At 36.4% G+C, this 52,630-nt stretch carries 66 protein-coding genes and 1 pseudogene (1 of these 67 running past the window's edge); 30 read left to right on the top strand and 37 right to left on the bottom strand.

What is annotated here, in order from left to right:
* The first annotated feature begins 265 nt into the window (after positions 1–265).
* Both ILT06_RS26130 and ILT06_RS26125 read left to right on the top strand, forming a co-directional pair.
* Complete coding sequence (locus ILT06_RS26130) at positions 266–946, top strand: MgtC/SapB family protein (RefSeq protein WP_000384161.1); 681 nt, start codon at positions 266–268, stop codon at positions 944–946.
* Positions 947–1,040: 94 nt separating this feature from the next.
* A complete protein-coding gene (locus ILT06_RS26125) occupies positions 1,041–2,036 on the top strand; it encodes a potassium channel family protein (RefSeq protein WP_064476321.1) in 996 nt (331 codons plus the stop codon).
* Here ILT06_RS26125 and ILT06_RS26120 read toward each other — a convergent pair.
* Together ILT06_RS26120 and ILT06_RS26115 are read right to left on the bottom strand one after the other, a co-directional pair.
* Positions 2,023–2,436: a YugN-like family protein gene (locus ILT06_RS26120; RefSeq protein ID WP_064476320.1), complete on the bottom strand. Its 414-nt coding sequence runs from the start codon at positions 2,434–2,436 to the stop codon at positions 2,023–2,025. The genes ILT06_RS26125 and ILT06_RS26120 overlap by 14 nt on opposite strands.
* A gap of 107 nt (positions 2,437–2,543) precedes the next feature.
* On the bottom strand, positions 2,544–3,896 hold the full coding sequence (locus ILT06_RS26115; protein WP_048561621.1) for a glucose-6-phosphate isomerase: 1,353 nt from the start codon (positions 3,894–3,896) through the stop codon (positions 2,544–2,546).
* A gap of 275 nt (positions 3,897–4,171) precedes the next feature.
* Here ILT06_RS26115 and ILT06_RS26110 point away from each other — a divergent pair, with 275 nt between their 5' ends.
* Entirely contained in the window at positions 4,172–4,405 is a 234-nt protein-coding gene (locus ILT06_RS26110) for a DUF378 domain-containing protein (protein ID WP_000105788.1), read from the top strand.
* 112 nt (positions 4,406–4,517) lie between these two features.
* Here ILT06_RS26110 and yugI read toward each other — a convergent pair whose 3' ends face one another.
* From yugI to ILT06_RS26095, 3 genes are all read right to left on the bottom strand, one after another.
* Positions 4,518–4,862 carry a S1 domain-containing post-transcriptional regulator GSP13 gene (gene yugI, locus ILT06_RS26105; RefSeq protein WP_000003765.1) on the bottom strand — a complete coding sequence of 115 codons (345 nt, stop codon included), beginning with the start codon at positions 4,860–4,862 and terminating at the stop codon, positions 4,518–4,520.
* A gap of 252 nt (positions 4,863–5,114) precedes the next feature.
* On the bottom strand, positions 5,115–6,305 hold the full coding sequence (locus tag ILT06_RS26100; RefSeq protein WP_064476319.1) for an aminotransferase: 1,191 nt from the start codon (positions 6,303–6,305) through the stop codon (positions 5,115–5,117).
* Positions 6,302–6,799, bottom strand: coding sequence for an Lrp/AsnC family transcriptional regulator (locus tag ILT06_RS26095; RefSeq protein WP_000255701.1), 498 nt, complete (start codon positions 6,797–6,799; stop codon positions 6,302–6,304). Before ILT06_RS26095 ends, ILT06_RS26100 begins: the two co-directional genes overlap by 4 nt.
* A gap of 130 nt (positions 6,800–6,929) precedes the next feature.
* On the opposite strand from ILT06_RS26095, the gene ILT06_RS26090 reads away from it, so the two are divergent.
* Positions 6,930–7,910, top strand: coding sequence for a 2-hydroxyacid dehydrogenase (locus tag ILT06_RS26090; protein WP_098101649.1), 981 nt, complete (start codon positions 6,930–6,932; stop codon positions 7,908–7,910).
* Between the two features lie 109 nt (positions 7,911–8,019).
* Positions 8,020–8,859: an alpha/beta fold hydrolase gene (locus ILT06_RS26085; RefSeq protein WP_001015206.1), complete on the top strand. Its 840-nt coding sequence runs from the start codon at positions 8,020–8,022 to the stop codon at positions 8,857–8,859.
* Between the two features lie 29 nt (positions 8,860–8,888).
* Here ILT06_RS26085 and ILT06_RS26080 read toward each other — a convergent pair whose 3' ends face one another.
* Positions 8,889–9,140, bottom strand: coding sequence for a YugE family protein (locus ILT06_RS26080; RefSeq protein WP_000537644.1), 252 nt, complete (start codon positions 9,138–9,140; stop codon positions 8,889–8,891).
* Positions 9,141–9,257: 117 nt separating this feature from the next.
* On the opposite strand from ILT06_RS26080, the gene ILT06_RS26075 reads away from it, so the two are divergent.
* On the top strand, positions 9,258–10,412 hold the full coding sequence (locus tag ILT06_RS26075; protein ID WP_001175862.1) for a MalY/PatB family protein: 1,155 nt from the start codon (positions 9,258–9,260) through the stop codon (positions 10,410–10,412).
* Between the two features lie 95 nt (positions 10,413–10,507).
* Here the strand turns inward: ILT06_RS26075 and sodC are convergent, their stop codons facing one another.
* Entirely contained in the window at positions 10,508–11,047 is a 540-nt protein-coding gene (gene sodC / locus ILT06_RS26070) for a superoxide dismutase [Cu-Zn] (protein ID WP_064476316.1), read from the bottom strand.
* 68 nt (positions 11,048–11,115) lie between these two features.
* On the bottom strand, positions 11,116–11,292 hold the full coding sequence (locus tag ILT06_RS26065; RefSeq protein WP_000982763.1) for a hypothetical protein: 177 nt from the start codon (positions 11,290–11,292) through the stop codon (positions 11,116–11,118).
* Positions 11,293–11,456: 164 nt separating this feature from the next.
* Between ILT06_RS26065 and kapB the strand changes: the two genes are divergently transcribed.
* On the top strand, positions 11,457–11,840 hold the full coding sequence (kapB, locus tag ILT06_RS26060; protein WP_001209345.1) for a kinase-associated lipoprotein KapB: 384 nt from the start codon (positions 11,457–11,459) through the stop codon (positions 11,838–11,840).
* A 42-nt stretch (positions 11,841–11,882) separates the two neighbouring features.
* Here kapB and kapD read toward each other — a convergent pair whose 3' ends face one another.
* Positions 11,883–12,506: a 3'-5' exonuclease KapD gene (gene kapD, locus ILT06_RS26055; RefSeq protein ID WP_064476315.1), complete on the bottom strand. Its 624-nt coding sequence runs from the start codon at positions 12,504–12,506 to the stop codon at positions 11,883–11,885.
* A 289-nt stretch (positions 12,507–12,795) separates the two neighbouring features.
* Between kapD and ILT06_RS26050 the strand changes: the two genes are divergently transcribed.
* Positions 12,796–14,121 carry an ArsB/NhaD family transporter gene (locus tag ILT06_RS26050; protein ID WP_000545212.1) on the top strand — a complete coding sequence of 442 codons (1,326 nt, stop codon included), beginning with the start codon at positions 12,796–12,798 and terminating at the stop codon, positions 14,119–14,121.
* A 110-nt stretch (positions 14,122–14,231) separates the two neighbouring features.
* Here ILT06_RS26050 and ILT06_RS26045 read toward each other — a convergent pair whose 3' ends face one another.
* A complete protein-coding gene (locus ILT06_RS26045; protein ID WP_064476314.1) occupies positions 14,232–14,699 on the bottom strand; it encodes a hypothetical protein in 468 nt (155 codons plus the stop codon).
* A 118-nt stretch (positions 14,700–14,817) separates the two neighbouring features.
* On the opposite strand from ILT06_RS26045, the gene ILT06_RS26040 reads away from it, so the two are divergent.
* Complete coding sequence (locus ILT06_RS26040; RefSeq protein WP_064476313.1) at positions 14,818–15,531, top strand: DNA alkylation repair protein; 714 nt, start codon at positions 14,818–14,820, stop codon at positions 15,529–15,531.
* Positions 15,532–15,875: 344 nt separating this feature from the next.
* Positions 15,876–17,252: a glycine--tRNA ligase gene (locus tag ILT06_RS26035; RefSeq protein WP_060488162.1), complete on the top strand. Its 1,377-nt coding sequence runs from the start codon at positions 15,876–15,878 to the stop codon at positions 17,250–17,252.
* 38 nt (positions 17,253–17,290) lie between these two features.
* Here ILT06_RS26035 and ILT06_RS26030 read toward each other — a convergent pair whose 3' ends face one another.
* Complete coding sequence (locus ILT06_RS26030) at positions 17,291–17,674, bottom strand: hotdog fold thioesterase (protein ID WP_000520763.1); 384 nt, start codon at positions 17,672–17,674, stop codon at positions 17,291–17,293.
* Positions 17,675–17,769: 95 nt separating this feature from the next.
* Here ILT06_RS26030 and ILT06_RS26025 point away from each other — a divergent pair, with 95 nt between their 5' ends.
* The 3 genes from ILT06_RS26025 to ILT06_RS26015 all read left to right on the top strand — a co-directional run bounded on the left by ILT06_RS26025 (position 17,770) and on the right by ILT06_RS26015 (position 20,142).
* Complete coding sequence (locus ILT06_RS26025; protein WP_064476312.1) at positions 17,770–18,513, top strand: DUF3298 and DUF4163 domain-containing protein; 744 nt, start codon at positions 17,770–17,772, stop codon at positions 18,511–18,513.
* A gap of 50 nt (positions 18,514–18,563) precedes the next feature.
* On the top strand, positions 18,564–19,157 hold the full coding sequence (locus tag ILT06_RS26020; protein WP_001252151.1) for a biotin transporter BioY: 594 nt from the start codon (positions 18,564–18,566) through the stop codon (positions 19,155–19,157).
* A 148-nt stretch (positions 19,158–19,305) separates the two neighbouring features.
* On the top strand, positions 19,306–20,142 hold the full coding sequence (locus tag ILT06_RS26015) for a hypothetical protein (protein ID WP_064476311.1): 837 nt from the start codon (positions 19,306–19,308) through the stop codon (positions 20,140–20,142).
* 105 nt (positions 20,143–20,247) lie between these two features.
* On the opposite strand, the gene galU is transcribed toward ILT06_RS26015, so the two are convergent.
* The gene (gene galU / locus ILT06_RS26010; protein WP_000832650.1) at positions 20,248–21,135 is read right to left on the bottom strand and encodes a UTP--glucose-1-phosphate uridylyltransferase GalU; all 888 of its coding nucleotides are present in this window, start codon (positions 21,133–21,135) and stop codon (positions 20,248–20,250) included.
* Between the two features lie 108 nt (positions 21,136–21,243).
* On the bottom strand, positions 21,244–22,968 hold the full coding sequence (locus tag ILT06_RS26005; protein WP_064476310.1) for a phospho-sugar mutase: 1,725 nt from the start codon (positions 22,966–22,968) through the stop codon (positions 21,244–21,246).
* Between the two features lie 143 nt (positions 22,969–23,111).
* Here ILT06_RS26005 and cdaS point away from each other — a divergent pair, with 143 nt between their 5' ends.
* A complete protein-coding gene (cdaS, locus tag ILT06_RS26000; protein ID WP_001158734.1) occupies positions 23,112–23,717 on the top strand; it encodes a sporulation-specific diadenylate cyclase CdaS in 606 nt (201 codons plus the stop codon).
* A gap of 130 nt (positions 23,718–23,847) precedes the next feature.
* On the opposite strand, the gene pepA is transcribed toward cdaS, so the two are convergent.
* From pepA to ILT06_RS25975, 5 genes are all read right to left on the bottom strand, one after another.
* Positions 23,848–25,332, bottom strand: coding sequence for a cytosol aminopeptidase (gene pepA, locus ILT06_RS25995; protein ID WP_064476309.1), 1,485 nt, complete (start codon positions 25,330–25,332; stop codon positions 23,848–23,850).
* A gap of 146 nt (positions 25,333–25,478) precedes the next feature.
* A complete protein-coding gene (locus tag ILT06_RS25990; RefSeq protein ID WP_000920109.1) occupies positions 25,479–26,105 on the bottom strand; it encodes a 3D domain-containing protein in 627 nt (208 codons plus the stop codon).
* An 86-nt stretch (positions 26,106–26,191) separates the two neighbouring features.
* Entirely contained in the window at positions 26,192–26,509 is a 318-nt protein-coding gene (locus ILT06_RS25985) for a YuiB family protein (RefSeq protein ID WP_000027007.1), read from the bottom strand.
* A complete protein-coding gene (locus tag ILT06_RS25980) occupies positions 26,506–27,012 on the bottom strand; it encodes an NUDIX hydrolase (protein WP_064476308.1) in 507 nt (168 codons plus the stop codon). Before ILT06_RS25980 ends, ILT06_RS25985 begins: the two co-directional genes overlap by 4 nt.
* Positions 27,013–27,135: 123 nt before the next feature.
* Positions 27,136–28,344, bottom strand: coding sequence for an NAD(P)/FAD-dependent oxidoreductase (locus ILT06_RS25975; RefSeq protein WP_064476307.1), 1,209 nt, complete (start codon positions 28,342–28,344; stop codon positions 27,136–27,138).
* A gap of 462 nt (positions 28,345–28,806) precedes the next feature.
* On the opposite strand from ILT06_RS25975, the gene ILT06_RS25970 reads away from it, so the two are divergent.
* From ILT06_RS25970 to ILT06_RS25960, 3 genes are all read left to right on the top strand, one after another.
* Positions 28,807–29,796, top strand: coding sequence for an NAD(P)/FAD-dependent oxidoreductase (locus tag ILT06_RS25970; protein ID WP_000829782.1), 990 nt, complete (start codon positions 28,807–28,809; stop codon positions 29,794–29,796).
* A 125-nt stretch (positions 29,797–29,921) separates the two neighbouring features.
* Complete coding sequence (locus ILT06_RS25965) at positions 29,922–30,398, top strand: GyrI-like domain-containing protein (protein ID WP_064476306.1); 477 nt, start codon at positions 29,922–29,924, stop codon at positions 30,396–30,398.
* Between the two features lie 175 nt (positions 30,399–30,573).
* Positions 30,574–31,821 carry an MFS transporter gene (locus ILT06_RS25960; protein WP_064476305.1) on the top strand — a complete coding sequence of 416 codons (1,248 nt, stop codon included), beginning with the start codon at positions 30,574–30,576 and terminating at the stop codon, positions 31,819–31,821.
* 17 nt (positions 31,822–31,838) lie between these two features.
* On the opposite strand, the gene ILT06_RS25955 is transcribed toward ILT06_RS25960, so the two are convergent.
* Positions 31,839–32,720: a helix-turn-helix domain-containing protein gene (locus ILT06_RS25955; protein WP_149173740.1), complete on the bottom strand. Its 882-nt coding sequence runs from the start codon at positions 32,718–32,720 to the stop codon at positions 31,839–31,841.
* Positions 32,721–32,797: 77 nt separating this feature from the next.
* Between ILT06_RS25955 and ILT06_RS25950 the strand changes: the two genes are divergently transcribed.
* Entirely contained in the window at positions 32,798–33,259 is a 462-nt protein-coding gene (locus ILT06_RS25950) for a 2-thiouracil desulfurase family protein (RefSeq protein WP_098111116.1), read from the top strand.
* 27 nt (positions 33,260–33,286) lie between these two features.
* On the opposite strand, the gene ILT06_RS25945 is transcribed toward ILT06_RS25950, so the two are convergent.
* From ILT06_RS25945 to ILT06_RS25935, 3 genes are all read right to left on the bottom strand, one after another.
* Positions 33,287–33,640: a YxeA family protein gene (locus ILT06_RS25945; RefSeq protein WP_098101656.1), complete on the bottom strand. Its 354-nt coding sequence runs from the start codon at positions 33,638–33,640 to the stop codon at positions 33,287–33,289.
* A 105-nt stretch (positions 33,641–33,745) separates the two neighbouring features.
* Complete coding sequence (locus ILT06_RS25940) at positions 33,746–33,853, bottom strand: methyltransferase (RefSeq protein ID WP_081257367.1); 108 nt, start codon at positions 33,851–33,853, stop codon at positions 33,746–33,748.
* A gap of 66 nt (positions 33,854–33,919) precedes the next feature.
* Positions 33,920–34,108 carry a hypothetical protein gene (locus tag ILT06_RS25935; protein ID WP_064476301.1) on the bottom strand — a complete coding sequence of 63 codons (189 nt, stop codon included), beginning with the start codon at positions 34,106–34,108 and terminating at the stop codon, positions 33,920–33,922.
* A gap of 256 nt (positions 34,109–34,364) precedes the next feature.
* On the opposite strand from ILT06_RS25935, the gene ILT06_RS25930 reads away from it, so the two are divergent.
* The gene (locus ILT06_RS25930) at positions 34,365–34,928 is read left to right on the top strand and encodes a GNAT family N-acetyltransferase (protein ID WP_064476300.1); all 564 of its coding nucleotides are present in this window, start codon (positions 34,365–34,367) and stop codon (positions 34,926–34,928) included.
* Positions 34,929–35,074: 146 nt separating this feature from the next.
* Here ILT06_RS25930 and ILT06_RS25925 read toward each other — a convergent pair whose 3' ends face one another.
* The 3 genes from ILT06_RS25925 to ILT06_RS25915 all read right to left on the bottom strand — a co-directional run bounded on the left by ILT06_RS25925 (position 35,075) and on the right by ILT06_RS25915 (position 36,819).
* On the bottom strand, positions 35,075–35,428 hold the full coding sequence (locus ILT06_RS25925; protein ID WP_000573830.1) for a HesB/IscA family protein: 354 nt from the start codon (positions 35,426–35,428) through the stop codon (positions 35,075–35,077).
* A gap of 41 nt (positions 35,429–35,469) precedes the next feature.
* The gene (gene dapF / locus ILT06_RS25920; RefSeq protein ID WP_064476299.1) at positions 35,470–36,336 is read right to left on the bottom strand and encodes a diaminopimelate epimerase; all 867 of its coding nucleotides are present in this window, start codon (positions 36,334–36,336) and stop codon (positions 35,470–35,472) included.
* 243 nt (positions 36,337–36,579) lie between these two features.
* Positions 36,580–36,819: a YuzB family protein gene (locus tag ILT06_RS25915; RefSeq protein WP_000595025.1), complete on the bottom strand. Its 240-nt coding sequence runs from the start codon at positions 36,817–36,819 to the stop codon at positions 36,580–36,582.
* A gap of 353 nt (positions 36,820–37,172) precedes the next feature.
* Here ILT06_RS25915 and ILT06_RS25910 point away from each other — a divergent pair, with 353 nt between their 5' ends.
* The 4 genes from ILT06_RS25910 (at position 37,173) to ILT06_RS25895 (ending at position 40,143) form a co-directional block, all read left to right on the top strand.
* Positions 37,173–38,243 (top strand): NAD(P)/FAD-dependent oxidoreductase, encoded by a 1,071-nt coding sequence (locus tag ILT06_RS25910; protein ID WP_064476298.1) that lies wholly within the window; start codon positions 37,173–37,175, stop codon positions 38,241–38,243.
* Positions 38,244–38,474: 231 nt separating this feature from the next.
* Positions 38,475–38,648, top strand: a complete 174-nt coding sequence (locus ILT06_RS25905; protein WP_063222111.1) for an aspartyl-phosphate phosphatase Spo0E family protein — start codon at positions 38,475–38,477, stop codon at positions 38,646–38,648.
* 54 nt (positions 38,649–38,702) lie between these two features.
* Positions 38,703–39,362 (top strand): ABC transporter ATP-binding protein, encoded by a 660-nt coding sequence (locus ILT06_RS25900; protein WP_076541849.1) that lies wholly within the window; start codon positions 38,703–38,705, stop codon positions 39,360–39,362.
* Positions 39,346–40,143, top strand: coding sequence for an ABC transporter permease (locus tag ILT06_RS25895; RefSeq protein WP_000679243.1), 798 nt, complete (start codon positions 39,346–39,348; stop codon positions 40,141–40,143). The genes ILT06_RS25900 and ILT06_RS25895 overlap by 17 nt, the downstream gene beginning before the upstream one ends.
* 92 nt (positions 40,144–40,235) lie before the next feature.
* On the opposite strand, the gene phnA is transcribed toward ILT06_RS25895, so the two are convergent.
* From phnA to ILT06_RS25870, 5 genes and pseudogenes are all read right to left on the bottom strand, one after another.
* Positions 40,236–40,577: an alkylphosphonate utilization operon protein PhnA gene (gene phnA / locus ILT06_RS25890; protein WP_000212737.1), complete on the bottom strand. Its 342-nt coding sequence runs from the start codon at positions 40,575–40,577 to the stop codon at positions 40,236–40,238.
* 234 nt (positions 40,578–40,811) lie between these two features.
* Positions 40,812–41,093 (bottom strand): annotated as a pseudogene (locus ILT06_RS25885) (DUF2628 domain-containing protein); the annotation flags it as partial.
* Positions 41,094–41,212: 119 nt separating this feature from the next.
* The gene (locus tag ILT06_RS25880) at positions 41,213–41,890 is read right to left on the bottom strand and encodes a CPBP family intramembrane glutamic endopeptidase (RefSeq protein WP_222655646.1); all 678 of its coding nucleotides are present in this window, start codon (positions 41,888–41,890) and stop codon (positions 41,213–41,215) included.
* Between the two features lie 96 nt (positions 41,891–41,986).
* The gene (locus tag ILT06_RS25875) at positions 41,987–42,781 is read right to left on the bottom strand and encodes a nucleotidyltransferase domain-containing protein (RefSeq protein ID WP_088046862.1); all 795 of its coding nucleotides are present in this window, start codon (positions 42,779–42,781) and stop codon (positions 41,987–41,989) included.
* A 53-nt stretch (positions 42,782–42,834) separates the two neighbouring features.
* Positions 42,835–43,143 (bottom strand): YuzD family protein, encoded by a 309-nt coding sequence (locus ILT06_RS25870; RefSeq protein ID WP_048561653.1) that lies wholly within the window; start codon positions 43,141–43,143, stop codon positions 42,835–42,837.
* Positions 43,144–43,349: 206 nt separating this feature from the next.
* Between ILT06_RS25870 and ILT06_RS25865 the strand changes: the two genes are divergently transcribed.
* Together ILT06_RS25865 and ILT06_RS25860 are read left to right on the top strand one after the other, a co-directional pair.
* Complete coding sequence (locus tag ILT06_RS25865) at positions 43,350–43,586, top strand: NifU family protein (RefSeq protein ID WP_000431158.1); 237 nt, start codon at positions 43,350–43,352, stop codon at positions 43,584–43,586.
* Positions 43,587–43,899: 313 nt separating this feature from the next.
* Complete coding sequence (locus ILT06_RS25860) at positions 43,900–44,115, top strand: hypothetical protein (protein ID WP_064476294.1); 216 nt, start codon at positions 43,900–43,902, stop codon at positions 44,113–44,115.
* Positions 44,116–44,173: 58 nt separating this feature from the next.
* Here ILT06_RS25860 and yutH read toward each other — a convergent pair whose 3' ends face one another.
* Positions 44,174–45,175, bottom strand: a complete 1,002-nt coding sequence (gene yutH, locus ILT06_RS25855) for a spore coat putative kinase YutH (protein WP_000581260.1) — start codon at positions 45,173–45,175, stop codon at positions 44,174–44,176.
* A gap of 120 nt (positions 45,176–45,295) precedes the next feature.
* Between yutH and ILT06_RS25850 the strand changes: the two genes are divergently transcribed.
* Complete coding sequence (locus tag ILT06_RS25850; RefSeq protein WP_000665100.1) at positions 45,296–45,787, top strand: phosphatidylglycerophosphatase A family protein; 492 nt, start codon at positions 45,296–45,298, stop codon at positions 45,785–45,787.
* Between the two features lie 20 nt (positions 45,788–45,807).
* Here the strand turns inward: ILT06_RS25850 and ILT06_RS25845 are convergent, their stop codons facing one another.
* The gene (locus tag ILT06_RS25845; protein ID WP_088046861.1) at positions 45,808–46,287 is read right to left on the bottom strand and encodes a GNAT family N-acetyltransferase; all 480 of its coding nucleotides are present in this window, start codon (positions 46,285–46,287) and stop codon (positions 45,808–45,810) included.
* A 615-nt stretch (positions 46,288–46,902) separates the two neighbouring features.
* On the opposite strand from ILT06_RS25845, the gene ILT06_RS25840 reads away from it, so the two are divergent.
* Entirely contained in the window at positions 46,903–47,484 is a 582-nt protein-coding gene (locus ILT06_RS25840) for an NAD(P)H-dependent oxidoreductase (protein ID WP_064476293.1), read from the top strand.
* A gap of 32 nt (positions 47,485–47,516) precedes the next feature.
* On the opposite strand, the gene ILT06_RS25835 is transcribed toward ILT06_RS25840, so the two are convergent.
* From ILT06_RS25835 to ILT06_RS25820, 4 genes are all read right to left on the bottom strand, one after another.
* On the bottom strand, positions 47,517–48,047 hold the full coding sequence (locus tag ILT06_RS25835; RefSeq protein ID WP_064476292.1) for a hypothetical protein: 531 nt from the start codon (positions 48,045–48,047) through the stop codon (positions 47,517–47,519).
* A gap of 115 nt (positions 48,048–48,162) precedes the next feature.
* Complete coding sequence (locus tag ILT06_RS25830; protein WP_064476337.1) at positions 48,163–48,927, bottom strand: TIGR01457 family HAD-type hydrolase; 765 nt, start codon at positions 48,925–48,927, stop codon at positions 48,163–48,165.
* Between the two features lie 107 nt (positions 48,928–49,034).
* The gene (locus tag ILT06_RS25825) at positions 49,035–49,667 is read right to left on the bottom strand and encodes a helix-turn-helix transcriptional regulator (protein WP_064476291.1); all 633 of its coding nucleotides are present in this window, start codon (positions 49,665–49,667) and stop codon (positions 49,035–49,037) included.
* Positions 49,668–49,753: 86 nt separating this feature from the next.
* Entirely contained in the window at positions 49,754–50,194 is a 441-nt protein-coding gene (locus tag ILT06_RS25820; protein WP_064476290.1) for a DUF86 domain-containing protein, read from the bottom strand.
* Between the two features lie 147 nt (positions 50,195–50,341).
* Between ILT06_RS25820 and glpX the strand changes: the two genes are divergently transcribed.
* The 3 genes from glpX to ILT06_RS25805 all read left to right on the top strand — a co-directional run bounded on the left by glpX (position 50,342) and on the right by ILT06_RS25805 (position 52,467).
* Positions 50,342–51,313, top strand: coding sequence for a class II fructose-bisphosphatase (gene glpX / locus ILT06_RS25815; protein WP_064476289.1), 972 nt, complete (start codon positions 50,342–50,344; stop codon positions 51,311–51,313).
* Positions 51,314–51,329: 16 nt separating this feature from the next.
* Positions 51,330–51,596 carry a DUF3055 domain-containing protein gene (locus ILT06_RS25810; RefSeq protein WP_000392616.1) on the top strand — a complete coding sequence of 89 codons (267 nt, stop codon included), beginning with the start codon at positions 51,330–51,332 and terminating at the stop codon, positions 51,594–51,596.
* Positions 51,597–51,969: 373 nt separating this feature from the next.
* Positions 51,970–52,467 carry a hypothetical protein gene (locus tag ILT06_RS25805; protein ID WP_064476288.1) on the top strand — a complete coding sequence of 166 codons (498 nt, stop codon included), beginning with the start codon at positions 51,970–51,972 and terminating at the stop codon, positions 52,465–52,467.
* A 41-nt stretch (positions 52,468–52,508) separates the two neighbouring features.
* On the opposite strand, the gene ILT06_RS25800 is transcribed toward ILT06_RS25805, so the two are convergent.
* A protein-coding gene (locus tag ILT06_RS25800) for a YutD family protein (RefSeq protein ID WP_002008894.1) crosses the window boundary here: on the bottom strand, positions 52,509–52,630 show its 3' portion. 190 nt of this gene lie beyond the right edge of the window; 122 of the gene's 312 nt are visible here — the last part of the coding sequence; its start codon lies off the right edge, out of view — the gene reads right to left on this strand; the stop codon is at positions 52,509–52,511.

Genomic DNA, 52,630 nt, shown 5'->3' with positions numbered 1-52,630 from the left:
TAATTTCTTTTTTGTCGTTTTCTGCGTTTCCGCATCAGCGACGGTTATTAATATATCATGGTGAAAAATGAAATGCAACACCTTTTATAAACTTTTTTTAAAACCACCCACATTTCTTTTTTAATATCATATACTTAAACGAAATATCTCTTTCATGTATAAATAATTCCTACATATATTCTATATAAAGTCACTCTATCAAAAAGCGTTTCTTTCTATAATAAACGTTTTATTCATATACCACATCATACAAGGAGGAATATATATGGACTATGCCGATTTATTAATCAAACTAGGTCTCTCGGCTATTTTAGGGTTCGCTATCGGTTTAGAGCGCGAATTAAAACGGAAACCACTTGGTTTAAAAACTTGTTTAGTTATTTCTATTATTAGTTGCCTCCTAACAATTGTTTCTATTAAAGCGGCTTACAATTTACCACATACCGATCATATGAATATGGATCCACTTCGACTTGCCGCTCAAATTGTATCAGGAATCGGTTTTTTAGGTGCCGGTGTTATTTTACGAAGAGGAAACGATAGCATTGCAGGACTAACGACTGCTGCTATGATTTGGGGTGCTTCTGGTATTGGTATTGCTGTTGGGGCTGGATTCTATATCGAAGCGATTTTCGGAATGTGTTTCCTTATGATTAGCGTCGAACTTATACCATTAACAATGAAATTTGTAGGACCGAGATCATTTCGTCAACGTGATATCGCAGTAAAGCTTGTTGTGCGAAATATGGACAATATCCCAATTGTAATTGAAGAAATAAAAGAAATGGATATAAAAGTTAAGAATATGAAGCTCAAAACATTGGAGAATGGCTCTCACTATTTACATTTGAAATTATCTATCGATCAAAAAAGACATACTGCTGATGTTTACTACGCCCTCCAGCATCTTGAAAGTGTTCAACAAACTGAATTAGAAAGTATGTAATGTAAAACAAACTCTCTTTTAAATTAGAGAGTTTTTCTTTTTTCTATAATGGTAACAATGAATGTAGTCCTGCAAAGTAAGGAGGAATAAAAGTTTGAAATCCCGTCCAAATTTAGTAGATACATTTCGTGATTCCATTATTTTTCGTTTAGTTTGCTTTATTGTTGTACTTACTGCTTTTTCTGGCTTCCTTATACATAGATTAGAGCCATCGCACTTCACCACATGGTTTGATGGTGTTTGGTGGTCAATCGTTACCATTTTCACCGTTGGCTATGGTGACTTTGCCCCGCATACACTAATAGGCAAACTTATCGGTATGGGTATTATTTTATTTGGAACCGGTTTTTGTTCTTATTATATGGTTCTGTTCGCCACTGATATGATTAATAAACAATATATGAAAATTAAAGGAGAAGAAGCCGCTACCTCTAACGGTCATATGATTATCGTGGGTTGGAATGAGCGGGCAAAACATGTTGTAAAACAAATGCACATCTTACAACCGAACCTTGATATCGTTTTAATTGATGAAACACTTTCTTTACTTCCAAAACCATTTCATCATTTAGAATTTATTAAGGGTTGCCCCCATCACGATCAAACTTTATTAAAAGCTAATATTACAACGGCTCACACTATATTAATAACAGCTGATAAAGAAAAAAATGAAAGCTTAGCAGATACACAGTCCATTTTAAATATTTTAACTGCAAAAGGGCTCAACCCAAACATTCACTGCATCGCTGAACTTCTTACTACTGAACAAATTCAAAATGCAACGAGAGCTGGTGCATCAGAAATTATAGAAGGAAATAAATTAACGAGCTATGTATTTACAGCTTCTCTTTTATTTCCTTCCATTTCAGGTGTACTATTCTCACTTTACGATGAAATCTCTGATAACAAATTACAACTGATGGAGCTTTATCCTTCCTGCACCGGACAAACTTTTGCAAATTGCAGCTACACTCTTTTAAAGCAAAACATTCTCTTACTAGGTATAAAACGCGACGAACAATATATGATTAATCCAGTCCATTCCTTTGTTCTCATTGAAAGCGACATACTCATTGTTATTCACCATTAAGAAAATGTTTTTCTAGTTCCTGCATGAGCACTTTCCCAATATTGATATATTTCCTTTTCACATCTCCATCTGGATCTTTCGGCTCAGCAAATTGATCCATTCCACTCGTTCCAGCCGTTAAAGTATTTACGTGATCATCTAGTTCGTCTTGATATACGTGCGAAAGAATATACGGTGTTTCCAGACGGACTATTACACCAGGCACATCTAATTCGCCATTCACTGCTGTAAATGGCACTCGCAGAAATTGATAGCCATCTTCTTCATCGATTTTGTAATCAAAACATCCTGTATCGTAATCCCAATTGCCACCAATGTTATACCCAAGTGGCTTCATTATCTCTTCTAACTTATATAACGCATATGTACGTCCTTCTAAATTTGATTGAATCGGAATCAAGCCCATCCCTCCTAGACTTTTTCTTTAGCATACCCACTCTAGTTTGAATATACCGATGGACTTTTCGATAAAATAATAAAAAGCGACCGGAATCCGGTCGCTTTTTATTATTTTAAACGCTCTTCTAATTCTGCTTTTAACTCTTCAAATCCTGGTTTACCAAGTAAAGCAAACATGTTTTTCTTGTATGCTTCTACTCCTGGTTGGTCGAATGGATTTACGCCTAATAAGTAGCCGCTCATCGCACATGCCTTTTCGAAGAAGTATACAAGGTAACCGAATGTGTACTCATTTAATTCAGGGATATTTACGATTAAGTTTGGTACGCCACCATCGCTATGTGCAAGTAATGTACCTTCGTATGCTTTCGTGTTTACGAAGTCTACAGTTTCACCAGCAAGGTAGTTTAATCCATCTAAATCGTTTTCTTCTGATTCAATTGTTAGTTCATGTGTAGATTTACCTACTTTCAGAACTGTTTCAAATAAGTCACGACGACCTTCTTGAACGTATTGACCTAATGAGTGTAAGTCAGTTGAGAAGTTTGCTGAAGATGGGAAAATGCCTTTTTGATCTTTTCCTTCACTTTCACCAAATAACTGTTTCCACCACTCAGAGAAGTATTGAAGTGCTGGCTCATAGTTAACAAGCATTTCAATTGTTTTTCCTTTATTGTATAAAGCGTTACGAACTACTGCGTATTGGTAAGCTGGGTTTTCTTCTAGTTCTGATGTACCGAAGTCACCATGACCAGCAGCTGCACCTTTCATCATCTCTTCAATATTTAAGCCACTTACTGCGATTGGTAATAAACCAACTGGCGTTAATACAGAGAAACGGCCTCCAACATCATCTGGAATAACGAATGTTTCGTAACCTTCGTTATCAGCTAATGTTTTTAATGCACCACGTGCTTTATCCGTCGTTGCATAAATACGTTTGCGAGCTTCTTCTTTTCCATACTTTTCTTCTAATAACTTACGGAAAATACGGAATGCTAGTGCCGGCTCTGTTGTTGTACCTGATTTGGAAATAACGTTAATAGAGAAGTCTTTACCTTCTAATACGTCCATTAAATCTTTCATGTAAGTGGAGCTAATGTTTTGTCCAACAAATAGCACTTGTGGAGTTTTACGTTGTTCTTTAGATAGCGTGTTGTAGAAAGAATGGTTTAACATTTCGATTGCTGCACGTGCTCCTAGGTAAGAACCACCGATACCTACAACAAGTAAAATGTCAGAGTCATTTTTAATTTTTTCTGCGCATTTTTGAATGCGAGCGAATTCTTCTTTGTCATATTGAAGCGGAAGGTCTACCCACCCAAGGAAATCGTTCCCAGCTCCAGTTTTTTCGTGGATTGCATGATGTGTTACTTTCACTGCATCACGTAAATAAGTTATTTCGTGTTCACCGATGAAGGATAACGCTTTAGAATAGTCGAACGTTACATGTGTACTCATCTTTTTCCCTCCAATAATGTATATGTATTTCTGTATTCACTTTAGCGAAACTGAAGTTGTAAATCAAGCGATTCAACAATTGTAACCGTAACCAAAATATATTTTTTAGAAAAAGTTCATTTTTTGCATAAAAATTCGCATTTTTCGGTATAGATGTATATACATCCTTTTTCTTATATTTTTTATGTATAAAAACAACATAACTACGCCATTCTATAAAGGAGTTAATTAACTCATCGCTTGCTCATGCTTCACAATTAAGGGGGGGCTTTTTCATGAGTACTCTGCAACGTATCGCATTAGTCTTTACTGTAATTGGTGCTGTTAACTGGGGACTGATCGGGTTCTTCCAGTTTGACTTAGTGGCTGCCATTTTCGGTGGACAAAACTCAGCTCTCGCACGCATTATTTACGGTATCGTCGGTATTTCTGGGCTTATCAATCTTGGTTTACTCTTTAAACCATCAGAAAATCTTGGCACTCACCCAGAAACGAACGAAATTCGCTAGTCAGTATGTCTTTATTTCACCTCCGACATACGAATATGATTGCATGCAATCATATTTGCAAATATATATCATAAAACAAAGTAAAAGAGGAACGCTCATATGCGCTCCTCTTTTACTTTGTTAACTCGGATTCTTCAATCCATTCCGTTAGCTTTTCTCGCAGCGTATTAAATCCATTCTCAGATGGATTCGGTATAAGAATCCGTCCTTGTTTTCTTTTCGCCGCTTTTAACGATAAACTCATTTTTCTGTGTTCTTCATCAATTGAAAGTACTTTTACTTCTACTGTATCGCCGACTTTTAAAAAGTCATGAATATCCTTTACATATCCATTTGTAATTTCAGATATATGCACAAGCCCTTGTGTTTCTGCATCTAACGCTACAAATGCTCCGTAATCTTGAATCCCAGTCACTTTCCCTGTTACAACCACTCCAGTTGTATATTGTTCTGACATATGAAACACTCCCATACGTTTACCATTTTCTCTACAATTGTAGATAGCAAAGCAGATGATTTATTGTTAAATATCCGATTAGTTAGTACGTACCCTAAGTAAAGCTACTCAGGATACGCATACCTTATATTAGTAAATTATACCACTATGACAGAACTCATTCAAAATTAAAGAAAAATTTCCTAGAGTACGTATAATTTTCTAATATTGGGATAGAATACTAACACATGGCTTTCTAGTATTCCCCCCCTTTTATGGACAAAACGTATTATGTTTTGTCCTTTTTTTATTTTCTATAAACCGTTCCATTCTCTTCATTGCTTCCATAAGTTGTTCAAGCGATGTTGCATACGAACAACGAATAAATCCTTCACCACTTTCGCCAAATACACTTCCAGGTACAACAGCCACCTTTTCTTCTAATAATAACTGTTCTGCAAATTCTGCCGAAGATAGTCCAGTTGAAGAAATAGAAGGAAAGACATAAAATGCTCCGCCCGGCACATGACACATTAAATCCATTTCATTAAACGATGTCGTCATAAAATTACGGCGTTTCTTATAACTATCTCTCATCCGAATTACTTCATCATTCCCCGCGCGTAACGCTTCAAGTGCTGCGAACTGAGACATTGTCGGTGCACACATCATGGAATATTGATGAATTTTGAGCATTAATTCCGAAAATTGAACAGGAGCTGCAATCATACCGAGGCGCCATCCTGTCATCGCAAACCCTTTTGAAAATCCGGAAATTAAAATTGTATGCTCGCGCATATTTTTAATACTCGCGAAACTTGTATATACTTCGTCGTATACAAGCTCTGCATAAATTTCATCAGATAATACGATTAAATTGTACTTCTCAACAATCACTGCTATTTCTTCAAGCTCGGATTTATTTAACATTGCACCTGTTGGGTTATTTGGTGAACAAAGCAAAATTGCCTTTGTTTTCGCTGTAATAGCTGCTTCAATTTGTTCTGGTTGTACTTTAAACTCGTTTTCTAAAGTCGTTGCCACAGGAACCGGAACTCCTCCAGCTAATGTCACAAGCGGTGCATAAGAAACGAAACTTGGTTCAATAATGAGTACTTCATCATCAGGATTTATAATGGCACGCATCGCTACATCTAACGCCTGACTCGCTCCAACTGTAACAATGATTTCATCGTTCGGATCATAGGATACTGCAAATTGTTTTTTTAGATACTTTGCTATTTCTTGGCGAAGTTCCAATAATCCTGCATTTGCTGTATATGACGTATATCCTTGTTCTAAAGAACGGATGCATGCTTGCCTTACATTCCAAGGTGTAACAAAGTCAGGCTCTCCTACTCCAAGAGAAATAACACCTTTCATATTTGCTGCTAAATCGAAAAACTTTCGAATACCAGATGGTTGTAAAGATTCTGCCGTTCTAGATAGTTCAAATTGCTTCATGGTGTCACCACAATGCGCTTATCATCATCGTTTTTTTCGTAAATAATTCCCTCATGTTTATACTTTTTCAAAATGAAATGCGTTGTTGTAGAAACGACAGATTCAATTGTTGCTAATTTCTCAGAAACAAACATCGCTACTTCTCCCATTGTCTTTCCTTCTAATGTAATAGAAAGATCGTATGTCCCTGACATTAAATACACAGATTTCACTTCTGAATAACGATAAATTTGTTCAGCAACCGCATCGAACCCAACGCCGCGCTTTGGCGTAACTTTCACATCGATCATCGCCGTTAAACCTGTATGTTCTTTTACCTTCGTCCAATCGATATGTGTTACATAATCCACAATAATCTTTTCCGCTTCTAATTTTTCAACCATCTTCTTTACTTCTTCTACTTCTATATTTAACAGCTTCGCTAATGTATCTACAGATAATCGACTACTTTTTTCAAGACAAGCTAATAATTCTAATTCTTTTTCTGTCACCATATAAATCATCCTTCCTTTTCGGTTGTGTCTAAATTATACAAATACCCTTTCCAGTTTGAAAAGAAGATTTTTTTAGTGAATTATGTCAAAATAAAGTGAAACTTTAATCAGTGAAAAAACGTAGGATAAAGTGAAAGGGGATGGAACCGTGAAACCAAAAGTTTATATTGCTGAACCAGTTCCAACATTTGTAGAAAACTATTTATTAGAACACTGTGATTATGAAAAATGGGAGCAAAATGAGAAGGTGCCTCGTGATGTCCTATTGGAGAAAATACAAAATAAAGATGGATTATTAAATTTTGGATCTGCTATTAATGAAGAATTATTAAATGTAGCTCCTAACTTAAAAGTAGTAAGCAACATTTCTGTCGGTTACGATAATTTTGATTTACAAGCGATGGAAAAGCGAAATGTAATCGGAACGAATACACCATATGTATTAGATGATACAGTAGCTGACCTTGTTTTCGCTCTTATGTTATCTGCTGGTCGCCGCGTCTGTGAACTCGACTCCTACGTGAAAAATGGTGAATGGAACGCCGAAATTGGAAAAGAGCACTTCGGGCTGGATGTACACCATAGTACAATCGGTATTATCGGTATGGGGCGAATTGGAGAAGCCGTTGCAAAACGAGCGAAATTCGGATTTGATATGGATGTTCTTTATTATAACCGTCGCCGTAAAGAAGAAGCTGAACAAAAATTTGATGCTACATATTGTGATTTACAGACGCTACTCAAACAGTCTGACTTTATTATTCTTCTTACTCCATTAACAGATGAAACGTATCACCTTATCGGAGAAAAAGAATTTTCATTAATGAAAGAAACAGCAATCTTTATTAATGCTTCTCGCGGGAAAACAGTAGATGAAGAAGCGTTAATCCATGCGTTAACCGAAAAGAAAATCTTTGCAGCAGGCATCGATACTTTTACACAAGAGCCAATTCAAAAAGATAATCCCCTCTTATCATTACAAAATGTTGTGACTTTACCGCACATCGGATCTGCAACATTAAAGACTAGGCAGCAAATGGCTATGACAGCCGCTGAAAATTTAGTTGCAGGATTACAAGGAAAAACACCGCCTAATATTGTTCGTGGGTAATAATAAATAAGCGAAAGGCAAGATGACATCGTCATCTTGCCTTTTTTTGTTAACATATTTTTTTCTTCCTTGGAAATGATATGAACAAAAATCAATGGAGTGACAAAAAATGAATCACGAATATACTTGTCCTTATTTCACTTTTTCCACTCGCGGCACTACTATTCATTACGAATTGTATGAACATGACAACAAAACGGAACGTCCTACTTTCGTACTCGTTCACGGCTTTTTATCTTCCTCATTCAGTTACCGCCGCCTCATTCCTTTATTATCGAAAGCAGGAACAGTACTAGCTCTTGATTTACCACCATTCGGAAAAAGTGATAAGTCTCATCTCTTTAAGTATTCTTATCATAATTTAGCAACGGTTATCATCGATTTAATTGAACATTTATCTCTCTCAAATATTGTGTTAGTTGGGCATTCTATGGGTGGACAAATTTCTCTCTATGTAAACCGTATACGCCCTGAATTAATCTCAAAGACGATTTTACTATGTAGCTCTAGCTATTTAGCACGCGCAACCTTACCTTTACTGTACTCTTCTTACTTACCGTTCTTTCATTTATACGTAAAGAACTGGATTATACGGCGCGGGATTGTTCATAACTTAATGAATGTCGTTCATGATCACTCATTAATTGACGATGAAATGAAGGAAGGTTACTCCGCTCCTTTTTATGACAACCGTATATTCCCTGCTTTAACTCGTATGATAAGAGACCGTGAAGGTGACTTATCTTCAACTGAATTACAAAAGATCGAAACACCTACACTACTCATTTGGGGTGAAAAAGATCGTGTCGTCCCTGTACATGTAGGTCATCGGCTACACAAAGATTTACCAAATTCGAAATTTATTTCTTACGAAAACACAGGACATTTACTACCTGAAGAAAAGCCTGAACATGTTTATGAAGAAATCATTGCGTTTTCCGCGCAATAATGCAAAAGGCTGTCGGAAATTCCGACAGCCTACAATGAACAACTTCCGCCTTCTTTTATTACAAGTAATTCCACAGCTAACTTCTCACATTTTTCAAGCGCAGGTACTTCCTCAAAAGACATAAAGTATATATGTTGAATCTTTTTTGCGATGTATTTTGAATCGTCGAACACACTTACGACGTTCACAACATCGCTCGCTTCTGTTTCATAAAACTCCGGTCCCATTTGAAACGGATCCCAATTCTTCACAACCTCTATCATCTTTTCATATGTACCCATTCGCTTCCCGCCTTTTCACTTTTTAATGCTTTTCTTTATCCTATCACATCAGCTATTCTATAAGAAGAGAGAGAACTTTCATAACTTAACGGTTTTACAGAAGAAGGGGGCAAACTTATGCAACTATTTCATAAAACAGTCAATCGACGTGGAACTCATAGTACAAAATGGGATACGTATAAAAACGAAGAACTTATCCACGCTTGGATAGCTGATATGGATTTTGAAGTACCACAACCAATTCAAACTGCTTTAAAGAAACGTATCGAGCATCCTATTTTCGGCTATACACTTCCTCCCGAAAATATTGGAGATACTATTTGTAACTGGACAAAAAAACAGTACAACTGGGATATTCAAAAAGATTGGATTGTCTTTAGCGCAGGGATCGTTCCAGCTCTTAGTACGAGCATACAGGCCTTCACAAAGGAAAATGAATCCGTTCTCGTACAACCACCTATTTATCCCCCATTTTTCGAAATGGTTACAACAAACAATAGACAATTATGCGTGAGTCCATTACAGAAACAAAATGATACATATGCGATAGACTTCGAGCATTTAGAAAAGCAATTTCAACAAGGCGTCAAACTCATGCTTCTTTGTAGTCCTCACAATCCAATCGGGCGTGTTTGGTCAAAAGATGAACTCACACAACTTGGCGCATTGTGTACAACATATAATGTAATCGTTGTCGCAGATGAAATTCATGCCGATATTATTTACGGAGATCGTACTCATACACCATTTGCTTCTTTATCTGAAGAATTAGCAGCACGCACGATTACTTGTATGGCTCCGAGTAAAACATTTAATATCGCCGGATTACAAGCATCGATTATTATCATTCCAAACGAAAAACTCCGTCAAACCTTTACATCTATCCAATATAGACAAGGTTTCCACGGATTAAATACATTTGCCTATACAGCGATGCAAAGTGCCTATACAGAATGTAATGATTGGCTAAATGAAATTCGATTATATATAGAAGATAACGCTCAATTCGCTTGTGAATATATTAAAAATCACATACCCGCTCTTTCTGTAACAAAACCAGAAGGTAGCTTTTTATTATGGATTGATTGCTCTCGCCTACAGCTTTCTCAAAACGAACGCACCACATCGCTTGAGGAAAAAGGGAAAATCATCGTTGAACCTGGTGAGAAATACGGATTAGGCGGAGAAGAACATATTCGAATTAACATCGGCTGTCCAAGATCTGTTTTAGAAGAAATCTTAAATAGGTTGCGCCATACGTTTTCAGAATAAGAAAGGAGGCGACCTCCAATCGTTTTGGGACAACCTCCTTTATCAATATCTTTTCAATTACGTTTCACAAAAAAAGCTACCATGCACGGTAGCTTTTACTTTTTCTTCATATCCGATGCTTTTTTTACAATGACACCACAAGCAATTCGATCACCTGATTTACCTGTTGGTTGTGTCATACCATCATCAGCGTTTTCTGTAATAATAATAGACGCTCCATCTTTTCTATGAATCGTTGTTTTTCCTTCTTCAAGCGTTATGTGCGGCGCATCAATTTCTGCCTTGATCTTTCCAGAACCGTCTGCAATTACGTTCGGTAAATCACCGTTTTCTGCACCCTTCGGATTAAGAAGTCCATGTTTTTTATTATCAGGATTAAAATGATTGCCAGATGATTCAAAACGTGGTGCTTTACACTCACCAATTTCGTGTACATGTATGCCGTGCGGGCCTGGTGCAAAACCTTCCCCTTTAATCGTAATTTTCACTCCGCTTGTTTGTTGCTTTACTTTCGCAGTCCCCACTTCATCGCCTGAAGCATTATGTAATTTCACGTCAATTTCTTTCGGCTTTCCTTGGTCACAACCTGCCATCAGAAATAATAAACAACAACTGAAAAAAAGCCGTTTTTTCATTCTATTCCCTCCAAAATATATTCTGCCCTTAGATTGTCCGAGCATAGAGGGAAACATACAAAAATGAGTTACTGTTTCTTTTCCGCTAAAAGTTTTTCTTCAACTTTCTGTAATCGCTCCGCTTCGCGTTTTGATACACGAATGAACATACGCCACGTAGCAACGGCACCAATGATAAATAGAACGCAAACAATCCCTGGAATAATATATTCTGTTTTATCTTCCGGAAAATATAAAGGCATCATAACGAACACTCCTTATTATTGGATTCAAAAAACATCAGAATTTTCTGTTATATACCTTTAAATTATAGTTGAACCAGTTCATATTCTCAAGGGGCGTTCCAAAAGCGAATGATTTCTTTGACTCCTTCGCACACTTTCCTTACTATAAACTTGAGGTGAAAAATATGAGAGAAACATTTGAAATTGGTGAAATCGTTACTGGTATTTATAAAACTGGCAAATACATCGGCGAAGTTACAAATAGCCGTCCTGGCAGTTACGTCGTAAAAGTGTTAGCTGTTTTAAAACATCCGGTGCAAGGTGACTTACATAACGTAAAACAAGCTGACGTACCATTTTTCCATGAAAGACGTGCTTTAGCTTTCCGGGAACAGACGAACATTCCAGAGCAAATGGTGAAGAAATATGAAGGAGAAATTCCAGAGTATACAGAGTCACTCAAATTAGCATTAGAAACTCAAATGAATTCATTTTCTGAAGATGATTCACCTTTTGCGGTTCGTAGTCTAGAAACATTAGAGCAATTAAAAAAAGATTACAAACTTTAAAAAAAACAAAACGACCAAATTACATACTGTGCAATTTGGTCGTTACTGTGTACTCACTTTCTTTAACACTTTTGAAAAATCAACGAGTTCTCCCAATGTTGGAGGTGCTGGTTTCACTAAATACTCTTTATCTTTTTCTACTAATTTAAAAATATTATACGTCGTCATCGCATCATCTAGCGCACAATGATGCTTACCCGTCCCTGCTTTTCCATATGCCTCAATTGCTTTCCACAATCCAGTTTGATTTCTCTCCCCAAAAAACTTCTTATACTCAATTGATAAATCACGACACTGTCCTAAGAACGGAAAGTCTACTCTTGCCATTTCACAATTATGCTTCAACACTTTCATATCCATATTTCCCCACGTAACAATGGTTGGTTTACATCTCCTTTCATATTCTGCAAGTTTTTCAACGAGTTCTGGAAACGAAATTCCTTTATCTACGACTTCTTGTTTAATTCCTAAAAATTTCTTACATCGATCCGTTAAAGAAGGAAAAGTTTTCGGCCTAACATGAGCTGAATACGTGTCTTCTACCTTACAGCCAACAACCGAAACGAGTCCTACCTCAATGATTTCCGGGAAAAATCCTTTTGGTTTTTTTCTGTGCTGGGGCATCGTAAACTCAAAATCCAAAAATAAAAATCGTTGTTCATCCATACGATCCCTTCCTTATCATCTTTGTCATTCCTTTCTATTTAACACTCCTACACGAACAAGCTCGAATGCTAATTCCATTTTAAATATTCAGATTGGATGTATCTTATATATATGTCAAATGCCCACAAATATTTTTAAAAATAAGAAAAAATGACCGATGCAGAAAATATGACAAAATACCCCCTCTCATTTACATCCTCCATTTTTCTACTTTATAATGACTTTATGTGTGTTTCTTTGGGAACATTTTTGACACACTAAGAAAAGTGAATGAAAGGAGATGAGAGTTTTGCACGAAACAACGCAAGAGCTCGCAAACTGGCAGTATTATTTTGCTATCGCAGTCTTTTTAATTACATATGCCATTATTATTTCAGAAAAAATTAATCGCGCTGTCATCGCACTTCTTGGTGCAGCACTCATGGTAATTATGGGGGTCGTTGATTTACACAACGCCTTTACGAAACATATTGAATGGGGGACGATTACGCTACTCATCGGTATGATGATTCTGGTGAACATTACGAGTAAATCGGGTGTCTTCCAATACGTTGCCATTAAAGCAGCAAAAGGGGCGCAAGGAAATCCAATTAAAATTTTAATTTCACTTTCCTTACTTACTGCGCTTGGTTCCGCATTTTTAGATAACGTTACAACTGTACTTCTTGTTGTTCCAGTTACTTTATCTATTACGCGCATACTGCAAGTAAATCCTGTTCCTTATTTACTTTCTGAAATTATTTTTTCAAACATTGGAGGAACAGCAACATTAATTGGTGATCCGCCAAATATTATGATTGGTTCTGCAAATAAGCATTTAGATTTCAATGCTTTCTTATTCAACTTAGCACCTATCGTAATCATTATTATTGCTGTTACAGCGACAATACTTTACTTCATGTACCGTAAACAATTAATTGCTGATCCTGTACAAATTAAAAAATTAATGAGTTTAGATGAAAAACAATACATTAAAGATCCAGTATTAATGAAAAAATCTTTAACAGTACTTGGGCTTACAATCGTAGGTTTCATGACTCATTCGATCTTCCATGTTGATGCGGCTATCATCGCTTTAACTGGTGCTACTGTACTTATGCTAATCGGTGTGAAAGAACATGAAATTGAAGAGGTATTCGCAAGTGTAGAGTGGGTAACAATCTTCTTCTTCGCAGGACTATTCGTACTTGTTGGAGGACTTATTGATATCGGCCTTATCAAAATGTTAGCTCAAAAAGTAATTGGAATAACAGGCGGAGATGTTTCTTACGCATCTATCCTTATTTTATGGGTATCTGGTATCGCCTCTGCAACAATTGATAACATTCCATTCGTTGCAACAATGATCCCACTTATTAACGATATGGCAGTTGGGCTAGGTTTATCACCTTCTGACGCACAAATCGACGTATTATGGTGGGCATTAGCATTAGGTGCTTGTCTAGGTGGAAACGGAACATTAATCGGAGCTTCTGCTAACGTAATTGTTGCAGGTATCGCAAGTCGTGAGGGCCATAAATTTAGCTACATGGAATTCCTTAAAGTCGGCTTCCCAATTATGATCGTTTCATTAATCATTTCTCATATTTATATTTATTTACGCTACCTTATGTAGTAAAAAAAGGGCTGTCCTATGTGGCAGCCCTTTTTTCTTAGTCAACGAAATATCGATTAACCAACAAAGAGCTGTTCCAAAATATCTTTGAAACAGCTCCCCGCATATATCTACTCTTTATACCTTACCGGCTCATTCCGAATAATGAACAAGTGAATCGGTAAAAAAACCGAAAATGTGATTGTATGAATAATCGTAAACAATATAGAATTCGTTCCGTATCTATCTAAAATTGCGTAGATAAGATAAATAGACAGCACAATCGATACAGCTGTTGCTAATAAATATAGAATTGGTACGAAGTTAAAAATGAAACACGCGACATATATGCCGAATACTTTCCATCCTGCTTCTTCTTTTAAGAAATCCGGTAATTTGTCTTTCGCTAAATCCCCCCATATCTTACTATTTAAAAAAGGAATAAACGCAAGAACACCATCCGTTGCACCATCATTTTTCGCCATCGTATACAGTGCAAAAGCCGTTAATAAATACGCAATAATTGCCCAAATCAATATAACAAGAATAAACGCAAAACTAAGAGCAAAGAAACCTGCTAGTACGCCTTGATCTTCCATCTTATCCTCTCCTCTCTACTTTCAACATATTTCATTACTTTACAAGTTATGTTTTAAAATTTATCCAAACTCTCTGTATAATGGTATGAGAAAGGTAATAAGAAAGGAGAACGCACTTATGCATCCATTTGTACAAGCATTACAAGAGCATTTCATAGCTCATAAAAACCTTGAAAAAGCGGAACCGATGGCACGTTATATGAAAAATCACTTCCCATTTCTCGGTATTCAAACACCTGAAAGAAGACAACTGTTGAAAGACGTCATCCAAATACATACTCTCCCAGATCAAAAAGATTTCCAAGTTATCGTACGTGAGCTTTGGGATTTACCAGAACGTGAATTTCAAGCGGCCGCACTCGATATTATGCAAAAATATAAAAAGCATATAAACGAAACGCATATCCCGTTTTTAGAAGAACTCATTGTAACAAAATCTTGGTGGGATTCTGTCGATAGCATCGTTCCTACATTTTTAGGGAATATCTTTTTAAAACATCCGGAATTAATTTCCGCCTATATTCCAAAATGGATTGCATCAGATAACATATGGTTACAACGCGCCGCTATTTTATTCCAGCTAAAATATAAACAAAAGATGGATGAAGAACTTCTTTTCTGGATTATTGGACAACTACATTCTTCAAAAGAATTTTTCATTCAAAAAGCAATCGGCTGGGTCCTTCGCGAATATGCAAAAACGAAGCCCGATGTCGTTTGGGAATACGTGCAAAATAACGAGCTTGCCTCGCTTAGTAAACGTGAAGCAATTAAGCACATTAAACAAAATTACGGAATAAATAACGAAAAAATAGGCGAGACTCTATCATAGATAGACGCGTTCCTCTATTGAGATTTAAAAAAGAACGTGTTAGAATATGTTCATTATTATTAATATAAGTAGCGATGACGGACTTATAAGTACTTGCACAAAAGCGATTCAGGGATAGTGAAAGCCTGAAACCGCAAGGAAACGGCAGTCCCGAGCAATACGTGATAAAGTGGATGCACCTGTTGTGTATCAACTAGGGTGGAACCGCGGGCAAACGCTCGTCCCTAGGCAATTAAGCCTTGGGATGAGCGTTTTTTTATGTTTTCAAAGCATATACCGCTCGTTTCACTAGTATCTGAGCACGTCATCGCCAATACGTTAACTTTCAAAAGGAGGATTTTATTATGTATTCAATGGAACAAGTTGTAAACTTAGCGAAACATCGCGGTTTTGTTTTCCCTGGTTCTGAAATTTACGGTGGTCTTGCAAACACTTGGGATTACGGTCCACTTGGAATCGAATTAAAAAATAACGTTAAAAAAGCTTGGTGGAAAAAATTCATTCAAGAATCTCCACATAACGTTGGTTTAGACGCAGCTATTTTAATGAACCCAAAAACTTGGATCGCTTCTGGTCACGTTGGTAACTTCAACGATCCAATGATCGACTGTAAAAAATGTAAAGCGCGTCACCGTGCCGACAAATTAATTGAAGATGCATTAGATGCAAAAGGCATCGAAATGGTTGTTGATGGTCTTACTTTCGACCAAATGGCTGATTTAATGAAAGAACATGAAGTAAAATGTCCTGATTGTGGTAGCCAAGAATTCACTGAAATCCGTCAGTTCAACTTAATGTTCAAAACATTCCAAGGTGTTACAGAGTCTAGCACGAACGAAATCTTCCTTCGTCCTGAAACAGCACAAGGTATTTTCGTAAACTTCAAAAACGTACAACGCTCTATGCGTAAAAAGCTTCCATTTGGTATTGGCCAAATCGGTAAGAGCTTCCGTAACGAAATCACGCCTGGTAACTTCACATTCCGTACACGTGAATTCGAACAAATGGAACTTGAATTCTTCTGTAAGCCTGGTGAAGATTTAGAGTGGTTCGCATTCTGGCGTGAAACTTGTAAGAACTGGTTACTTTCACTTGGTATGACTGAAGAAAGCATGCGTCTTCGTGACCACGGTGAAGAGGAATTATCTCACTACAGTAACGCAACAACTGATATTGAATTCAGATTCCCATTCGGTTGGGGCGAACTATGGGGCGTTGCATCTCGTACAGACTTCGATTTAAAACGTCACATGGAACACTCTAATGAAGACTTTAACTATATCGATCCACAAACGAATGAGCGTTACGTACCGTACTGCATCGAGCCATCTTTAGGTGCTGACCGCGTAACATTAGCATTCTTATGTGATGCATATGAAGAAGAGCAATTAGAAAACGATTCTCGTACAGTTCTTCGTTTCCACCCTGCTTTAGCACCATACAAAGCAGCTATCTTACCATTATCTAAAAAGCTATCTGAAGGTGCTACTGAAGTATTCGCAGAACTAGCTAAAGACTTCATGGTAGACTTTGACGAAACTGGTTCTATCGGTAAACGTTACCGTCGTCAAGACGAAATCGGTACACCATTCTGTATCACTTACGACTTCGACTCAGTTGAAGACAAAGCTGTTACAGTACGTGACCGTGACACAATGGAACAAGTTCGTATGCCAATTAGCGAACTAAAAGGTTTCTTAGAGAAGAAAATCCAGTTCTAATTATAAGAAAAAGAGGCGCTCTATTGAGCCGCCTCTTTTTACTTTTCACGTTTTTCTTTAATTGCTACTGTACATCTTGATATGCATAGTAAATCATCATTTTCATCAATAATACGCACATCCCAAACCATCGTTGAATGTCCTCTATGTATCGGTGTCCCGATCGCTGTTACAATTCCATCTTTCTTTGAGCGAATGTGATTTGCATTAATTTCTAGACCGAAACAAATACATTTCTCTTGATCAATTAAATTGTATGAACCAACACTTGCTACTGTTTCCGCTAATGCAAGAGATGCACCGCCGTGTAAAAAACCAAACGGCTGATGCGTACGCTCATCAACAGGCATCGTAGCAACCACCTTATCTTCTGTCATCTCTAACAACTCAATTCCAAGTGAATCCATTAAAGTTTTTCCCATATCGTTTCCTCCTTCTCTTACTTTAATTGAATGTATAATTTTACCTATTTATTTTCAAACTACTTATAACACTTATATAAGGAGGTTTCACCTAAATGAAACAGAAATTTTGTATATTACTGCTTATGTTCTCCTTGCTGTCTATTGTACCAAATTGTGCACTAGCAGCCAAAGCATCCAACTTGACAATCGATGTTCAGACTGTAACACAAAAAGGTAAGAAACCTTATATAGAATATCAAATTAACAGACCTTCTTTTCACAATTTTTCCGATTCTAAATTTCAAAATAAGCTCAATTTCTATTACAAAAAATCTACCGATAAATTTAAAACAAAATTAGAAAAAGACGCAAAAAAATATTATAAAGAAACAGAAGGATCTAGTACACCATTTCATCCGTACGTGGCGAATGTTGATTATAAAGTCTCCCTGAATAAACCACCGTTTCTCAGCCTATATTTGAATTACTATCAATATACAGGCGGAGCACACGGTCTTTATACGTGGAAGGCAAACACATTTGATTTAAACGAAAAAAAGTTACTACGCTTAGATGATTTATTTCAACAAAAAGATACATATAAAGAAGTAATCCGCGCTGAGATCGTAAGACAAATTAAACAAAATGAAGGCATTTATTTTCCCGATGCAACTGAAAAGGTCATGAGCACGAAAAAGTTTCACTTCTTTTTAGAACCGGACAACCTCGTCATTTATTTCCCTTTATATGAGATTGCTCCTTATTCAAGCGGAATTCCTCAATTCCGTATTCCGTATACGTTGCTAAGAGAGTATTTGAAGCCTTCTTATCAAAATATTTTGATTGACAACAAGTAAATATTTTCGCTACGATAATGTTAACCTAAAAACAACAGGAGGTTAACATTATGAGAAGATTTCATGTTTTAGATTTAGCATTAGCTGCCATGTTCGTCGCTCTTATGGCCATTGGTGCAAATATTGTATCTTGGGCACCATTCCTGCAAGTAGCGGGCATCCCATTATCTATGCAACCATTTTTCGCAATTTTAGCAGGGCTTCTTCTTGGAAGTAGACTTGGTGCATTATCAATGACTGTGTATATGCTCGTTGGCTTAGCTGGTGCACCAATTTTCGCTAACTTCAAAGCTGGATTCGGGGCACTTTTAGATCCTACTGGTGGTTTTATTATTGCATTTATTATCGTTGCTTACGTATCAGGAAAACTAGTAGAACAAAAAGAACGACCAACATTCAGTACATTTGCAATTGCCTCTTTCACAGGAATCATTTTAACGTATATTATCGGTACTACTTATATGTACGGGGCAGTCAATTTCTTCATGGGTGGTAATATGAGTTATAAAGCTGCTTGGATGATTATGATGTGGTTCGCAGTAAAAGATATTGCATTTACCATTATCGGTGCTATTATCGCACCTCGCATATACTATGCTGTACGTCGTTCCGCTTATCAGCATTCTCATTCGACGATTTCATAATAAAAAGAGTTATCTTACTATGCTAAGATAACTCTTTTTTGTTTCTTCGACAATATACGACACATATTAAAAATGATTTTTGTTATGCTAATTCAGCAAATTAGATATTTTGCACATCTAATTAGAACAATATTTTGGAGGAAAATCAGTGAATCTATCAAAAAATACACTTATTAAAGTAAGTGTCGGAGTACTATCTTTATTTTTCATACTAGGTATGAGTATCGGTTACAAATTATATGGAAATAGCGAGTTAGGAATGTCATATACCTTTGGAAACGGCCTAGCATTTTTCTTTTTAATTCTTACTATAGTTAGTTTATGCGCGGCTTTAATCTTTATTGTTATTGGGTTAATTAAGAAAGTACGAAAATTACCAGCAAAAAAATCTTTAATAACATCGTTAATACTATTTCTAACAACCGTTATATCCGTCATCGTTCTTCTCTTTACGATAACAAAAGTAACAAATATGGAAGAGGAGTATCAAGCTCTTCAAGCCCAAAAGAAAAAAGAAGCTAATTACTTAATTGCCGCAGCATCTTTTTATAATAATATAAACACCTTTAAATATGCAGCATCTTACGTGTTATCCGAGTATTCAACTACATGGTCAAGCGCAATAGATAAAAGACAGGACTTCAATAATGCACTAAGTTCTAAGAGAACAGAAATTGACGGAATGATTACAAGCGTTGATACGTTTTATAACAATATGGGAAATGATTTAAAGTTAGTCTCTGAAGCTGCAAAAGAACAGCCTAATAAATATAAAGAAACCTATGAAGAATATAAAAAAATATATGGGATTATCACTGCGCTTAACGAACAGGCCCAATCTCCAAGTGGCAGCTTAATTTCATTTAATCAAAACGTTAATGCATTGATTCAGGAATACAAAAAAGCAGCTGGTAATATTAATATCGCTATTACTGATGAAATAAAATCCAAAGCTGATGAGCTAAAGCCTACTGATCAAAAGTAAAGACACTCTCTTGAGAGTGTCTTTTTTTCTCAAAAAAATCCCCTTTAGATTAAGCAGTAAATACGTTCCTTTACCGCTCATCCAACAGGGGATTATATCACTATATTAAGACTGTTGCTTCGTGTGTTCTTCTAAAATTTTCTGCATCATTGGAACCATTTCATCACGTAATTCTGGGTGTTGCAGGGCCATTTCGATTGTCGTTTGAACGAATCCTAACTTTTCACCTACGTCGTAACGCTTTCCTTCGAAATCGTAAGCGAATACACGTTGAATTTCGTTTAAGTTTTGGATTGCATCTGTTAACTGAATTTCACCACCAGCACCAACATGTTGCTGTTCTAAGAACATGAAGATTTCAGGTGTTAAAACGTAACGTCCCATAATTGCTAAGTTTGAAGGTGCTGTACCTGCTGCTGGTTTCTCAACGAAATTGCGAACTTGGTAACGACGTCCTTCCTGCTCTAACGGGTCGATAATTCCATAACGGTGTGTTTCATCTTCTGGAACCGTTTGTACACCAATAACAGAAGAAAGCGTTTTATCATATTCTTCAATTAATTGACGTAAACATGGTTTTTCAGCTTGAACGATATCATCACCTAATAAAACAGCGAATGGCTCATCACCGATGAATTTACGTGCACACCAAACTGCATGCCCTAATCCTTTTGGTTCTTTTTGACGGATATAGTGAATATCTACCATTTTTGAAGAAGCCTGTACTTTTTCAAGTAACTCATACTTTTTCTTTTCTAATAAGTTTTGCTCTAACTCAAATGCATTATCAAAATGATCTTCAATAGAGCGCTTCGTTTTACCAGTAACGATAATAATATCTTCGATTCCTGATTTTATTGCTTCTTCTACAATGTATTGGATAGTTGGTTTATCTACTATCGGTAACATTTCTTTTGGCATTGCTTTTGTAGCTGGTAAAAAACGTGTTCCTAATCCAGCTGCTGGGATTATCGCTTTTCTTACTCTTTTCATCACAAAATACCCTCTCTTCTGTCAGAATCAATAACGATTATTTCCTTACATAGAACAAAAGGGAGGTTTCACTCCCTTTTGTTCCCTACTACTTAAAATTACTTTATATTATAAACGATTCATAATATCTTCTTTAATAGTAAGTAACTTTTGTTCACTATTTTGTAAAGAATTATCTTGAACACCGAAGTAGAACTTAATCTTCGGTTCAGTTCCCGATGGACGTAGGCAGAACCAAGAACCATCTTCTAATTGATATTTTAACACATTTGATTTCGGTAAGTGAATCTCTTCTTTATGTCCATCTTGTAAAGATGTAACGATGCTCGCTTTATAGTCTTCAACAGCCACAACTGTTAAGCCCGCTACTTCTTTCGGAGGATTTTCACGGAATGTTGCCATCATCTCTTGAATTTGTTCCGCTCCATCTTTTCCTTTTAACGTTAGCGATACAAGATCTTCACGGAAGAAACCGTACTTCTCAAATACTTCTAATAAACCATCGTATAACGTTTTACCTTGTGATTTGTAGTATGCAGCTACTTCACATGCAAATAGAACAGATTGTACTGCATCTTTATCACGACAGAATGGACGGATTAAATAACCATAGCTTTCCTCATAACCGAATTGGAATTCGTATTGTCCGCTTTCTTCATACTGTTTAATTTTCTCACCGATAAATTTAAATCCAGTTAACGTATCAACTGTATCTAAACCGTATGCTTTCGCGATTGTACGGCCAATTTCAGACGTTACGATTGTTTTTAATACAACACCGTTCTCTGGAAGCGTTCCGTTTTCTTTCTTTTGAGATAATAAATAATCAAGCATTAATGCACCTGTTTGGTTACCCGTTAATACTTGGAACTCACCATCGTGATTACGAACTGCAACGCCTAGGCGGTCTGCGTCAGGATCCGTTGCGATTAACACATCTGCGCCTACCTTCTCACCGTCACGAATTGCATACTCAAACGCTGCATGCTCTTCTGGGTTCGGTGATTTTACTGTAGAGAAGTTCGGATCTGGTAATTCTTGCTCTTTTACAACTGTTACATCTTTAAATCCAACTTCTTCTAAACCACGGCGTACAGAAATATTTGATGTTCCATGTAATGGTGTAAAGACGATTTTTAAGTCTTTTCCAACATTTTGTACCATTTCTTTATTAATGATGACATTGTTCAATTCTGTTGCATATGCATCATCTACTTCTTGTCCAATAATATGTAATAAACCGTCAGCTTTTAATTGCTCCACATTAGCAACCTCAACTGTTAACTCATCCTCTACTGCATTTACATAGCTAATTAATTCATCAGCTTCTTTTGGAGGCAACTGCCCACCATCTTCACCATATACTTTATAACCGTTATATTCCGGTGGATTATGGCTTGCCGTAAGAACGATTCCACTTACTGTATGTAAATGACGAACTGCGAAAGAAAGCACTGGCGTTGGACGCAAGCTTTCAAACACATATGTTGTGATACCGTGTGCACCAAGTGTAGCAGCTACTTCCATTGCAAATTCAGGTGATTTATGACGAGAATCGTACGCTACAACAACACCGCGTTTTTTCGCTTCTTCACCTAATTTTTCAATAAACTTTGCTAATCCTTGTGTTGCTTTACGAACTGTATATACATTCAAACGGTTCGTACCAGCACCAAGTTCACCACGCATACCACCTGTGCCGAATTCTAGATTTTTATAAAAGCTGTCCTCAATTTTCTTCTCATCTTGCTTCATGTTTTCTAACTGTTCTTTTAGTTCTGCATCTAACTCTGCATATGAAAGCCAGCGACTAAATTCTTGTTTCCAGTTCATATTTCTATCTCCTCTCGCTTGTCCTACCTTTATTATATGAAAAAAACAACCTGTATCTCAATATTTTTTACAATCTAACAGGATTTTACTAGGAATATTTGTATACACTATGGTTAAATACTCCAATAAAGGGAATGAGGATTATGCAAGAATGGGGCTTGTCAGAAGAGCTCAAAATACAAACAAAGCAAATGATTGAAATTGCTGAGAAAGAATTATCCATTATGAGACAAGCAATTGATAAAGAGGATGAATGTATTTTGTGCAAAATGGAAGATATTCATCATATGTTAGCAAACGTACAAACATTGGCAGCTACATACTATATTCAAGCGTATTTATCACCTTATACGGAAAGCTCACATTCTATTACAGCAACTGTCCAACATTTAAGTGCCCGAAAACACGGGGCTCTTATTGTTGTGGAAAGAAACGAGCCGCTTGACTCTCTCATTCAAACTGGAACAACATTACATGCTCATTTAACCTCACCGTTACTTGAATCCATTTTCTATCCAGGTAACCCTCTTCATGACGGAGCCGTTCTCGTTAAAAATAATCATATTGTTTCAGCTGCCAATATTCTTCCGTTAACGAAAAGCACAGAAGTTGATCCTGAGCTAGGAACACGTCACAGAGCTGCAATTGGTTTATCAGAAAAAAGCGATGCACTTATTTTAGTTGTCTCTGAAGAAACAGGCCGCACTTCATTCGCTTTAAATGGGACGTTATATACGATTTCTTTATAGGATCCATCTTTTCCTATAGAACAGTACAATAGGAATTGAAATTATATCGACTTACCGAAAAAAAATGACAATAATCATACCAATAAAAAAGGCTGTTCCAAAATATTGGAACAGCCTTTTCTATTGGATCTTACTCTTCCCCGAAACGTTCAACAAGTGTTGCAAGTGTACGTACCATTGCACCTGTTGCTCCAGCTGGCCCTAAATCATGCGCTCCTGACGTTTCAGATGTTCCCGCGATGTCTAAGTGTACCCAAGGTGTATCTTCAGCAAATTCACCTAAGAATGTACCTGCCATAACCGCATGTCCTTCACGGCCTGGTGAGTTATTTAAATCGGCAAACTTACTGTTTCGAACGCGTTCTTTATCACGATCAAAAATCGGTAATTGCCAAATTGATTCATCTGTTTCCATAGACGCCTCTAGCACTTGCTCAAACAACTCTTCATTGTTTGTCATTGCGCCTGTCGTCTGATTTCCAAGTGCAACAATTACACCACCTGTTAATGTCGCAACATCAATAAGATAGTTTGCACCTAGTTTTTTCGCATACGTAATACCGTCAGCTAACGCTAGGCGACCCTCTGCATCTGTATTTAATACTTCAATTGTTTTTCCGCTCATAGATGTGATTACATCGTCTGGCTTAAATGCTGTACCACTTACAACGTTATCAGTTGATGGAATAACAGCAATCACATTTTGCTCTGGGCGAAGTTCACCGATAATTTCCATCGCACCTAATACAGACGCAGCACCGCCCATATCACCTTTCATACCGACCATGCCTTCACGTGGTTTTAAAGAATAACCACCTGTATCGTATGTAATCCCTTTTCCAACGAATCCAATGACATCTGTCCACTCTTCTTTTCCTTTATAAATAAGAGCGATCATTTTTGGTGGCTCAGTAGATCCTTGGTTTACTGCAAGTAACGCACCCATACCAAGCTCTTCCATCTCTTCTTTCTCAAGAACTTTATAATCCATATCATACTTTTCTGCTAACTCAACAGCATACTCAGCAAGCTTTGTTGCTGTTAATACGTTTGGTGGCATATTTACAAGTGTACGAGCTGAATTTGTTGCACGTCCATGTACGTAGCCAACTGTTAATGCAGCTTCAATTTCTTGTGCATCTTCCGCTGTAATAGCCGTGAACTTCTCTAGTTCCACACGATCCTTTTTATCTGATTTATACGTTTGTAACTCATATGTACCAAGACCTTGTACTTCTGCTGCAATATGAGCTACATCAATCGCATCCAATTTCTCTGTTACGAAAGAATCAAGCAAGATTGCTGCATCTTGTACTTTCGCTGCTTGTAACGTTTTAAACGCCTTACCAAGAGCAGAACGCAACGTTTCTGTCGTGTAAGACACTTTCTTACCTAAACCAACGAAATAATAACGTTTCACATTTGTTTTTCCTAAACTATGTACTTTTGAAATAGCTTTCTTCTTAGTAGAAAGTTCTTTCTCTTCTAATAAAACTTGTAATTGTCCTTCAAAAGCTTTGTCCAGTTCTTGTACAAAACTACTCGTTTTCTCTTCTTCAAATAAGGCAACGATTACCGCTTCATGGCTTGCTAATTCTTTTTGTACTTGAAACATGTTCAGACCCCCTAAATTTCTCTACTCTGCCTTTATTATAACTTTATTTTCGATAAAATGCGACAATTCTAACTTCTGTTACATCCTATATAATCCATATTTCTTCTATTTATAAAATAAAAAAGTCTAGCGTACTTCCCACTAGACTATCTTTGTTTTAAATATTGACCGCGAAACACTTGCATCGTTTCGTCTTGATTTAACATCGTTAACTCTTCTTCTGAAAACTTACCATTTCCGACTTTCACTACATACACATTTACTTTTTTCTTACCCCATTGGCTATAAACATCTTTCACCGTATCATAATATAGATCAAGACGGTTTCCTTTTATTGCACCGCCCTTATCAGCTACTACACCGTACCCATAACCTGGTACGAATAGAATCGTTCCAATTGGGAATACGCGTAAGTCCGCAGCTATTGTGGAATATAAATCCCTTTTCACCTTAACTCCTGAATATGTAATACCATACTCCGGATGTCCCGGTCTCTTACCAGTTGATTCAATTCCCGACGTATAACCTGTTGCAGTCATTTCAATTGAACGATATTTAGACCAGTCGTTTGCCTGCTCTAAAGCATTTATCACTTCTTTACTCGGAGCAACATTTCTCTTAACTTCTGCTGCATGTACTTCTTTTGCACTCGTTCCCTCATATTTCTTTACAATCTCTAATAAAGAAACTCCTGTGAAAGCATTCCATGTTACGCATAATGCGGATACAAGTAAACAAGTCATCATAATGCGAATACAATATCGTTTTAACATTTTTATATTCCACACTCCTTCATCGTTAATCATTCCCTATACGATGAAGGAATATGCAAAAAAATAATCCCCAAATGAATTGGAGATTAAAACATTTGATATCCGCTTTTCCGAAGTTTCTTAATGACAATTCCGGCTAAGGCAGCACCTACTAATCCAGTAGATAGAATAAACACATCTGCCTGCCCTAAATGCGATACACTTGTCCCAAATGAAGAGAATGTTTCTTTCGGCTTTGAAAAATAATCCCACACACTCGCCTTATTAATAATAAGTATACAAACAATCGGATACACAATAACCATTACCCATGTCGCTCGCAATATCATGTTGAGTAAAAATCCAATTCCAAAAAATAAAATGAAAAATAACATCATTGAAATAAGTAGTACCGGTATACTCACTCTTTCTCCCTCTCCTTCGTCTGCGCCGTAAATACGTGATAAGCTGTATAACCAAATTGCTCTCCTGGATCTAATGTTTTGTTCATCTCAAGATGTGGTTCTGATCTTCCTTCAAACAAATATTTGATAAGTACAGACGTATTTGGATCGTCCGCAATCGTATCTGGATGTAAAAATGCTACTTCAGACAATTCCTTCTCCTGTACAATAATGTTTTCTCCTTCAGGCTCCAAAAGGAAAATAATCATATTATCACTAATCTCATTGCGAATCACGCCCGATCGAACACCAATGATCCCCTTCACATGAGCGACGATACCTGTCTCTTCTAACACTTCACGTTTCACAGCTTCATCAACCGTCTCACCTTCATTTACAAAACCAGCCGGTAAAGACCATTTCCCCTTTAATCCACTGTATTTTTTCTTAACGAACAGCCACCTGCCATCTTTTGTAGCAACTAAACCACTAACAGCTAACCACACTTTCCCTCGCTTCTCCATGATGTAATACCCTCCTCTACTAGAACGGACAGAATATTCTTTCTTTTTTATATATTATACTATATTTTTTAAATGAAAAAAGCAGAAACAGCTCTTAGCCGTTTCTGCTTTTTCTACTATATATTAAAAGAACTTTAATTTACCTTTTTTAAGAACTAATAAAGGTCCACCTAATAAGAATAGGTAACGGTTATCGATAACTTTCTTCATGAAAGAAGCTTTCCAACCTGTTAACTTTTTGCCCATAACAACGCCCATTGCATCGTCATGACCTAAAGAACATACAGATCCTTTATTATCAAATGCGAATTTTTTCATTTCGCCCTTGCCACGAACTAACACAGTTAAGTTGTGTGCAATGTTGTAACCTTCTTGAATTGCGATTTGTGCCGTTGGTGGATATGGACGATTAATTTCTTCGTTAATGATTAACGCTGCGTCACCAACCATGAATACATCTTCGTATCCTGGAGCGTGCATGTACTCATCAACTTTTACACGTCCGCGCATTGCTTCAAAGCCAGACTCTTCTACAATACCGTTACCACGAACACCCGCAGCCCAAACTACTGTTTCAGACTTAAGTAATTCAGTATCATCACCGTTTGCAACGATAATACCTTCTTCAGTTGCTTCTTTAATTGCTGTACCGATGCGGAATTCTACGCCTTTTTTCTCAAGTTGTTTTACAGCATATTCTACTAATGCTGGATCGAAACCTGGAAGTGCTGTTGGAGCAGCCTCTACACAGATGATACGTGCTTTTTCACGTGGTACATTGTACTCTTTGCAAAGTTCTGGAACACGGTTTGCAAGCTCACCTACGTACTCGATACCAGTAAATCCAGCACCACCAACAACGATTGTTACTAACTCATCGCGTTGTTCAGTTGCATATTTAGCGAAACTAGCTTCCATATGCTCACGAATTTGACGAGTTGCATTAATGTTAGCGATTGAGAATGCATGCTCTTTTAATCCTGTAATTCCGAATGTTTCTGATTCGAAACCAAGACCGATTACTAAGTAGTCATACTCTAACTCGCCGTCTTTTAAGATAATGCGTTTTTCAGCAGCTTTAATTTCTACTACTGTATCTTGTACAAAGTTTACTTTATTTGTATCAATAACGTCTTGAATATCTAGACAGATTTTTTCATCTTGTAATGTACCAGCTGCGCTCTCGTGTAACCAAGTCGCTTGGTAGTGATAGCTGTTGTTGTTTACTAACGTAATTTCAGCTTCATTTACAGATAATGCTTTTTGCAGACGAACAGTCGTAATCATCCCGCCATAACCTGCACCTAAAACTACGATTTTTGGAGTCTTCACCAAATCACAACCCTTTTCTTTATATAATAGTAATGAAAAATAATACCAAGTACTAAAAACTCTATTTGTCAAGAATGTGGAATTTATCACATTCTATATCATAACAAAACGCAGTCAAAAAATCGTACGAATTTTGTCATAGAAATTTAACATAATACTTCCCTATATTAGTCGGTTTTATTCCAGAATTCAAGCGTCTGGCGAATTATCAATATTTTAAAATAACATAGCGTTTTCAAGGGTTTTTCAACCTTTTTTTCATGTATTTTCCTTTCACCATATTTTATACAATTAAAAAAGCATCTATGCGAAAACTTACACACAATTCAGTCGTTTTCGGAAGTATTATGAACTCAAATATGCTATCATTTATTTGAAAGTGTCATCATTTGCAGGATTTTCTTGTACATATGAACAATATATGAAATCAATATCAAAATTCCATCTATAGGGGGCATGAAAGTGGCAGAAAATCAAAAAGTTTACGACATAACAATTATTGGTGGTGGTCCAACAGGACTGTTCACAGCATTTTATGGCGGCATGAGACAAGCAAGTGTAAAAATCATTGAAAGCTTACCTCAACTTGGAGGACAATTATCCGCACTCTACCCTGAAAAATACATTTATGATGTAGCTGGATTCCCGAAAGTGCGTGCACAAGAATTAGTTGATAACTTAAAAGAGCAAATGAAGAAATTTGACCCAACCGTTTGTTTAGAAGAAGCTGTTGATACGCTTGAGAAACAAGCTGACGGTATATTTAAACTTGTTACGAATAAGCAAACTCACTATTCTAAATCAGTTATTATTACTGCTGGCAATGGTGCTTTCCAGCCACGCCGCTTAGAATTAGAAGGTACAGCAAAGTACGAAAAGAAAAACTTACATTATTTTGTTGATGATATGAATAAATTTGCTGGTAAGCGCGTCGTAGTATTTGGTGGCGGCGACTCAGCGGTTGATTGGACAATGATGTTAGAGCCAATTGCTGACAAAGTTACAATCGTTCATCGCCGTGATAAATTCCGTGCGCATGAGCATAGCGTAGAAAGCTTAATGAATTCCCGTGCGGAAGTAAGCACACCGTACGTTCCAGTTGAACTCATTGGTGATGACAATATTGAACAAGTCGTTCTTCAACACGTAAAAACGGAAGAAAAAATTATCATCGATGTGGATGATGTAATTGTAAACTACGGCTTCGTTTCCTCTCTTGGTCCAATTAAAAACTGGGGCTTAGATATACAAAAAAACAGCATTCTCGTGAACTCAAAAATGGAAACGAATATTCCTGGCATTTACGCTGCTGGTGACATTTGTACATATGAAGGAAAAGTAAAACTCATTGCTTGCGGCTTTGGTGAAGCACCAACAGCAGTAAACAATGCAAAAGCTTACTTCGATCCAAACGCAAAACTTCAACCGATGCACAGCTCAAGTATGTTTTAATATAGAAATGAAAAGAACTCCTTTTACGTGAAGGAGTTCTTTTATTATTGTGCTACCGTATCCTTCCAAAATATGTTACAATAAACAAGAACAAACGTTCTATTTGATAAGGGGGATATTTTAAAATGAAAGAACCTAAGATCGTAAAAAAAGAAGCTTTCCAAGCAATCGGCGTTTCGATTACGACGACAAACGAAAAAGAAGCATCTACTGAAGGAAAAATCCCACAGCTTTGGAACCGATACTTCCAAGAACAAATGATGCATCACATCCCAAATCAACAAACGAAAGAAACATTCGCTTTCTATTCAAATTACGAATCGGATGAAACTGGTACATATCAATTTACGATCGGTATGCCCGTTTCTTCATTAGAAGACGTTCCTGAAAATATGACAACTTTAACAATACCTGCCGCTACATATGCGGTATTTACAACGAGAAAAGGACCAGTTGCTGAAGTCGTTTGTGAGGCTTGGGAATATATTTGGCAATGGTCGAAAGAAAACAAACGTGCTTTTACAACAGACTTTGAGCTTTATGATGAAAAAGCAACAGATCCAACCAACGTACAATTAGATATTTATATTGCATTAGCCTGAACGACAAAAAAGAAGATACCAAATGGTATCTTCTTTTTTGTCGTTAAATAGCCACTGTGCAAACCCAACATTATTGTCTACAATGAGAAAGTGCAGTATAGAAATATTAGAAACTGTATAAAACGATTGTTAATAGGTTTTTTAGTTTAAATTTGTCACATAGAAAGGAAGCAATATGGAGGAACTACAACAAAATAAATCTGCTTTAAAAGAAAATGCGAAACCGTTATTAAAAAATACAAATTTCCTTTTCCTTTGGGCAGCTACACTCTTTTCAAGTTTTGCCTTAGCCTTTTTTACTTTTTCACAAACCTGGTACATAGCAAAAACATTAAACCTTGAGGCTTCACTCGGTGTTGTTTTCGTAGCTCTTAGTGTTCCAAGGCTTATTTTTATGATTATCGGCGGTGCTGTAGCTGATAAATTCCCGAAAAAAAACATTATGTTTTACTCTAATATTATTCGTGCTATTCTTGTCGCAACCATCCTTACATGGTTCATCGTAGGTGATGTAACACTATATACATTTGCTTTATTCGCTTTATTCTTTGGGCTTGCTGATGCTTTTTTCTGGTCAGCTGATGGATCTATCTTGCCTGAACTTGTAGAAAAAAGCCGTTTAACACAAGCAAACTCACTTACACAAATGTCAAATCAAGCATCGGTCATCTTAGGCCCTGTACTGGGCGGAATTCTTATCAAATTTACGAACTATGAGACGATCTTTTCGATCACGATTTTATTACTAATTGTCGCAGCCATACTCGTTCAAAAAATACAATTTACGATGCCAGAACAGCAAAATACAGACAAAGGCATGTTCACTTCTATTAAAGAAGGAATTTTATATGTAAAGGAATCACCATTCCTTTCAACTTTCCTTCTTTGTAGCGCCTTTTTAAACTTATTTTTAATCGGTCCGATGCAAGTTGGTTTCCCGCTTTTCGTTAAAAATGTTCTGCACGGTGACTCGCTTCAGTTCAGTTACTTAGAAGCATCTGTAGGAGGCGGAATGGCAATAGGCGCTGTCATTGTCGGTTTAAAAAATATTAATCGTAGACGCGGTCTATTTTGTATTATCATGATGCTACTGTCTGGTGTATTCTTCTTATCAATCAACTTTAGCACCGTACTTTGGCAAGCATTATTAGCTGGCATGTTTTACGGTATTACAATTGCAATGGCTATCGTTCCGCTTATGGCGATGATTCAATCGACAGTAAAAGAAGAAATGATGGGACGCGTAATGAGTTTACTTATGCTCTCATCAATGGGCTTTATCCCGCTTTCTTATGCATTCACATCAATCGCACTTGCAATAGGACTTCCAATCGTAACCGTTATGAAAAGCGGTGCAATCGCCGTTATCGTCTTCGTACTCTTTGTAGCGATTCGTGTTCCAGTTGTAAGAAAGTTTGATTAACTACTTGGAGTCATGTGTTATACGCATGGCTCCTTTTTAAACGGATCAAATAACAGTATCCCCTTACTTCTTCTCACAGCTGCTCCCCATTCTAGTCCAACCTCTAAAAATAGATCCCGCACTGTACTATATAAGAGCGCCTTAACATTTTTACGGATTTCCCCGTATTTATACGCTCTCACAACACTCTTTACTCGCCAAATGAAATTTCCATACACTTCTTCATCAGCTAATATTTGCTCCAGTAAAACACCTTGCTCTAGTAACCCGCTCTTTTTATATGCAAGTTCCACCTTACTCCAAAATATATTAATCTTTTTCGGATTACGCGTCATTGGCACAAGTGCGTATATAAAAGGCTTCGGTATATCGTGACGGCAATACGTCTCATCAAGTTCGTACGTTTCTTTTCTATTCTCTTTTATTTGTGGAATGTTTTTAAAAATAATTGTTTCCCCTTCACTTTTTTGCTCATTTTTACTACAGCCATCTACACGATCCTCACTTTCACATGCGGACAGTTTCATACGGTCATCCATGCGGTCAATTGCAGATGTAAGAAATACATATAAGTTCGCACTATATCCGCCGCGCTTATGTCTTTCTTTTGTCGCAACACGCTTTATAATTCCTAGTTCCTCTAACTTTGCAATTGAGCGGCGTACTGTACGAATGCTCTTTCCAACTTTTGTAGCAATCGTCTCCATTAACGGACAAGCAACTCCCACTGTTTTCTGTTTCTCATTCACCGCATACTTTCCTAAAAAATGAATGATGGTAGTATCCGTTTTATTTAATTCAAATCGATAGCACTTCAAAATTTGTCTTTGATATGTATTAAACTCTTCTTTACTTCGAAATTCACTATATGGTTTCATTAAATTATATAAGCTTCCCATTTTTATCACCTCATTTATAGGTAAGAGTCAGGAAGCAAAATTGGCGTGATATTTTAAATTTTTTTGGAGGTGACAATATGATCGTAATTAGCGCTTGTTTAGGTGGTATCGCTTGTCGGTATGATGGAAATGACAATCTCGTTTCAAAAATAGAGGAGCTACTGCAACAAGAAGATACAGTCCTCATTTGTCCTGAAGTATTAGGAGGATTACCAACGCCTCGTCCTTCAGCTGAAATTATTGGCGGGAATGGCGATGATGTTTTAGATGGGAAAGCGAAAGTGATGACAAAAGACGGTGAAGATGTTACAGAAGCTTTCGTGAGCGGTGCTTATAAAGCTCTAGAACAAATGAAAGATTTACATCCAGAATATATTATTTTAAAGGAACGCAGTCCATCTTGTGGTAGTTCTACGATTTACACTGGAGAATTTAACGGGAATAAACAAACTGGTTACGGGGTAACAACTGCTTTATTCAAAAGACATGGATTGAAAGTCATTTCAGAAGAGGATTTCGAGAATATAAAAAGGAATTGACCCTGTTCGTCAATTCCTTTTTCTTTCTTATTTTGCACCTAATTTTTCTTTCACTTTCGCAGGAAGCTCATCTTTCTTTACTTCTTCCCAAGCTGATACACCTTTTTTATCTGAGTGATATACACGTAAGAATGCTTCTTTACGAAGATTTTTTTGTGCATTAAATTCTAATTCTTTTTCTTTCCCGTCTTTATCAAAACCATTTAGTTTATATTCGTAATTTTTATACGGCTCACCATTATCAGATTTACCATTATACTCTTTTCCATCTACTGTAATTTGAACGTAATACTCGTCTTTACCCATACGATTTAAATCACAACCAACTAATAGGCTTGCAAATACAACTAAAATACTAAAAAGTGCAATATATCTTTTCATTTCCTTCACCTCATGTGTTTTTCTTATATTGTTATCTTAAAGCCTAAGCTTTAAAGAAGAAATTCAAAAACATGACATGAACATTACACTTTTGTAAGATAATCATTATTTCTTCACTTTAGAAACCGTCATTCCGTCACCAATTGGACTGAGTACGGATTCTAAACTTGGATGAGTTGCTACTACTTCGTTATAAAAAGCCTTAAGGGAAATGAATTAATCATCCCCCTTAAGGCATTTTATCCTCTATCTCTTTACTGCCAATTTTTTATGTACCTATTACCGCCAATAACGTCTTTCACGCCAGTTTCGCCACTTATCACAGATTTTATCACGTAATTTCCTTATACCGTTTATTACACCTTCTATTATGCATTCTATTATAATATCTATCACAAGGTATCTTATAACTCTAAAAATAGAACCTATAACGTACTTCAATATAAATTCAAAAATATCTTCCAGCATATATCTCCTCTTTCTACCCTTCAAATATAACTCAAACAAAGAGAACTTTAAAAGAAGCTCAAATAAATAATAATGCATAAGTTGAACAACTTAAAGCTACTTTAGCAGCTATTTTTTTGTACCAACTGGCAGTTTCGTCTTCAATATATGAAAAGGGATTTCTAAATGATGAATTGAATATATACTTATTGTTTTCTAGCTTTCGAGCGAAAGTTTTTATATGTCCTAATTTAAAGTTTTCGAGGAGAGAAATACTATGAACCCTATTTTATTGGATGTTCCGTTACAAATAGAAACAGACAGACTCATTCTTCGGGCACCACTTCAAGCTGGTGAAGGGAATATCGTACACGAAGCTATTAAAGATTCCATTCGTGAATTAAAGCAATGGCTACTTTTATTCCAGTCAATTCCTACTGTTGAAGAAACCGAAATTCTCCTGAGAAATGCGCATATAGATTTTTTGAAAAGAGAAAGCTTTCGCTATCTTATCTACCATAAGGAGACGAATGATTTTATTGGAACGGCTAGCCTTCACGAAATCGATTGGAAGGTTTCTAAATGTGAAATTGGATACTGGATTAACACGCAATTTAGTGGTAATGGATATATGACAGAAGTAGTAAGTGCGTTAATAAACTTTGGATTTCAGTTATTCAAATTTAGAAGGATTGAAATACGATGTGAACGTAATAATACGAAAAGTCGTGCAATCCCTGAAAAACTAGGTTTTGAGCTTGAAGGGACATTACGTAATGAAGATCTTTCAGCTGACGGCAAACAACTAACTGATACTTGCATCTATGCAAAAATAAATTAGATTTTAACATTCGTTGTGCAACATATCTTAAAGTCGGTTTCTAAATTGGGAAGGCGACGTTTTTGATTTTTTACGACAAAAGAAAAGACCTCCTTAACGATTTTATTTCATCGCTAAAAAGGTCTTTCTCTATTTCTGCTAAAAACTTAGCACTCTTCTGGCTTACCAGCATTCGTCGCTGTACGGAAAGATGATCCACATCCGCATGATGCGATTGCGTTTGGATTGTCGATTGTAAATCCGCCGCCAAGCATAGATTGTTTATAATCAATTTTTACTCCTTTAACAATTGGAGCACTTTCTGTATCGATAACAAATTCAACACCGAAAAACTCAAGAACTGTGTCGTCTTCTTTTGGTTCTACTTCAAATCCTAAGCCGTAAGAAAGGCCCGTACATCCGCCGCCATGTACAGCAAGGCGCACGTACTTCTCTCCATCTTCAGCATCTTTTAACATATCTTTAATTTGAAAAGCTGCTTGTTCTGTTACTTCAATCATGAAATACACCATCCTTTCTGTTCTCATTCTATTATACATCTTTACGCTTCTATCTTGTACTCATACACTCCGCGGCAAATTACTTCTGCTGGTCCTTTCATTAACACATTGCCTTCTTCTGTCCATGCAATCATTAAATCGCCGCCAGCTAAATGAACTGTAATTTCCTTACCATGTTCCATTTTCCCATTTAAAATAGAGGCTACAACTGCAGCACACGCCCCTGTTCCACAAGCTTGTGTTACACCAGATCCACGTTCCCAAACGCGGAAGTTCATCTCTGCATCATTCAAAATCTCGATGAATTCAACATTTACTCGCTCTGGGAACATTTCATGTGTCTCCAAGACTGGACCAAGTGTTGTAAGAGGCGCTTGTTCTACATCATCAACAAAAATAACCGCATGCGGATTCCCCATTGAAACAGCTGTAAATGCATAGCGATGATTATTGTATAAGAAGTTTTCACGAATAAATGGTGTTTCACCTTCACCAAGCATCGGTATTTCTGCACGTGTTAAACGCGGTGCTCCCATATCGATTTTTGCTAATGTAACTTTCCCTTCTTCTACCGTTACTTCCGCTGTTACAATACCAGCTAACGTTTCAATTGTGAAAACTGTTTCTTCTACTAGTTTATGCTCATACGCATATTTCGCTACGCATCGTAAACCGTTACCACAACTCTTTCCTTCTGAACCATCATTATTAAACATGCGCATTTTCACCGGAGCTACGTCAGATGGACAAATTAAAATCATCCCATCTGCTCCAATACCAGTATTAATATTGGAAACCTTTTCCGCCACAAGAGCTAAATCTTCTTCCGGAATTTGTTCTTCAAACATATTTACATATATATAACTATTGCCAAGACCATGCATTTTTGTAAAAGAAAATCGGCTCATTTGTATTCACTCCAAAAATAGTTTGTTATTTTAAGTATAAAATGCACGCTTTTAGAACACAATATGAATGTCCCCCGTTTCTCATATTTGACAACATTTGGCGATGAGCCATTCTTGCACAAATTGTGTAAGAAAAAAGCCCTTTTACAAGGGCCTTTTTTATTTATATACAATATTATCCTCCCCCGGGAAAGAAAATTTTATCTAATAGAAAAAGAAAAAGGTGCTGCTGATTGCAACACCTTAAAACATTGGATTTTCATCCAAATAATCATATACATTATTGACCAGTTCTTCTACTGTAGCACCTTGTACTACTTCACCATTTACAAGTGCAAACGGTCCTTCAAAACAAATGCCACAATATCCTAAACAACCATACTCCATTACATCTAAATTCGGATCTTTTTCTAATTTCTCTAAAGCTGCTTGTGATCCACTCGCAAGGTTACCTACACAAAATTCAATTAATGGTTTAATCAAAATTCTCCCCCCTGTACTACAAAACAAATTACCTTCTGACTCTATCTATTAAGAAGAAAACTAAGCTGTCTCTTGTTGTTTTCGTTATACATTCTAAACTATTTAGTTACTTCACTATTTCACTTCAAAGTAGATGGTCTTATTTTATATAACATGCTACCTGCAATGAAATAGTAACTAAAAAGGAAAAACAGTTTACTTTACTTTTCTTCTTATTGTACAACAGAGTATTCATTCATGCATTGTTATTTGTTCACAAATTCGATATAATTTGATTGAGTAAAGTCGAAATATTTTATTAATATAAAATTGTATGATTAGGGGATATTTCAACAGAAAAGGGGTAATCCATCATGAAACACCTCGTAATACTAGGTGGCGGCTACGGTGGAATGAGAATTCTGCAGAGGCTACTTCCAAGCAACCAACTTCCAGATGATGTACAAGTGACATTAATCGACAAAGTACCATATCATTGCTTCAAAACTGAATATTATGCATTAGTTGCGGGTACTATTTCAGAAACACATATTCGTATACCGTTTCCCGAGCACCCACGCCTCAATATTCAATACGGCACAATAACAAATATTGATCTCGAAGAAAAAGCTGTTCATCTCGATGGCGGCGAAGCGATCCAATATGATGATTTAATTATCGGTCTTGGCTGTGAGGATAAATATCATAACGTTCCTGGGGCGAAGGAATATACACATAGCCTACAATCGATTGAACAAACACGTAAGACATATGAACAATTAAATAGTCTAGAACCAAACGCAACAGTAGCTGTCGTTGGCGCTGGATTAAGTGGCGTTGAAGTTGCAAGTGAACTTCGCGAAAGCCGTTCTGATTTAAAAATTCACTTATTTGATCGAAAAGATAGAATTCTATTCCCATATCCAGAGAAATTAAGTAGATACGTAGAAGAATGGTTCGTAAAACATAAGGTTACTATTATACGAAACGCTAACATTACAAAAGTAGAACCAAATATTGTGTACAACCACGATGAACCACTTGAATGTGATGCAATCGTCTGGACAGCTGGTATTCAAGCAAATGAAGTTGTTCGAAACCTTCCAGTTGAACAAGATGGTAGCGGACGGGTTGTTTTAACAAAATATCACAATATTCCAAATAACGAGCACGTGTATGTTGTAGGAGATTGCGCAGCACTTCCACACGCTCCATCTGCACAACTTGCTGAAGGTCAAGGAGAGCAAATTGTCCAAATATTATTAAAACGTTGGAACAATGAACCACTTCCTGACGAACTACCTGTAATCAAATTAAAAGGTGTTCTCGGCTCTCTTGGTAAGAAGCACGGCTTCGGTTTACTTGCAAACCAACCATTAATGGGACGTGTACCGAGATTATTAAAATCCGGTCTTCTTTGGATGTATAAATATCATAAAGGTTAATACTTTACAAGCTGTCTACTAAGTAGGCAGCCTCTTTTATGAGTTACAATATAATTTTCAGACACATCTTTCTCAATATGGATAATGATTTATTTTTCATTTTTATATTAAAAACTATCGATGAACAGTGTATGCTATTTATAAGTTGTTTTATTTCCTTTAAGACCGAAGTCATTCGGTCTTATTTTTTTATGTTGTAAACACTTTTACAGGAGGTATTCCATTTCACTTATGAACTTAACGAAACTAAACAATCGAATAGAAGTAAAGAAGAAAGAATTGATCTATCTCGTTGAAAAGTACGGATTCACTCATGATAAAGTGATTTCTTTCAGTCAAGAATTAGATCGTTTACTTAACTTATTAATAAAACTCAAGACGAAGAAAAAACGTTGCTCTTTATAACCGTTATCTTCTCTTTTTTGATACGATATAAATAGAATCAGAAAGGAGCCATTTATGTTTATATTAAAAGACGTTACATACAAAGATATACTACACATTCCTTATTTACAGATTCAAAAAGAAAAAATCACATGTATTATCGGTGAGAGTGGGAGCGGAAAAAGTACATTGCTTCGCATGCTAAATGATTTACAATCTCCAACATCCGGTACAATTGAATATAACGGAAAGCTGATTTCTGATTATCCTCCTATTCAATTACGACGTGACGTAGTCATGCTTGGGCAAACTCCACCTATTTTTGATGGAACGATTAAAGACAATTTATTAATGGGACTTCGTCTTTCTGAAAAACCATTTCCAAATGATGATATTTTGCGAGGCGCACTAACGACTGTTAGCTTAGAAAAAAATTTAGAAGACAACGCCGATTCATTATCAGGCGGAGAAAAACAGCGACTTGCTTTTGCACGTATCGTACTTATGGATCCACCTGTTTATTTATTAGATGAACCAACCTCGGCACTAGATAGCGATACAGAACGCCGCGTTATGAAACAATTTACTATGCTAGCAAAAGAAAAGAAAAAAACAGTTATCTTCATCACACACTCACAACAACTTCCAGAAGAAATTGCAGACGATATTATTGAAATTAGCAAAACAAACGGTGCAACTAGAAAGGAAGTGCTCTCAGTTGAAGGGCGTTATTGAACTCCAAATTTGGCAACTTGCCGCTGCATATATTTTTATTCTTATTTTAATAGGTCTTGTAAAATTAAAAGGAATACCGCGTGAAAAACAAATTGCGCTCGCAACATTCCGTATGACGATTCAGCTCGTACTTGTTGCATATGTCCTTACATACGTATTTGAAAATAGTAATCCATTTTATACAATTGCTCTTATTACTTCTATTACTACCTTTGCCATTTTTAATATTTATAAACGAGTTAACATCCCGATGTCAAAAGACTTAAAACGAGTAGCCGCGCTTTCCATGGTTGCCGGATCAATCGGGCCACTTCTACTATTTATCTTTGTTATTATCGGGCATGATCCTTGGTATGCTCCGCAATATATCGTTCCGATTACAGGAATGTTAGTTGGAAATGCAATGACAGGTGTTTCTCTCGGTGCAAATACGTTCTTAAACAATATGAAATCGCAAAGAGGTCAAATTGAAGGAGCACTTATGCTCGGTGCAACACCGAAAGAAGCAACTGCTCCGCTCATACGTGACGCTTTTGACTCTGCTATTTTGCCAACAATCAACTCCATGGTCGGAATGGGAATTATAAGCCTACCAGGCATGATGACTGGTCAAATCTTAGCTGGTGTATCACCATTTACAGCCATTCAATATCAAATCGCCATCATACTCGGTATTTCTGGGAGTACTGCCTTTGCTGTCATTATCTTTTTACAGCTTGGATATAAAACATTCTTTAATAAACGGTGTCAGTTAAAAGAAATTGACTATGGTGCGCGGTAAATGTTGCACTGTTCACGGTAAATAAAATTATATAGACTTACCGATAAAAAATGACAATAAAAAAGAGGAGGCTAATCGCCTCCTCTTTTTACTTACGCCTTCTTAACGAACTGTGATTTTAACTTCATAGCTCCGAAACCGTCGATTTTACAATCAATATCGTGATCGCCATCAACTAGACGGATACTCTTTACTTTCGTACCGATCTTCACAACTGAAGAAGTTCCTTTTACTTTTAAATCTTTAATGACAGTAACAGCATCGCCATCTTGAAGAACGTTTCCGTTTGCATCTTTTACAACTTTTGCACCATCATTATTTTCAGCTTCTGCTTCTTGGCCCCACTCATGAGCACATTCTGGACATACGAATAGAACGCCATCCTCATACGTATATTCTGAATTACATTTTGGACAATTTGGTAAAGTAGCCATAAATTCATTTCCTCCGTTCATTATTTATACGTAAAAATCAAAATTGATGTTTACATCTCGATAAATAAAATTTGTACAGCATTTCTTTATAGTGCCATAGTCTTACGTTATTGACAAGCCTACCTGGAATTCTCATTTATTATTGTATTTTACAAATTTTCAATTCGTATGGTGTTTCCAATAAAAAAAATGAACCTTCACAGGATTCTTCTTTTCAAAATAAACGAGTTTTCACTAGAAACTCCAACTATTTTCTTCAATATAAAATTGATACTCTTCTAACTCTTCTTCACTTAACTTTTTATTATTCTCATATACTTCTTGCCATTCAAAATAGTCTTCACTAAAATAAACAGCAAATTTTATTTTCACATTTTTCTTCTCTGTATAATCATAACCAGTAAACTCTACTACGTCATAATCTTTTTCTTTCTTCACAAACTTCCAAGTTGGATCATCCGTCATAATCTCTCAAGTAACACCTTCACTACTTTAGCGAACGACATTTTGTATATTTGATAATAAAAATGTTTCACATGAAACTATCTATATTTCGTATTACCTTACCTCTACACAGTACATGTAAATCCATTTCTCCAAAATACGAAAGACGCCCTTTTCAAAAAGGCGTCTTTTTACAGTTGAAAATTTACTAATATAAAAAATGAATTATTGAATAAATGAATTACCCATGGAACGAGTAAATTATTTGTTTTCTTATAAGTGTAGGCTAAACATATACCACCACCAAAAATATATAAAACACCACCTAAAGTAAGTGGATGCCCTAAAGTAAATATAAAAGCACTTATAACAATACTAGTAAGTGTAGAAAAGCGCTGAGATAATTTTGTGAAAAACATCCCCCGAAATAAAAGTTCTTCCCAAATCGGTGCGAAAATTGTGAGTACAACTACGTATAAAATGATTTCACTTTTAGTAGGCTCTATTACTATATTAGATTCATTCACACCAAGCCCATGTGGTAAAACTAAATTTAATACCGCAAGATATATAAGCAGTACGATCATCGTCATTACTATCGTTACATAATGCTTAAAATTATTGAACTGTATTGATTTTAATAAATGTGCACAGTAATTTCTTACTGATGAGTATATTAAAATAATAGTAAGAAATGTTAAAGGCGGAATAAGATAATCTACATACCATGGATATAAGGAAGAGTCATATATAATGTTCAAAAAATCAATTCCATACATGACTCCAAAAATAATTATTATCATACTAATTACTTCGCGCATACTCATTTGTACATTCTTTTCTTCATATGTAGCTAATTCTGTATTCATCCTATCCCTCCAGTATAATTAAACCTTTTAATCCATTATATACCAATTCTAACACAAAAACAGACGATACAATCTAATGTATCATCTGTTTTTTTCCTACCATTTCTCTCTACATGTTTCAATTAAATGCAGTAAGTACTTCCTCGTCATATCTGCCCTTCTCCACCTTGAGAGCATTCGCTTTTCTTTTGGATTCTGCCGTATTCTCGCTACTTCTTTTAATAAAAGTCCCCATTCTTCCGCTGAACGTTCTAACAAGTATTGCAATCCACTATCTTTTGAAACGATTGTTTTATGATCCAGTGTATATAAAATACGGCCCATCGTAACGACAGCTGATTCTACCCACTCTTCTACGAAAAATAAATATGGCTGCTTTGCTTTTTCACTCCAGTATTGTTCTACGTTGTATTTCATCGTATTTACTACATCGTCCCACCTTATTTGAAACGAAAGATCTTCAGCTTCTTTCCCAGTAACTGTAATACCTTGATTTTTTAACGTCCACCATGTGACCGCATTAATATCCCAATGACCTATATTTGCTTTACCATCTGCACAATACACGTACTCATTCATTTCATCATTGTATTTTCCTAAATCAGCAAGCGGAATATACATACCATCCATTCTTTTACCTAACGTACTATCACTAAGTTTCTTATGAAGTTCTACAAGTTGCTGTTTTTCAGCTTCATTCACAGAATCACTTATTACCGTAACAAAATCAACATCGCTCGTTTCTGCATGAAATGCACCAAGTGCGATGGAGCCGTAAATATATACCCCGACTATCTTTTCGTCCAAAAAAATTTCTTTTAATTCTACTGTGTACCGCTCCATTAACTGTTGTACTTCCGTTGGTAACGCATGCTTCACTCCATTTTTCACATCTATCCCTCCAATAAAAAAGAGCCTTTGCGAATTCGCAAAGGCTTCCTGTTTTATAAATATTTCTCGATTTCTTCGTAAACATCCTTCAAACGAGGATTTCCTTCTCCAACAACTTCTCCATTTACAAGAACGACTGGATAAAATAGATCTTCCTCCACTACGCGCTCTGCGAATGCTTTTTTATCTTCATCTTCTTGTTTTTCTTGAAAATCAATATACTCGAAATTAAATTTATTTTCTTGTCCTTCATATTTACGCCCAATTGCCGCTTGTAACCATTCAAACGTTTCTGTTGAAGATGGCATTCCAACGCAGCTTGCACAAATTACTTTCGTCCCATACACTTGCACATTAACCATTTCTTCTCCCCCGCTTCTTGTTTCAACAGTATATTCAGATGTCTTAGTACATAAGCACATCATTTTACAAACTTATTCCCTACCCCTATACTGAAAAAACACGTTATAAACATGATAAAAAATTTCGACATTAAAACAAGAACAGAAAAAATAGATTTTCCCCTCTATCTTGATTATAATAAAACTGATGAAAGGAGTCGATAAAAATGGAAAACCCACATATGGAAGAACAAGTACTAGAAGTATTAGATAAATTACGTCCATTCTTACTTCGCGATGGCGGAGACGTTGAATTAGTAGACATTGAAGAAGGTATCGTAAAATTACGCCTTATGGGTGCTTGCGGAAGCTGCCCAAGTTCTACAATCACACTAAAAGCTGGTATCGAACGCGCATTACTTGAAGAAGTACCAGGCGTTATTGAAGTAGAACAAGTATTTTAATTAAAAGCGGAAGCGGCTCATTCAGAACAGGAGGTCATTGGAGCTCCTGACGAAGAGGCGCTTTTTGCCTCACAGGAAGGCGCGAAATGGCCGACTGTTCTAGCCGCTGAAGCTAGATATTAATCTAAAAGCGGAAGCAGCTCGTTCAGAATCGCTTCCTAGGAAGAGACCCAAATGGGTCTCTTTTTTTATTCAAATAACACTTCTCCTTTAACATCATAAAACAAAATTGGAAATCCTTCTCAAAAAGTGAGATAATTAATACTATAGAATCGTTCACACATATACAGAAAAAAACATAGGGGGACGACACATGCCAAGAATGGGAAACACTTTTTTAACAATTCAAGAACTAGAAAAGAAAAAAGAATATTTATTAGACCTTTCATCCGTTATACCAACATGGAATACAAGCTATCAATTTTTATTTAAAGAAATCCAGCAAGAATTATTGAGTAAAGTAAATGAAAAAATCGAAAGACATCAATTCATTTTAAATATATGTACAGATCAACAGGTAGGGGCATAATGTATTACATACAATTGTAGTATAAAAAAAAGAGACCTCACCCGGTCTCTTTTTTATTTTAAGATAGCCAATCTAATTTCCTAATACCTAACTTATCAACTGGTAAACGAAGTGATCCATAAAAGTGCTTCATAAATTGCTCAGAGCGGTTCACATCGTGTAAAATGGCTTCTAAGCGATCTCTATATATGCTTTTTTGTTCTTCATTTCCTGTTTGGTAATATCGTTCGACTGTTTCAAAATAGTGAAGTGGGAACAGGAGCCTTGCAAATAATAAGCGCCAACCAAAAGAGGATAGCGAATAATTTCGTTCATAGTCTGTAACAAATTGAACGATTGTTTGCTCCCAGTCTTTCTTTTTTTCTATCATCATATAGCGGATTAATTCTGCCATATCTCGAGTTGGGTGATCATACACCCAATCAAAAGGAAGTTTGAGGCGCTTCGTTTGATGCCATAATAAAGGTGTGAATCGTTCTTGGCAAATTGTTGCTGCATCAGTCATTTGCGGCGTATCATCCATCTCTGTATCAACAACATATTGAATTGCATTTTCTGCAACTCCTAAGTAATACGGGAAGGATTCAATAAACAATTGATCGAATACGTCTGTAGGGTGGTTCATCACTTGTGATTGCCAAAACTTTTCTAATTGGTCGAGTCTTTTTTCCCATAACGCTTTCCATTCACCAATGCGGCTTAATTGCTCGATTTCTTCTGGAAAGAATGCGCCTCGTTTATGGAATATAGAAAGCTCACTTCCTAATGATGTAGCATGTCGTTCTAACGCACGCATACCTTTTAATAAGCAGTAATTTTGTTCTTCTATCTCACATACATAGTAGCCGTGTATAGTCGGAACGAAAGTCGCTACAGTTATATCCCCTTGCTGGTTCATATAGTCACTGAGCTTTTTCATCTCTACAAGTACTTCTTCCTCCATTTCTCCAATTGGAACAAGTACATAAATTTTGTTGCGAATCCAAAAGCTTTTATAGGGGCCAAGGGGGATTAATTCTTTAACATGCATGTGATAATGCTCATAAATATGATGAATCATCGCAGTCGCCACCTATGGTTTTTCTTTATATATATGAGCTTGTGCTCGCCTTTCATTCCTATGCACATGATAAAGCAACGAAACGTATACAAATACTAAAAAGAAAAAAAGGTGATAAACATGAAAGAATCAAATCAACTACAAGAAAGAGCATTACAACTATTACAAGAGCGCGGTGTAACAATTGACGATATTGCTGAGCTTGTTCATTTTCTTCAAAAAAAATATCATCCAAATTTAGAGATGTCAGAATGCCGTTATAACGTTGAGCGTGTATTATCAAAACGTGAAGTACAAAACGCACTGATTACTGGTATCGAACTCGATGTTCTTGCTGAAAAAGGAATGTTAAGTGAGCCGTTACAAGATATCGTAAAACGTGATGAAGGCTTATACGGAATTGATGAAGTGATCGCACTTTCTATCGTTAATGTGTACGGCTCTATCGGTTTCACGAACTTTGGATATATCGATAAATTAAAACCTGGTATTTTAGAATTCTTAAATGATAAATCATCTGGAAAGGTGCATACATTCCTTGATGATATCGTTGGCGGAATTGCTGCCGCTGCTTCAAGCCGCTTAGCGCATAGAGCTGAGCATTCGGAATAAAATATGAAAGACCGTCAGTTTCATACTGACGGTCTTTCATATTCCATGAGCATAAATTCTCTTCCGCGGCTTAAAAAAATAGGACCTTGTTGAAAACCTATTTTTTTATATAGCGTAATCGCCCTTGTATTAAATGTCGCTACACTAAGTCGAAACATCTTCGGCTTATATTCTTTCGCTGCAAAGGCTATCCCAGCTTGAAAAAATATGTTACCCAGCCCTTTCCCTGTTAACGCTGGCTTCATGCCAAGTCCGATATCAATTACATCTTCTCCACCATATAAATGAGCATCTCTTCCACCTGGTACTTGTGCATTTTCCCCAAAACAAAAATAGCCGATAAACTCTCCCTTATCGTCACAACAGCCATAATACGTCCCATCTAATAATTCTTCTATTGCTTCTTCCTCTCCTGAAAAATTATACAAATCATAAGGTTCTTCATACGTCCACGTATTTATCTCATTTGCTTCTGCTACCGTTAACTTATGTATATCCATCCTTCTCTCTCCTAATCAAATATTCTATATATACTCATTCATTTTTCGCGCCTCATTTCCCTCTAATTGGAATATGCATAATTACATACGCACACCTATGAAACAAATGGTACAATTTATTTGAATCGCTGTTGCTACACTTCTTGATCAAAGAAAAGGCGTTAAAACGGATATTAGCGCCTTATCAAACTCAAGCAATTGGCACATTTTGTCATCATGAAAGACACTCGAAAGAGTGTCTTTTTTTTATATCTCACAAGGACTTACTCATTTCAACATATAAACACATAAAATAATGTAACTCTTTACATGCATGAACCCTTTTCTCAAAGTTTTGAAGTAGACTCAAAATAAAAAAAGCACTCTTGGCTAGAGTGCTTTTTACTTTCAAATAAGGAGGTTACATAATATGGATAGTACTCTCGTATTTAATTTCGGCATTGGTATTGTCATCATTTTATTTGTTTTCTTTGTTCTTTGTATGAGTGGGGTATAGAAAGACGATTTTTGCCGTCTTTTTATACATATGTATCATTTGACTTCCGCAAAAGAAGTAACCATAATAGTTACATAAATAAAAAACTATTCACATATCCACAAATAGGAGGAAGAGCAATGAAACATGTAATCGTTTATGCACACCCAAATACAGAAAGCTTCAACCATGCAATTTTAGAAACGGTAAAAAGTGAATTAGAAGAAAAAGGTCATGAAGTACGCGTTCGTGATCTATACGAATTAAACTTCAATCCAGTATTAGGCGCTTCCGATTTCATCTCATTTTCTCAAGGAAATACACCAGAAGATATTAAAGAAGAGCAAGAGCACATCTCTTGGGCCGATAGCATTACATTCATTTATCCAGTTTGGTGGGCGGGACTTCCTGCTATTTTAAAAGGATACGTTGACCGTGTATTTAGCCATGGCTTCGCTTATGCTTACGGTGAAAATGGTATTGAAAAGTTATTAAGCGGTAAAAAAGGATTATTATTATCCACAATGGGAAATACGAAAGAAGCATACACAGCAGGCGGTATGTTTGAAGCAATGAAGAAAACAGCGGATGTTGGTATTTTTGAGTTTACAGGCATTGAAACAATTGAGCATACATTCTATACGAGTGTTCCTTCTGTGGATGATAATGTGCGTAAACAATATCTTGAAGAAGTGAAAGAGGTAGTAAATCGTGCATTCTAATAAAAAACTCCGGTTGTTAAAACCGGAGTTTTTTATTTCATCATTAATTTCGGAATATATCTTTGAAGAATGCTTTCTAATTCATTCATATCTTCCTGTCTAATAAGTAAATTCACATTGTCATTCATTTTTTCTCGCCCGCGATATAAAAATATATTTTCTTTTGGATTTTCCCATGTCGATGTTTTATAGCCTTTTAATTCTTCGTATGAATAAAAGTTTAATCCGTCTACTACACCTTTTTCATATATTTGTACACTTTTAATAAGATGGATAGCTATTAAAGTCATAAAACAACTTGCTACAACATAACTACCCGACTGAATAAGAAACTGTTCAGCTGTATCAATATCGCCACTTACGTACTGAGCATATATATACATACATTGTCCAATGAAATATGCTGGTCCAAGTAATGCAATCCAACGTCTCTTCACTCGTGGATATGTTGCAATAAGTTTTCCCACACTTTTTTTCATTTCATTTATTTTATATATCTTCCATAGAACAAAAAATAAAACACATAATGTAAAAACAAACATAATACATGACATCCAGTACACTCTAATTCCCTCCCCTCAATATCATTACATATAAATTTTACATTTTATATAACAATAGCACATATGCAATTATGCATAAAAAAACAGGTAACCACTTCCGGTTACCTGTTTTTCATTACATCTTCTCAATCCACTCCGTCAAGTTATGCACAACTTGCGTTGGTTGTACTTCATATTCTGTTAACTTCTCCACAGTTGTGACTCCAGTGTGGACAAGAAGCGTATGCATGCCAGCATTTACTCCCGCTAAAATGTCTGTATCGTAGTTATCCCCAACCATTAATGCTTCATCTTTTCCTATCCCAAGCACTTTTAACGCTTGTTCCATAATGATTGATTCTGGTTTTCCGATAAAGATTGGCTCCACACCTGTTGATACTGCTACAACTGATGTTAATGAACCGTTACCTGGTAATAATCCGCGCTCAGTCGGAATGGCAATGTCTCCATTTGTAGAAATAAACGTTGCGCCGTTACGCACAGCAAGACAAGCTTTTGCTAATTTTTCATATGTGATGTCACGATCTAAACCAACAACAACGAAATCAGGATTTTCATCCACAAGTTCAAACCCTTTTTCCACAAGCGCATCATGTAAGCCTTCTTCACCAATCATATATACCTTTGCATCTTGTTTACGTTCATAAATAAAGTTCGCTGTCGCCATACTCGTTGTGAATACTTGCTCTGCTTCCGCTGGAATATCGAAACGAACAAGTTTTTCTGCCACTTGTTCTGGTTTACGCGTCGAATTATTCGTAACGAATAAATAAGGAATGCCGCGCTCTCCTAATGCTTTTACGAAGTCGCTTGCTTCTTCAATTTGTTCTTCTCCGCGATACATCGTACCGTCTAAGTCAATTAAGTAACCTTTATACATCATTATGTCTCTCCTTCTATGCTAACGTTCTCACCTATCATACCACTCTTATATTACCCGCTTTTTCCAAAGAAAAAAACGCTTTACCTTAAAGCGCCCCATAACGTTCATTTTTTCTCTTTTACTTGGTAAGAACAACTACAATCGCCCTCACACATGTTTGCCAACGTCTTTACATCTGCTCCTGCAAATAAACGATTATACATCTCTTTTTCATCTTCGCATACTTGCGGGAATCTCTCTGCAATTTCTTTTAACGGACAGTTTTGTTTTTCAATTACGAAAGAGTTCTCTCCATCTCTCTTTATTTGAACCATATAACCATTTTTCTCTTGCATAGCTGCTATCTCTTGCACTTTATATGCTAAACTCTTCTGATTACTCACTCGCTTTTGCAACTGGTCTTCCATTCGCTTCGTTCTCTCTTTTAAAATGTGACTAAGTATTTTTTCATCACCCATTCGAGCTAAATCTTCTAGCATATCAATCGCAAATTGCTTATACTCTTTCGGGAATGTATCTTCTCCCTTTTCACTTAATCCATACAAATAAGTTGGTCTTCCGACATGTTGTCTTACCATCTTAGAATAAATGAAACCATCTTTCTCAAGATTACTTAAATGTCTTCGAATCGCCATTTCTGTAATCTCTAAAACATCAGCTAATTCCGCTACCGTGTGCTCTCCCTTTACTTTCAACAATTGCACAATTTCATCTTTCGTCGTACGTGCTTCCCCCATGCTTCACCCTTCTCCCTTCTCCCTTTACTTTCTCACATACAATATAAGATCCCCAAAAGATAGTCCTGGGGATCTTATAAGCATAATTATTCTGGTACAAATGCAGATACAGGTCCTAATTCCTTCTCTAAATAACTGCGAATATTTGCTGGGTATTTCTCTACCACTGCAATATGTTTTTGAATCGTCTTATATAATTCATCATGATTCATTTGAATATAATCTTGCGTAAGCATTTTTCGAAGAAGGATAATTTCTTTCATTCCTCTTCCTTCTTCTGCACTTATCACTCGCTCGTCCATCAAAATGTCGATAATATCTTCATAACTTCCTGGATCGCGCATAATAAATCCATCAATCATCGCATTCCCTACATCTAATACACAATCAATAATTAGATGGGCTATGCGTTCTAATGCGTAAAATTCAAACTCGGTTTCATATATCTTTTTCTCTTGAAATGTACTTGTTGCTCGTTCTAAACATACTAGCATTTGTTCTATTTTCTTTCTGTCTACAAAATACATGAATGTCACCTACCTGGAAATTAAAGCATTTACATTTTAATTGTAACGCTTTCTTCTGAAAAAATCGACAATTTTTCGAATTCACCTTTTCTCCGTTATTTGTTATAGTTATATTTGTATGATTTTTGAAATTGGAGGAATGGAATCTTGGAACGTGAACTCGCACTAGAAATTGTCCGTGTAACAGAAGCAGCAGCATTAGCATCCGCACAGTGGATGGGCCGCGGAAAGAAAAACGAAGCAGATGATGCAGCAACTACAGCAATGCGTGATATGTTTGATTCAGTAAACATGGCAGGTACAGTTGTAATCGGTGAAGGAGAACTTGATGAAGCACCGATGTTGTATATTGGTGAAGAACTAGGAACAGGTAACGGTCCAGAAGTAGACATCGCCGTTGACCCATTAGAAGGTACAAACATCGTTGCAAAAGGTCTTGCAAATGCAATGGCAGTTATCGCAATCGCCGATAAAGGAAACCTTCTTCATGCTCCTGATATGTACATGGAAAAAATCGCGGTTGGTCCAAAAGCAGCTGGTAAAATTAGCTTAGATGATCCAATTGAAAAAACAATTGAAATTGTAGCAGAAGCTAACAATAAAAAGATTCGCGATCTAACAGTTATCGTGCAAGAACGTGAACGTCATCAAGATATTATTGAACGTGTTCGTGCAAAAGGTGCACGCGTAAAGTTATTTGGTGATGGTGATGTTGGTGCGTCAATCGCAACAGCACTACCTGGAACGGGTATTGATTTATTCGTAGGTATTGGCGGAGCTCCAGAAGGTGTTATTTCTGCAGCAGCATTAAAATGCCTTGAAGGTGAAATGCAAGCTCGCTTAGTTCCAATGAACGAAGAAGAAGAAGCTCGTTGTCGTGAAATGGGATTAGAAGATCCTCGTCAACTGCTTATGTTAGATGACTTAGTATCTGGGGATGATGCAATCTTCTCAGCAACTGGTGTATCTGCTGGTGAGTTATTAGACGGTGTGAAATTCCTTGGCGGAGATTTAGCTGAAACATATTCTATCGTTATGCGTTACAAAACAAGAACGGTACGATTCATTAAAACGCATCACCATTTAGATCATAAACCACACTTAAACTTAGATATTTAATAAAGGAGCCATGTGTATGGAAGAACGTTTCTTTCTGTACGACGATACAGTCGCTACAAGAACTCGTTTCGTTAGCTTTATGGGAGAAAATGAGCGTCATGATTTAGCGCTTTTATACTCCGATCGTCATTACGGTAAAACAATTGTCCTTGATATGCAGCGCAATAGATTTGCAATCATCGGTCCTGACGATTTAAACGAACCAGGCTACTTAGAGCATGCATTTTCGATGACTGAAGAAATTGCAGAAGAACTACGCTCATTTTTATTTGAACTTATATAATTTATCGTAGGCACCAGCTATGTTAGCTGGTGTTTTTCCGTTATAAGAGTTTTGAATTTTCAATCTTCTATGTTATAATTAAGAATAAATCTATTTGGATAGAAAGGACGTTATCTACGTATGCCAACATTTACTTTGTAATGGACCAGCAATTGGATAGCATTACTCTCAAAAAAGCACCATGCTTTTTCAAGGGAGTAATCTGCCCATTCCCATTACAAAGGAACGTAACGCATCTGTAGTATGATGTTTACGGAGGTTCCTCTTTGGGGAACCTCCTTTTATTTTTGTCTATTTCTCATGTCTTCATACTACAAGACATCCAAATAGCTGTATTACGTTCCTTTACCACTACTATAAGAGGTGAAGGAAAATGCAGAAAGTACAACTTTCTTGGAGTTTATATGAAAATGAGCAAAATACAATCGAAAAGTATTGTAAAAATTGCAGACGCACTACCCTATTTACTGACACGAATATTCGTAGGCATAACGCCAACGGAAAAAATATATATCGTTTTGCCATTTATAAATGTCCGAAAGATCATACTTGGAACCAAAAACTTCGTATTTATAAATCATTTACTGATCATGTGGAAACAGTCGACATGAATACGCAAGATCAAACAGAAACAACTACTACCATTTCCATTACACATCATAAAGAAAGTGGCGTAGCTGAAATTACAATCGTATTAGATATCGTTTTCGGTTCCCACCGAATCGATAAAGCTTTATCCACATATATTTCTGACTGGAGCCGTACACGCATTGTGGATAAAATTAAAAATGGGGATATTCAATTGAACGGACAACAAATGAAACCAAATGCAATACTTTCTGAAGGTGATTCTATTTCAATTTGTTTGTGAGCAAGTAAAAAAAATCCTCTTACAATCGTAAGAGGATTTTTTTATTTCTTCACTTTTCGTAATACAAAGTGTGCACAACCGAAGTTACAGTACTCGTATAAATACTCCGTTAACGTACTAATTTTCGTATCATATGTCGAACGTTGATTACTATCATCAAAGA

Origin of the sequence: Bacillus sp. 17RED48 (genome assembly GCF_019837545.1) — a bacterium.
Classification (GTDB): domain Bacteria; phylum Bacillota; class Bacilli; order Bacillales; family Bacillaceae_G; genus Bacillus_A; species Bacillus_A wiedmannii.
Note: the sequence above shows the minus strand (reverse complement) of the source record. Positions and strands in the feature narration are given on the sequence as shown.

Coding starts and splice junctions, on each gene's coding strand:
- ILT06_RS25850 (WP_000665100.1), top strand. CDS start 45,296: ATGAAAGAATCAAATCAACTACAAGAAAGAGCATTACAACTATTACAA.
- sodC (WP_064476316.1), bottom strand. CDS start 11,047: ATGAAAAAACGGCTTTTTTTCAGTTGTTGTTTATTATTTCTGATGGCA.
- ILT06_RS25825 (WP_064476291.1), bottom strand. CDS start 49,667: ATGGGGGAAGCACGTACGACGAAAGATGAAATTGTGCAATTGTTGAAA.
- ILT06_RS26045 (WP_064476314.1), bottom strand. CDS start 14,699: ATGGAAGATCAAGGCGTACTAGCAGGTTTCTTTGCTCTTAGTTTTGCG.
- yugI (WP_000003765.1), bottom strand. CDS start 4,862: ATGTCAGAACAATATACAACTGGAGTGGTTGTAACAGGGAAAGTGACT.
- ILT06_RS26080 (WP_000537644.1), bottom strand. CDS start 9,140: ATGGGTACATATGAAAAGATGATAGAGGTTGTGAAGAATTGGGATCCG.
- ILT06_RS25880 (WP_222655646.1), bottom strand. CDS start 41,890: ATGAATACAGAATTAGCTACATATGAAGAAAAGAATGTACAAATGAGT.
- ILT06_RS25925 (WP_000573830.1), bottom strand. CDS start 35,428: ATGATTGAAGTAACAGAACAAGCAGCTTTTCAAATTAAAGATATGTTA.
- ILT06_RS26100 (WP_064476319.1), bottom strand. CDS start 6,305: ATGAAGCAATTTGAACTATCTAGAACGGCAGAATCTTTACAACCATCT.
- galU (WP_000832650.1), bottom strand. CDS start 21,135: ATGAAAAGAGTAAGAAAAGCGATAATCCCAGCAGCTGGATTAGGAACA.
- ILT06_RS25810 (WP_000392616.1), top strand. CDS start 51,330: ATGGAAGAACGTTTCTTTCTGTACGACGATACAGTCGCTACAAGAACT.
- ILT06_RS26020 (WP_001252151.1), top strand. CDS start 18,564: ATGAGAAGATTTCATGTTTTAGATTTAGCATTAGCTGCCATGTTCGTC.
- ILT06_RS25950 (WP_098111116.1), top strand. CDS start 32,798: ATGATCGTAATTAGCGCTTGTTTAGGTGGTATCGCTTGTCGGTATGAT.
- ILT06_RS26030 (WP_000520763.1), bottom strand. CDS start 17,674: ATGGGAAAAACTTTAATGGATTCACTTGGAATTGAGTTGTTAGAGATG.
- ILT06_RS25905 (WP_063222111.1), top strand. CDS start 38,475: ATGAACTTAACGAAACTAAACAATCGAATAGAAGTAAAGAAGAAAGAA.
- ILT06_RS26065 (WP_000982763.1), bottom strand. CDS start 11,292: ATGATGCCTTTATATTTTCCGGAAGATAAAACAGAATATATTATTCCA.
- ILT06_RS26005 (WP_064476310.1), bottom strand. CDS start 22,968: ATGAACTGGAAACAAGAATTTAGTCGCTGGCTTTCATATGCAGAGTTA.
- ILT06_RS26025 (WP_064476312.1), top strand. CDS start 17,770: ATGAAACAGAAATTTTGTATATTACTGCTTATGTTCTCCTTGCTGTCT.
- ILT06_RS25935 (WP_064476301.1), bottom strand. CDS start 34,108: ATGCTGGAAGATATTTTTGAATTTATATTGAAGTACGTTATAGGTTCT.
- ILT06_RS26115 (WP_048561621.1), bottom strand. CDS start 3,896: ATGAGTACACATGTAACGTTCGACTATTCTAAAGCGTTATCCTTCATC.
- ILT06_RS25845 (WP_088046861.1), bottom strand. CDS start 46,287: ATGGATATACATAAGTTAACGGTAGCAGAAGCAAATGAGATAAATACG.
- ILT06_RS25965 (WP_064476306.1), top strand. CDS start 29,922: ATGAAAGAACCTAAGATCGTAAAAAAAGAAGCTTTCCAAGCAATCGGC.
- yutH (WP_000581260.1), bottom strand. CDS start 45,175: ATGATTCATCATATTTATGAGCATTATCACATGCATGTTAAAGAATTA.
- ILT06_RS25870 (WP_048561653.1), bottom strand. CDS start 43,143: ATGGTTAATGTGCAAGTGTATGGGACGAAAGTAATTTGTGCAAGCTGC.
- ILT06_RS25955 (WP_149173740.1), bottom strand. CDS start 32,720: ATGGGAAGCTTATATAATTTAATGAAACCATATAGTGAATTTCGAAGT.
- cdaS (WP_001158734.1), top strand. CDS start 23,112: ATGCAAGAATGGGGCTTGTCAGAAGAGCTCAAAATACAAACAAAGCAA.
- ILT06_RS25820 (WP_064476290.1), bottom strand. CDS start 50,194: ATGTATTTTGTAGACAGAAAGAAAATAGAACAAATGCTAGTATGTTTA.
- ILT06_RS26040 (WP_064476313.1), top strand. CDS start 14,818: ATGCATCCATTTGTACAAGCATTACAAGAGCATTTCATAGCTCATAAA.
- pepA (WP_064476309.1), bottom strand. CDS start 25,332: ATGTTTCAAGTACAAAAAGAATTAGCAAGCCATGAAGCGGTAATCGTT.
- ILT06_RS25945 (WP_098101656.1), bottom strand. CDS start 33,640: ATGAAAAGATATATTGCACTTTTTAGTATTTTAGTTGTATTTGCAAGC.
- ILT06_RS25805 (WP_064476288.1), top strand. CDS start 51,970: ATGCAGAAAGTACAACTTTCTTGGAGTTTATATGAAAATGAGCAAAAT.
- ILT06_RS26085 (WP_001015206.1), top strand. CDS start 8,020: ATGAATCACGAATATACTTGTCCTTATTTCACTTTTTCCACTCGCGGC.
- ILT06_RS25900 (WP_076541849.1), top strand. CDS start 38,703: ATGTTTATATTAAAAGACGTTACATACAAAGATATACTACACATTCCT.
- kapD (WP_064476315.1), bottom strand. CDS start 12,506: ATGGATGAACAACGATTTTTATTTTTGGATTTTGAGTTTACGATGCCC.
- ILT06_RS25840 (WP_064476293.1), top strand. CDS start 46,903: ATGAAACATGTAATCGTTTATGCACACCCAAATACAGAAAGCTTCAAC.
- kapB (WP_001209345.1), top strand. CDS start 11,457: ATGAGAGAAACATTTGAAATTGGTGAAATCGTTACTGGTATTTATAAA.
- ILT06_RS25910 (WP_064476298.1), top strand. CDS start 37,173: ATGAAACACCTCGTAATACTAGGTGGCGGCTACGGTGGAATGAGAATT.
- ILT06_RS26035 (WP_060488162.1), top strand. CDS start 15,876: ATGTATTCAATGGAACAAGTTGTAAACTTAGCGAAACATCGCGGTTTT.
- ILT06_RS26110 (WP_000105788.1), top strand. CDS start 4,172: ATGAGTACTCTGCAACGTATCGCATTAGTCTTTACTGTAATTGGTGCT.
- ILT06_RS25865 (WP_000431158.1), top strand. CDS start 43,350: ATGGAAAACCCACATATGGAAGAACAAGTACTAGAAGTATTAGATAAA.
- ILT06_RS25960 (WP_064476305.1), top strand. CDS start 30,574: ATGGAGGAACTACAACAAAATAAATCTGCTTTAAAAGAAAATGCGAAA.
- ILT06_RS25990 (WP_000920109.1), bottom strand. CDS start 26,105: ATGTTAAAACGATATTGTATTCGCATTATGATGACTTGTTTACTTGTA.
- phnA (WP_000212737.1), bottom strand. CDS start 40,577: ATGGCTACTTTACCAAATTGTCCAAAATGTAATTCAGAATATACGTAT.
- ILT06_RS26130 (WP_000384161.1), top strand. CDS start 266: ATGGACTATGCCGATTTATTAATCAAACTAGGTCTCTCGGCTATTTTA.
- ILT06_RS25930 (WP_064476300.1), top strand. CDS start 34,365: ATGAACCCTATTTTATTGGATGTTCCGTTACAAATAGAAACAGACAGA.
- ILT06_RS25980 (WP_064476308.1), bottom strand. CDS start 27,012: ATGGAGAAGCGAGGGAAAGTGTGGTTAGCTGTTAGTGGTTTAGTTGCT.
- ILT06_RS25830 (WP_064476337.1), bottom strand. CDS start 48,927: ATGTATAAAGGTTACTTAATTGACTTAGACGGTACGATGTATCGCGGA.
- ILT06_RS26075 (WP_001175862.1), top strand. CDS start 9,258: ATGCAACTATTTCATAAAACAGTCAATCGACGTGGAACTCATAGTACA.
- dapF (WP_064476299.1), bottom strand. CDS start 36,336: ATGAGCCGATTTTCTTTTACAAAAATGCATGGTCTTGGCAATAGTTAT.
- ILT06_RS26095 (WP_000255701.1), bottom strand. CDS start 6,799: ATGGTGACAGAAAAAGAATTAGAATTATTAGCTTGTCTTGAAAAAAGT.
- ILT06_RS25860 (WP_064476294.1), top strand. CDS start 43,900: ATGCCAAGAATGGGAAACACTTTTTTAACAATTCAAGAACTAGAAAAG.